Below are 57,671 nucleotides of genomic sequence, written 5' to 3' on the forward strand. Positions count from 1 at the left end.
TAACTTTTATATCATATCAGAGCGACGTTTGTTTGTCAACTCTTTTTTTAAAGTTTTTTTAACTTCGTTTTTCAGAAGTGTTTCAGCAACTCATTTATCATAACTCGTCGTTTGTTATTTGTCAACAACTTTTTAAAGTTTTTTTCGATGAAATCAAGCTTCGTAAGCTATTGATTTTTTACGACTTAGTTATCTTATCACCTTAAAAAGTAAATGTCAATGAATTTTTCTAAATAAATTTCACGATCTTTTTCTCTTTTTCAGCAACGTCAATTACTTTACCATTAAAAAAAAGAATGGTCAAGCTAAAAATTAATTTTAGCAGTACCTTACTTTATTTCTCTCTATTGGTCTAACCTACTTTAGTTGCCTATCTTCTTATTTAGACTCATCGGTACTTCAGACGATTACTGCAATGACTAACTATTTTCATGCTCAAACATCAAATATCTCTCATATCTTACTTTCGATACCGCACACCTTTATAAATAGCTAATGGCAAGATCACAAAAAGAAACAAGAGAAGAATATCGATCAGATATTGGTCGCTAAAAACATTTGTTAATGGCTGATTTGTAGTTAAAGAATAAAATGCGGGTAGCAAAATAATCGTGAAAAGATACGAGCCACTGATTTCCCAAAAATCTTTCCAAGAAAATTTTTTGTGTTTCATCGCTCCACCTCCTTGCTTTATATGAGAGAAATTCACTACTTGAATAGACATTTCTACGCTTCTATAATAGACAAAATCAGCTATTATAGCTAGGTTAACAATAATTATTTATTAAACAATGAAAAATAAGCTAATTTTCTATGAGTTATCCCCGTCTGATTTCTTCATACTAAAAAAGCAACGCAAAACAATTTTGTTTTACGTTGCTTTTGCTTGTTCTGGCTAAATTATTTTCTACAACGTTAATTATTCGCTGTATAAATCTCTAACTGGTGTCATGATGATGCGATTCAAGTCATTGATGATCGTGCTGAATTGTTGTTCTTTTTGCATCAAATCATTGATCACTTCTTCTGTTTGAATTTTCATTGCCATTTCTTGCGCTTTCATTGCATCTTCATCGCTAAATTCTTGCCCGCTCATTTGTTTTTCTTGCAATTCGATTTGCATCGCTTGGAAATCTTTGAATAGACGATGTGCTTCTTCATTTGCTTTAACTTTTGCATAGGCTTCTTCTAAAGCTTTGAATTCTTGCAATTCGCGAATCTCGCGTTCGATTTGATTTGCGCTATCATAAATATTTGACATAGTTAGCCTCTTTTCTATAGATCGTTTAGTTTTATTGTACCATTTGTTTATCGTTTTTCATAGGATTACTGTCCTTGATATTTCCGCCAGAGATCTTTCGCAGCTTCACCTAAACCTCTTACGCCTTCTTTTACCATATCACCGATATTTTTCAGCCCATCTTTAGCTTGTTCCCCGTATTTATTCAGATTTTCTTTCCATTGTTCTGAGTTCTCATTGGTTTGCGTATTATTATTGACTTGATCAGCAGGGACTACTTTTCCGCCAGTAGCATATGCATCTGCTACAGGGAAAGGCTCTTGCTCGGTATAAGGAAGAATGCCTTCTGCGGCCGATTTGAAGACTTTACCAACCACATTCCCACTTGTTCCTGCTAAATAATGCAATTCACTAGATTCTTCATATCCCATCCAAGTTGAAATCACGACATTAGGCGTATAGCCAACAATCCATTGGTCGTTAGCTTTGGTAGGATCAAAATTGGTTTCAGTCGTTCCTGTTTTCCCTGCGACTGTGTAACCAGCCGGTTTAGCTGCAACGGCTGTCCCATTAGAAAAAGTCCCAAGCAGCATTGAAGTCATTTGATTAGCCGTTTCTTCTGAAATGACTTGTTTAGGTTTTTCATTGGTCTTATCAACAATTACTGCACCCGTTGAATCCACGATTTTAGTAATCAGATGTGGTTTGTACATTTTACCAGCGTTAGCAAATGCACTGTAAGCTCCAGCCATCGTTAACGGCGAAACTCCCTTAGCTAAACCACCTAATGCTAAACCATAATACTTATCTGATTTCGATAGAGGCAATCCAAATTCTTCTGCTTTATCATAACCTTTTTGAAGACCGATTTCATGAAGCAACCATACAGCAGGAAGATTCAAACTTTCAGCAACTGCCTGATACATCGGTACTTCACCACGGTACGTTCCGTCGTAATTATGAGCTTTATAATAAGATAATGGTTCATCTTTCAAAATACTTGCTGGGGTGTATCCCGCTTCTAACGCTGGTGCATACACACTCAAAGGTTTGATCGTTGAGCCAGGAGAACGTTTCATTTGTGTTGCAAAACTGAATCCCCGGAAAACATGTTCCCCACGTCGCCCTACCAGCGCCTCAACACCACCAGTTTTAGGATCTAATGCGACTGATGCGGATTGAACCATTGCCCCATCCGCAGCATTTGCCGGAAATAGTGCATTGTTTTGATACGTTGTTTCTAATTGTTTTTGATAATTTTGATCAAGTGATGTATAGATTTTGTATCCTTTGTTCATCACATCTTCTTCATCTAAACCATAATCATTGACTGCTTCATCAATCACGGCATCAAAGTAATAAGGATAGCGATAGCCTGATTCCGAATTATCATACGTATCTTTCACGTATTGTTTGATATCCACTTTGCTTTCCGTTTGGTATTGTTGTTTCGTGATCTTGCCGTTTTCTTCCATGACACTCAATACGGTGTTTTTTCGATTGTTTGCATTTTCTAGATGATCGATCGGATTATAGATACCCGGACCTTTAAGCATCCCAGCTAACGTTGCCGCTTCTGCTAAATTAACCTGATTAGCATCTACCCCAAAGTATTTCCTTGAAGCATCTTGTACGCCCCATACCCCATTTCCAAAATAAGCATTGTTGAGATACATGGTCAAAATCTCTTCTTTGCTGTATTTCTTTTCAATTTCAATGGCTAAAAATAATTCTTTTGCTTTACGGTCAAAAGTTTGATCAAGTGTCAAATAAGCATTTTTAGCTAATTGTTGGGTAATTGTACTCCCACCTCCACCAGAAGTGCCACCTGAAAGGACCATCCGAACTGCTGCCCGAGCGATCCCTTTGATATCAAATCCATGATGCTGATAAAAATTGCGATCTTCGGTTGAGATAACCGCATTTTGGATATCTGGAGAGATTGCATTCAATTCCACATAAGTCCCTTTTTGAGCATAAAGGGTGCCTGCTTCTTCATTCTTTTTATCATAGATAACGGTAGACTGACTTAGCCCCGATTTTAATGTGGAGACATTTGCCTGTTTTGCTAAAATAAAAAGATAGATACTGACGATCAATACACAGATCAAGCCAATCAATAGGATCAGTTTATTGATATGATACTTTTTCCATATACGTTTTCGCCATCGATGGAATCGCCCTAAATAAGGTTTAATCCAATGCCAAAAACTGATCAAAGCAGCTTTTATTTTACTTAAAATGCTTTGAAAATCCATTTATTCTTCTCCTGTCTATTTGATTGAATCGCCTTATTCTACCACAGGTACGTTCTTCATTCTTCCTGCTTGAGATGTAGGCAAACTGTTTTTTTAAGTTTTGACGATAGTTTAGCATAAGAAGTATCAGAAATTAGTCACTTTTTTCTTAAATAAGTTTTAAAAATGGTACAATAGAGCTGCATTTTTGCTAAAAGGAGTATTTTTATGGAAATCACGATCACGTTACCTGACACTCAGCCAACAACCACCATTCGAGAATTATTAGAACAAGAATGGCTCGTTCCAAGAAAAGTCCGCCACTTTTTACGTATAAGAAAAAATGTGTGGATCAATCAAGAACCTGCCTTATTTCATTTTGAAGTCCACGCTGGTGACCATATTACGTTACGTTTTGAAGAAACCGATTATCAATACCAAGAAGTCCAATTGGGTAAAGCTTCCTTCGTCCAACCATTATATGAAGACGATCATTTACTCATTGTCAATAAACCCGCCGGCATGAAAACTCATCCGAATGAACCAACCGAAAATGATACTTTATTGAATCACTTAGCTGCGTATTTAAAGAAAAAAGAGCAACGTCCTTATGTCGTGCATCGATTGGACAAAGAAACAAGTGGTGCAATTTTATTTGCTAAAAATCCCTTTGTTTTACCTATCCTAGGCAGAATGTTGGAACAAAAGAAGATTTATCGACGATACCAAGCACTTGTCTGGGGAACAATCAAAGAGGATTTGATTTTGAAAGACAAAATCGGTCGTGATCGTCACGATCGCAGAAAACGGGTGGTAGATCCTTATAAAGGTCAAACGGCTCTCACACATGTTTCCGTTGATCAAGTAGTGAATGGTCAGACTCAGGTTTACTGTGTCTTGGAAACCGGACGTACCCATCAAATCAGGGTCCATCTCTCTCACATTGGTCATCCCATTGTCGGTGATCCACTTTACCAAACACGGCCTGCGAACCGTCTCATGCTCCATGCGTTAGAATTACACATGTCTCATCCTTTCACGCAAGAAACCATTGTAGCAAAAGCCCTCCCTGGTTTATGGTAAAGACACTATTGTAAGGAGCAATCCACTACTGATCACAATCAAAAAACGGCTAGGGACACACCTCTAGCCGTTTTTTATTACTATATATAGAATATATACACCTTATTGTTTACCATGTTCTTTTTCTGCTAAAAGCAAGCTGCCAATAATTCCACTCTCATTCGGCAGACCCCAGCGTACAATGTATTCATCTACTTGTGGCGTTTCCATGTACCCACCCATTAACTCAACGAATTGTTGTCGAATTTTATGCAACAAATGGTCTTGGTTCATCACTCCGCCACCTAAAATGATTTTTTCAGGAGCTAACGTCAACGTATAATTGATCAATGCTTGAGCAATATAATAGGCTTGGATGTCCCATATTGGATGATCTTGAGGAAGTTCTTGGCCTTTGATTCCAGTTCGTGCCTCAATTGAAGGTCCAGCCGCTAATCCCTCCAAACAATCTTTGTGGTAAGGACATGTTCCTTCATAGGTATCCTCTGGATGACGTTTTACCCAGATATGCCCCATTTCTGGGTGGGCAAGTCCAGAAAAGATATCTCCTTCAAGGACCACACCGGCACCGATCCCTGTACCGACAGTCAAATAAATACAACTCTTTTTCCCTTGTGCGGCTCCTTTTAGCAATTCGCCGTAAGCTGCTGCATTCACATCTGTCGTCCAAGCCATCGGAATCCCGTAACGTTCTTGGATGCTGCCTAAAAAATTGTAGTTTCCCCATCCAGGTTTAGGTGTTGCTAAAACATACCCATAATTATCGGCATTTTTATCAATACCGATCGGACCAAACGAACCGATCCCTAACGCCTCTAGTTCATATTGATCAAAAAAATCAAATACTTACTTTAGTGTTTCTTCAGGTGTAGTTGTAGGAATACTTACTCTTTCTACGATAACGCCTTCATTTGAAACGGCACAGATGAATTTTGTTCCCCCTGCTTCTATTCCACCATACATTGCTTATTCCTCCTCGAATCCGATTGTCCGAATTTCATAAGGTCTAACGGTCGGAGCAATCGTTTGCTCAACTGTTTCTTCTAGCAGATTCAATAATTCCCCTTGTTTCCCATTTTTAGTGATTTGTAATGGTGAATCAAGACCGGACAGATTAAACCCACGCACCACTACTTTATCACTAAATTTACTTCGTTTCAAAGCAGTAATTGCAAACGTTTCCCCTTCGCAAGTTAAATAGCTGTTTTCAGCTGGCAAGGTTCCTGTTTGAATCGCCATTTGCGTGGTAGAAAAAGGAATCTGTGCGCTATAAGCATGATGGTAACTAGCAAATTTTTCTTCTGGCTGATGCACTTCGATACTGTAGTTAAAGCAATGTACCCCATGACATTGGGCTTCTGGTGTTGGAAAATATCCCCAATCTCCTAATTCCCCTACACAACGTAGTAAAGTCACCGCAATCACACTGTCATCGATTACTTCATATTCATTTAATCCATAATTGCCAACTGTTACTCCATAATCGTTTCCTTCTAAATGAACGAACGCTTGTTGATGCTGTGGATTTGTTGGATTTTCCCAACTACTTGATACATCATTGGGACGGGTAACCACTTCAAAAATACTATCAGCTTGATGTTGTTTCACATGTAACTTTGTTGGGAACAACACACGTAAGCGATGATCATCCATTTGATTATTCACTTTTGTTTCAAAGTCGATTTTTTTGCTATCTTTTCTTAAAGTGATAACAGTTGTTACTTCTAACACACGCTTTTCTTTTGAACGACCTGCTTTACGGTGACGAAACTCAATGACCATCTGTTGTTCTTTTGCTAAACGTTCATCAGCAGCTACTGGGATCAATAATTCCTGGGTAACTTTTACTTGTGCTAATTCACTCGTATCAGTTACGACTTCTACGGTACTTTGATCAATTTCCTTTGATAAAATAGGTTGGTCATTTTCAGGCTGTTTGAAGATATATTCATTTCCAATATCCCCAACATCTTCGAATGTCAATAATTCATCTAGTTGTTTGCCCGTTGATTTGTCTTTCAACGTCAAGGTGCCATTCGATTTGATCTCTAGCCGAACTTGTTGATTTTCTAATACTCGTCCATCGTTTTGGATCATCGTCTCTTTTTCTTCTTTAGCTTTTCCTTCTATTAATACATACGTGTTCCAAGAAAAAGCTGGCATTTCGCTCACTGGTAAAGTGACCGTGATTTTTCTCGCCATGTAAGGAATCCTAAACCGATCTTTTGGCAGATCATAATCAAACGTCACAAATGTTTCTGATAGTGATGCAGGGACTTCTTCACCATTGGATGTTTCTACATGATAGCTTTTTGGTGGTTGCTTTTCTAATTCTTCATATAATTTCTCAGGTATTCCTTCTGCAAAACATTTTCTTTCTAACTCAATCGTTATTTCTGCTTCACCAGTCTTTGCTGATCCAGCCGTGTTCATAACTAAGAAAGGATAGCTTTTTGCTGGTAAGCTGCTAGTGTCGATCGCTTGGGCAAGTTGTTTGATCGCTTCTTCTGCTAAATACTTCCCTACTTCATCTGCTTTTTCAAAACGTGTCATCATTTCTCGATGGACAGAATCAACCGAACACCCGCAAATACTGTCATGTGGATGATTTTGCATCAACGTTTTCCACGCATAATCTAATTGATCATGGGGGTATTTACCAGTAACTTCATAAGCCATCGTTGCTAATGGCTCAGCAATATTTTCAATTTGTCTTTGAACTTTAGTATTCCATTGTTTTAAATAGACACGTGCTGAAGCAGTATTCGCTAACGTATACCAGCCATCTGTTTCCTGACTGGTCAACTCTCCCTCAACGGAACCAAGTTCTTCTGGCAAGTCCTTTTGCACCGCTGCAAGATAATCGACAAAATTGGAATGGATAAATTCATACTCTGGATATAATTCATTCGCTAATTTGATTGCTGCTGTTACATCCTTTTGAACCGGTTGATGATCCACTCCATTCATCATCAACAGATGATCGGTTGATGCGTATTGCTCTGCATCTGCCAGTTTTTGGTCCCAAAAGGCTCTTGCTTTCTCTTTTTCAGCCGGGATCTCATTTCCATTACTGTACCAATTGGCAAACAGTAACCCAAAGATTTCTGTGCTATCTGGTCCTTTCCACCACATTTCAGAATATTGAGAAGAATAATTTTCTGCTTCCAAGACTTGATTATCAAAGCCAATTGGTTTTACGCCTCGTCCAAAAGCAGCAGCTGAAAGTCCTGCTTGTTTCATCATTTGTGGTGTTTGCCCCATATTTCCAAAAGTATCCGGGAAATAACCGAGCATCACAGGCGTTCCCCACTTCTTACTTTCTTCCATTCCAATCAACATATTACGGACATTCGCTTCTGAACTGATCAAGAAATCATCTTGTAAAATATAAAAAGGACCGATCCTTAATTTCCCCGCATCAATTGCTCGTTGCACCGCTTCTTTCTTTTCTGGACGTACTTGTAAATAATCATCTAAAATAATCGTTTGTCCATCTAAATGGAAACTATTGAAATCTGGATCGGTTTCAAATAATTCCAAAAGATCATCCATCAATTCGACTAAACGCATATGATGCTGTTCATAAGCCATGTACCATTCACGATCCCAATGACTGTGTGAAATGATATATACTTTCTTTTTCATTTTATTCCTCCTATTTCGCTACTCGAATATCAAAGTAATCCATCACTAATTCACAAAACATCATGTTCGCCCAAGAGAACCATTCTCTGGTGTAGTTGTTTGGATCATCGACATCAAACCCCTCGTGCATCAAATGTGTACCAGCATCTGTCGCAACTAATAAGTCTAAAATCCGCTTTTTCTCTTCTTTATCTTCAGTGGTCATCCCTTCCATCGCTAATGCAATCGGCCAGATGTAATTTTCTGGAGTGTGAGATGATCCGATCCCTTTTGCATATTTCCCTTCATAGAAGTAAGGGTTCTCTTTACTTAGTAACGTTTTTCTCGTTGCCAAATATTGTTCATCTGTGGTAGAACAGTAACCTAAATACGGAGCAGCAATCAAATTAGGTACATTACTGTCATCCATAATAGAAGCGTTTCCTAATCCATCAACTTCATAAGCATAGATGGTTTCTCCTTGTTGGTTTTTAGTCAACGCATAGTCTTCGATTCCTTTTTGGATATCTTCTTTTAAACGTTTGGCTTCTTCAAGGATTGCTTTACTACTTGTTTCTTCCGTGAGAATGTTCGTAAAGATTTCTTCAATATAACCCAGCACTACTACAGCAAACATATTTGAAGGAACGAGGTAGCCATATTGACACGCATCATCGCTTGGACGAAAACCAGACCAAGTCATTCCAGTTGGTGCAACTGTACTTCCACGCCCGTCGTTGACTAAGGTATCTTCTTTCCTCGTCGTATCTCTTTCGAAAGTATAAGGAGATTGATTGTGATCTTGTTCGGTTTTGAAGACATGTAAGGCTTTTTTGATTCCTTCAACAAACGAATCATTCAATTGGTCCGTTCGACCAGTGTTCTTATATAATAAGTAAGCTAATTGGATAGGATAACATAAGGAATCGATTTCATATTTACGCTCCCAGATCCAATCATTCATTTCAGTATGGTCACTTTGATGCCCCGCTCCATTTGCTTCTTCATTGAATGCGTTTGCGTATGGATCGATGTTGATATATTCAAATTGTTTTTTGACAAGCCCACTAATCATCGAAGCTAAGTCTTCATCTTCTTTTGCAATGACTAAATATGGACGGACTTGAGCGGTGGAGTCACGCAACCACATCGCTGGAATATCACCAGTTAATAAGAAAGTCGTCCCGTCTTCATGTCTTTTGACTGTCGTTAACAATGTATTAGCAAAGGCAGCAGAGAAATTCGTTGCCCAATCTGCATGCTCTCCCCCACATTTTGCAGTAATTTCATCCATAAACTGTTGAACTGACTTTGGTATATCTTTATATGCCATTTATTTTCCTCTTTTCTTTATTGATATATCATAAGAGGATTATACCTCGTCGCTTCGCAATTGTCTACGCTTTCAAAATGAGATTTTTCTTATTTACTTTTAGTGGTTTTATGCTATGATCTTTATATGATATATCTTATAAGAAGGTGCTTTTATGAATCAACCACTATACCAACAAATCTTTCATGACTTACAACAAGCAATTGCTGATGGCTCGTTACCTGTTGACAGCCAGGTACCTACCGAAAAGGAATTGTCCGCCAAGTATCAAGTGAGTCGAATCACTTCTAAACGTGCATTAACTGAATTAGAACAATTAGGTCTGATTTATCGTGTCAGAGGAAAAGGCAGTTTTGTCAAAGCAACGACTAGTGATCTTAATAGAAACGATGTGATTAAAAATAGTCGCATCCTGTTCCTACTTCCCTTTTTATCTGACCTTTCTGTCGGAGATTTTACAAAAGGACTAAATCCAGTGATGCAAGAAAATCAGTTAGAAGTCATGATGACGACTGTTGATTTTCTTGCAAACAAAACGGCGAAGGAAATCATGCAAGAATTTGACGGAATGATTTATTATGCGTTTGCGACCGATCAACATCTGGATCTGCTCTTTGAATTATCATTGAAACAATTCCCAGTTGTTGTTTTAGATAAAAAAATCTATGAACTTCCTTTTCCAACTGTCCTTTCAGATAATTTCCAAGGTGGTTCTTTGGCTACGGCTCATTTGATTTCAAAAGGGCATAAAAAGATTGCCTATCTTTTTGGTGAACAGGCGCATCCACAATCTGTCCGACAACGATACTTGGGTTACCTGGAAGCTTTGGACAAAGCCAATTTGCCGTTTCATACAACTTTAGATGCAAAAGGCACTACGATTGAAACGTTACTGACCTACATCAATGAACATCAGGTCACTGCGTTTGTCTGCGAAAACGATCTGGTAGCTATTCAAACGATGAATCATTTAAAACAACAAGGCTATCGTATCCCAGATGATTTTTCGATCGTTGGATTCGATGATATCCAAGCAGCCGCTTTAGTTGATCCACCATTAACAACGATTGCTCAAGATTTCCACCAACTAGGAGAACTTGCAGGAAATGCTTTGATCACTTGGCTCAAAACAAATGACATTCCCGAAGATACGAGCCAACCAGTCTCATTTATTAAACGACACTCAACAAAGGAGATTTAACATGAACATTCAACAGATTGATACTCGTCACGGTACAGCCAATCAAGCGAACTTCTCAAATGGGAACTGCCAGCCTTATACTGGTGTTCCTTTTGGGATGAATTACTTTTCCCCACAGACAACTGATCAAAAAGGTAGCTGGTGGTTCCATCCTGACGATCATACCTTCCAAGGCTACCGTTTGACTCATCAGCCAAGTCCATGGATGGGTGACTTCAGCTATTTTGTCTTCACTCCGATCAATGGGTTATTACCTGAAAATACCCTGTTCCATGCACAAAGTTCGTATCGTCCAGAAGAAAGCACATTCTGTCCGACTCATTTAACAATCAACCAATTACGTGATAGTATTCGCTCCACGTTGATCCCTAGCATGTACGGTGGTGTCCTAACCATTGATTACCACAAAAATGAGAGCGGTTTACTTTTGTCGTTTCCTGGTAAACATCAATTAGTTCTAAAAGATCCCTATACGATTGAAGGACAAGTCACTCATTTTTCAGGCGCCGAAGATCCTGATTTTACGTTCTATTTTGTCTTACATTTTGAACAGCCAATCCAATCAAAGGAATTGTCACAGTTAGCAGCCGATGACGCTGGGTCGGTTCCGATTTATTTTGGCGACGTAAAAAAACAAGTCATTCGTTTCGGTACTTCCTTCATCAGTTCTGAACAAGCTTCATTTAATCTAGAACAAGAGTTACATCAAACGCCTGATGACTATTTGCTGAATAGTTCACAACAATGGCAAAACTATTTTGACCGAATCAAAGTCGAGCATCATGATCCGCAACAGTTACGGACGTTTTACCACAATCTCTACCGTGTATTTTTATTCCCACAAACGTTCTATGAAATCGACTCGACCGGACAAAAAATCCATTATGATACCACTAGTCGAAGTGTAAAACCAGGTGTACTTTATACCAATAATGGTTTTTGGGATACTTATAAAACAGTGTATCCACTTTACTCTTTGATTGCTGTCGAAAAATATGAAGAGATGCTTGAAGGCTTTTTGAACAGCTATCGTGAAACTGGCTTTTTACCAAAATGGCTTTCGCCAGATGAGCGTGGACTCATGCCAGGAACATTGATTGATGCAGTGATCGCTGATGCCTCGGTTAAAGGAATCCGTAAAGATTTAATGGCTGAATTTCTCGAAGCAATGAAAAAAGGTGCTACGATCCAAAGTGAAAAACAAAATTACGGACGTCAAGGAACGACTGATTATCTAAAATATGGTTATGTACCAAATACTTACCACGAATCAATCAACCACACCCTTGATTACGCTTATAGTGACTTTTGTATCAGCCAAGTAGCCACCGATTTGAATGAAGCAGCAACCGCACAACACTATCAAAAGCAATCTTTCAATTATCAAAATGTCTTTGATCCGGAAACCGGCTTCATGCGTTCCAAAGATCCCGAAGGAAGATTCCGTACTCCGTTTTCTTCCACACGTTGGGGTCAGGATTATGCAGAAGGTAGCGCTTGGCAAAGTAGTTTTGCTGTTTACCATGATTTTGCTGGTTTGATCAATGCTCACGGTGGACCAGATCAATTTGAAGAAAAACTGATTGAATTATGTAACCAAGCACCGACTTTTGAAGTTGGCGGTTATGGTTTTGAGATCCATGAAATGAGCGAAATGGCAGCGATCGAGTTTGGACAAGTTGCCATCTCCAATCAACCAAGCTTCCACTATCCTTATTTATTTAGTTATATTGGTAAACCCGAAATGGCTCAACCATTGATTAAACAATTGCTGACACAAACATTCGATGATACCCCGACCGGTTATCCAGGAGATGAAGACAATGGGAGCATGGCAGGTTGGTATATCTTTAATAGTTTAGGCTTTTATCCTGTCACGCCAGGAACAGGTGAATATGTCATCGGGATGCCTTTAGTCGACAAAGCTGTGCTTACGTTGTCTAATGGTGAACATTTAACAATCGAAGCGAGCCCTAATCACCCACAACAACAATTCATCCATGAGATCACAAGAAACGAAACTAGCTATCGTAAACTCTTCTTTACACATGAAGACTTGTTGACTGGTGGCACGATTGCTTATCAGTTGGGGATTGTTCCTAATCCTACAAAACACGACGCTGAAGACTTCCCTTTTTCTTTGACCAAATAAACAAGCTGACTTATTTGGTTGTTCTATAAGACAAAACACCTTCTTTGAATTTCTTAGTCTCAAAGAAGGTGTTTTGATAGATTTAGAATGAATTTTTCGATAAGATTATTTTTTATTTTTTTTCTTTTGACTATTTCCTTTTTTTACTAGTTGTTCAGTAACTTTGGCTAGCGTATCAGTGACCTCTGTTTTGACTTTAGTACCTGTTTCTTTCATGCTTGTATTTATTTTTATTGATGACTTCAATTGTTTTATTTTCAAAGAAGAGAACTTGTTGCCGATTACTTCTGTCTTTTCATTCGTAAATTCTACTGTCTTTTTTAACGCTCGTTTACTCACGTTCGTTATCCTATTTTTTTCTTTTTTACAATATGCACATAGTTTTTTAGGTTCAGATATTTCTCGTCCACAATTTGTACATTTATACATTGCTTTCCCCCCATTAGTCCGTTACATATCCACTTAAAATATACTCAGGATCCGCTTCGATCATATCAGAGATAGTATGAATCAACGTATGAATATCATCAATTGCTTCTGTTATTGGATTGGTTGATTTTTGAAAATACTCATCTAATTTTAACGCCATTTCTCTAGTCAAAATGCTTTCCAAATCTTTTTTATGGAGATTTAAGCTATAGTTCAAAGCAACATATTCATCTAAATCTGAAAGGCAATTTACTTGGATATTAAAACTCTCATTTATAAATAAAATATTTTGCAAAATATCATTTGCTGACTTTTCTTTATCACCAAATTTCATACGGTTTTTTCGGTAACTGATTACCTTTCCTTCTAACTGTTTTAACAATTGATATTTCACAGTAGTGATATCATTTAGCACATTAACTAATAACTGTTTTTTTATTTGAGGATCTTTTATTAACACTGATTGTTCATATTTCTCTTTAGCAGAAACTACACCTGCATAACGATCATTTTCAAAATTTTTGATTACTTCGTCTATTTTCAAATTAAGATCATCTAATTTGTCTTCGATTTTTTTAAGTTCTAACATGACTCCTACTACTATTGCTGCAGGACCCAAAGCTGAACAAACGCTTGTTCCATTTTTTAATGTCAAATTTTTAACAAATTCGCCACTTTTTTTATCAGCAATCTGTGCATATACTCCATCTTTCCCAGAGACAAAACGATACGTTCCATTTTTTAGTCCCTTTAATATTTCCGGTGGAATATCTAATACGTATTCTCCTTTATTTATAATTTCCATGACGGTACCACTCGTCACTATTGCCCCATTTAAATGTTTAACAATCTTTTCTGAAAAATGTAATTCCTTCACTTTTTCTACCAATTGGTTTTTTGGAACTCTGATACCCGCTTGCATTATCTCCATATTACGCCCCTCCATTATATTCAAAAACATTATACCGCTTAATGAAAAATAAATACTATCAATATTACTAAATAATGCTACTAAGAAGCAAAAAAATACCTACACTGATCTATATCCACAAAAAATTTCGTTTTTTATATTAAAAAAGCCTGAACTTTTAATCTCCTTCGAAAAAAGGAATTAAAAATTCAAGCTTTTTTTATTTGACATGATTTGTCTCACTATCAAAGGAGCAGGCTCAGCCAAAAAATCAGCCGTTTCACTAGCCTAAGAATTCAAACACATCTGCTCGATCATATAGTTTCAATACTTTCTCACATAAAAACTGAGTGAACAATGCTGCCGCAACTGGGACGACTAACCAGCTCAAAACAACAAGAGCCGGATTTAGACCTGCATCTAAAGAAGCTAAAGGACCAACTAAGCCAACGATCCCAAAACCAGCCGAGGCAGGGGTTCCTGAAATAGACAACAAAGCAACTGGAATAGCTGTAATCACTGCACTGATCAGACAAGGAACGAGAATAACCGGTCTGCGAAACAGATTAGGCATCATCATCTTCATCGCTCCTAACGTAATGGCGATCGTCACTCCTGATTTATTGACTTTCCACGAGTTCACGATCAAAACGAAAGTCGTTGCTGCGACACCCATTGCTGCCGCTCCTGCTGAAACACCATCTAGTTGGATCGCCACTCCGATTGCTACGGTGGAAATCGGTGAAATGATCAAGAAGGCAAAAGAACAGCCAATCAAGATCGACATCAGTAAAGGTTGTAGTGTCGTGAAATTATTGATAACCGTTCCGATAGCTGAGGTAATATCTGTCACATAAGGATAGAGATAAAACCCGATCACTCCTGCGCCGACACCAACAACGATCGGAGTCAACACAATCGCTACCGAACCAAATCGTTCACCAATCAGATAAATCAGCCCAACTGCGATAGAAGCAGTGATCATCGTATTGATGATATCGCCTGTGCCAGCACCAACATACACACCTGTTTCACCAAGCTCAGGAGTAAACTTCACCACCCCTGACCCGACAAATGCGGCACCAGCCACCACCATCATCTTCATCGGTGCAAAACCAAATTGCAAAGCAATTAATCCACCGATAATCAACGGTGTCGCTAATTGGAAGATGACCGCCATTTGAGCAACAGCCATCGCAAAAGAAGAACCACTAAAGTATCTTAAAATCGCCCCTAATACTGCGTTAGGAATCAATCCGATGATAATCCCCGTTGCTGTACCAGCTAGTACTTTGTTCAGAAAAATCTTTGGTGACATGCTTTGTGTCTATTCCATCAATTATCCCCCTTTATTTTACCTGCAAGCTATCTTCTTTCGCATGGATCAATTCTGTTAAGAAGTCACAATAAGGTGTTGCAATACCATATTTCTTCCCTTTTCTTGAAACCGCACCGTTGATGTAGTCGATTTCCGTCAAGCGGTGATTCTTGATCAAATCTTGATACATGGATGGATAATGTAATCCGATCGTTTCTGGATCGAAACAAGATTCACAATGAGCGATCACTTCTGGGATATCTAAGTGGATATTTTCAGCTTCTGCCACTGCCGCAAATTCACGAACAATCGTTTCCACCATCTTATGCGCAGTCGAAGTTTGACCTAACCCTGCCATGTTCACATCCAAAATCGTGCATAATCCATTCATCGTGCCATTCACACAAGCTTTACGGTAAATGGAATAATGGATGTTATCAGAGAATTTCGCATGTAAGCCTGATTCTGATAATTTTTCAGCTAGTGCTTTCGCTTGTTCTTCTTTGCCTTCTCCAAGATTTTGCAGCTCAATTGAACCACTTCCAAACAGTTTGACTTTTCCAGGTCCTTCTAAGCCCGCCGTCCACATGGTGTTACCAATATAAATGTTTGCCATTGGAACAAATTTTTCAATGATATCTTCATGTCCGATACCATTCAATAAGCATAATACTTCCGTTTCTTCTTTGATCAATGGACGGATATCTGTTAGCATTTTTTCTAATTGCATCGCTTTAGTAAATAAGATGATCAAATCTACCTGATCTTCTTCGCCTACTTCTGATTGAAGAACGACTGGTAACTTCTCAACTACTTCTTCGCCATTGAAATCTGCTTTTAACCCATGCTCTTTGATTTGTTGAACATGATCTGCCCAACCGTCGATCAATAGTACTTCGTTTCCACCTTGATGTAACATCAGACCGAAACGACTTCCCATCGCTCCAGCTCCTGCAATTGCAATTTTCATGTTTTATTCCTCCCTTTTGCCTTACATTATACCTATCTAAGATTTATTACACAATTTTATTCTATAGGTTGCCCTTCTTTTTCCACCACTTTACGTGAAATCAGCTTGCCTAAGAGAAAAACGGGCAATCCTAAACTTCTCCGTTCAATTGGAAGTTAGCAGAAAGATGTTTTAAATTACTTCCTTCCATCACTGCAAGCACAAAAAAACAAAGTAACCAAAAATCACTAGAAAGCTTTCGGCTACTTTGACAATAATCGATTAGCAGTGATCCCTAAGACAAAAGCGAGCTTTCCTATCATGCAAGAATAAAACCAACGCCCTCAACATTCACGGATCATTCTTCCGTTTCGACCAACATTTTCATTTTTAAGATGAATTCTGTAAAATTTTCTGCACCCGCTAACAATCGCACATTGATCGGATCAGAAACGATTTCGATAAACATTTCAAAAAAATCATTAAATTCTTTGGCTTCATCTTGTGAAATCGCAACTAAAGCCACGATCTGAACAGGATATTCGTCCCATTTGAGAGTTTCTTGCAAGGTCATAATCGAAAGGGCACTTTTTTTCGCCTGTTGTTCCAACGAGTGGGGTACTGCGATACCTGATGGGAAACTGGTCGATGACATCGCTTCTCGTTTTTCCATCCTCTGGGAAAATTCTTCCTCCACATACCCTGTCACTAACAATCGATCAAACAATTTTTCCCGAATCATTTTAGGTGTCTGATCGGTCGGGTCAAATTGATTAAAATAGAGATCTTCAATAATAAACCGATCAATCAAATGAAACATCTGTTTTCGCCAATTACTTTTTCGCTTGGCAGTCACCCGTTTTTGGATCTTTGCAAAATCTTTGCGCGTCAAAATAGGATGGACATATACTGCGCCATTGATTTCAGTCACTCTGTCACGGTCAGAAGAGACATACACGTCATTTTCTTGTACGCTTACCTCATGATGATCAACCGCCACGATCTCCACATCTTCCCCTAGCATACTACGAATATTTTGAACGTTTGTTTCTTCAAAATCATGGTAATTGTTGTGATCAACTAGCACTCGCAACTTTGGTCTTTTTTCTTTTTTGCTTTCTAAGTAAGCCCCGATGTGTAAAGCGATAAAAGAAATCTCATCCTCATTAAACCAAATCGCTAATTTTTCCTGTACCAACATCGACAAGTAAACCGCAATGTCATACGTTAACGGATAGGCTGTTTTAATATCTAAAAGGCTGCTATTCCGGGTGAACCGTTCATATTGAGAGCGATCATAAAGATTTTGCAGATGGATAGCTAATTTATTGAAAAAAGCTTCATCTTGTAAATCAATCAAATAGGTTTCTTTGACTTTCTCTAAAACTTCATTTAGTGTTTCGATCACTCGAGCTTCAACAATTTTGGACAAGGCTAGCTCTTTGCGATTCGTAAGATATTCATTTTGTAATCCAATAAAAAGTAAAGATAACTGCTTGACTTCAGCATCAGAAAAATGAATGTGATAAGTATTTGAAAGAAGTTCAGTAATCTCCACACACAATTGAAATTCCGTTGCATCATTTCTTAATGGAAAGTCCTTCACGCTTTTCAGATCATTTCCTTGGCGAATCCGTTCAATACTAATCGCAAAATGAAGCACAATATTGTTCATCGAATAACGATTGATTTTGATTTTATGTGAAGCCAAGACATCATGGATGGTTCGCTCTAGATCAATAAGCGAAAGCGTACCAATCATATCTTGGACATGGTACTTTAGTTTTTCCTGGTAATCGCCTTCCTCATACAGTAATGAAATCATGTAACGCCTTTTATCACTTTCTGATCCTTCTAAATAAATTTGATTGGCTTTGATCGTTAATTTCAATTGTTTGTTTTGAATCTCGTTACGTAAAAGCTGGATGTCATTTTTTAACGTTGACTCAGAGAAAAACATCGTGTCTGCCAAATCATAGAGATCAATGCCATGATTGCTTTTTAACAACGTCAAAAACAACTGTGATTGCCGGTCATTCGTTGTTTGGATCACTTGCTTATCCTGGGTAGGTTGTTTGATCCGATACCCTTGATTACTAGAAATAATTTGTTGCTCTGTCTCATTGATCTTTGTGATTTGATTACGAATGGTTCGAGTCGTACAGTTACAAAATGTTGCTAGTTCCGTCGCAGTGACCCAATGCTGCTGTCGTTTTGCAAGATATGCGATAATCTCTCTTTGCCTTTTCGTTGCCACTTTCTATCTCCCCCACACATGTGTTGCTATCCATTGATTTGCCACACTATCTCAAAAAAAGGTGGATACGAAGATCCATGTCTCGCATCACACCTATTCTTTAAACTGGCGACTTTACAAATTTTCTCCATTCGATTCAATCACATTTTTGTACCAGTAAAAACTATCTTTTTTAATTCGATCACCACTACCTTTTCCTTCATTATCCAGATCCACATAGATAAATCCATAACGTTTTTCCATTTGAGCAGATGAACAGCTGATAATGTCAATCGGCCCCCATGCACAATAAGCAATCACATTGACTCCATCATACATCGCACGTTTCATTTCTTCAATGTGACTAGCCAGATAATCGATCCGATAATCATCATGAATCTTGCCGTTTTCCAACTGGTCATACATTCCAAAGCCATTTTCTGCAATAATAATCGCTTTACCATAACGATCCCAATATTGCGACAGTGAATGATACAACCCTTTAGGATCCACTGCCCACCCCCATGGATTAGCTTTCAAGTTCGGGTTAGGTGTCACCGATGCAGGGTTCAAATCGTTTTTCTTGGAGTCGACCATTTGCGAATAATAATAAGAAATAGCCAGATAATCCATCGTATTCGCTTGTAAAATGGCTTTGTCTTCTTCAGTGATCTCGAGGTGGATATTATTTTCAGCAAAATAATTCAACGCATACTGAGGATATTCCCCTCGAAATTGCACATCTGTATAGAAATACTCCATCCGATTACGACGTAAAGCCAAGATGATATCATCTGGATCGCAAGAAAATGGATAGGCGGTGCAATCTGCAACCATCGTTCCAATTTGCATTTCAGGGTTGAGCTTTTTCCCATATTCATAGATTTTAGCACTGGCAACGAACTGATTATGGATCGCTTGATAACTAGCTTCTTCGTAATGATCCACCGTATCATAAGGTATAGCAGTTGAATTGAATGGTTCAAATTGGATCAAGTTGATCTGATTGATGACGATCCAGTACTTCACTTTATCTTTGTAACGATCTAAAATTGTTTTTCCATATTTTACAAATAGATCGATCACTTTCCGATTATGCCAACCACCGTAGTTTAAAGTAATGTCTACTGGTGTTTCATAATGAAGCATCGTAATAATCGGCTCCATCCCTAACTCATGGATTTTATCAATCAATGCATCATAATAAGCCAAACCCGCTTCATTCGGTTCCGTTTCATCGCCCGTAGGAAAAATCCTCGACCAATCAATCGACGTCCGAAACGTTTTAAAGCCCATCTCTGCTAATAGCGCTAAATCTTCAGGATAGGTATGATAAAAATCGATCCCATGGCGTTTAGGATAATAGCCTTGTTCATCTGTCATATTCGCCTTCAACTGAGCCAAAGACATTCCTTTATGCTGCTCTTCCGCAATTTCTGCATTTGTTTTATCCGCATGGAAAACATGTAAATCAGCGAGACTGATGCCCTTACCATCAACTTGATACGCCCCTTCTGCTTGGTTGGCAGCAATCGCCCCTCCCCAAAGAAAATCTTTTGGCATTTTGTATTCTTTAAACATGGAATACCTCCTATTTAGTTAATTTTTTTGAAAAGTTCCGAAACAACCGCACCATATGTTCACCAATCAATATCTCACTTTGTGCTGTCATCAACGTATCTTGCGCATGACAGAACAACGTAGAATAGCGGATCTGCTCTCCTGAAGCTTCCATTTGTAACGTATCTGTTTGCAAGCCGTGAGCAATCACCACTTCTTTATGTGCCGATTGAATCAATTCTTCTGCTTCATCGAACGCCATTTCCTCCAGTGCATTCAGACCTTTTACCAGTAATTCACGAGCATTACCTGCATGGATCAAAATATTCATCGATAATTCGTTTAGGCTATCTGTTTCTTCCACAAACTGTTGTGACATACTACTACCTCCAATTATTGAACCGTTGAAGCTTGCATTGCTTTTGCTTGCGCCGCTTCTTGTTCTTCAGCAATTTTTTCTTGTTTTAATAATGAACTATCATATGCTTTAAAAAATGGTAAGAAGATAAACCATGTAATAACAAAGATCAACAGACAGACGATGACCGCACGGAAATCTTGAGTGGCTAAATAAGATGTAAATGGATATGGCATGTACCACAACAAGAATGATTGACTAGGAATATTCACGAAGCCCATATTCATCACCACATAAGAAATCGTTGGTACGATCAGTGCATTGATCCACATAGGAATCATCAAATAAGGATTAAAAGCAATCGGTGCCCCAAAAACCAACGGTTCATTAATATTAAAGATCGAAGGGATAAAGACCGCTTTACCAATCGCTTTTAATTGTGCTGATTTACTTAGCAGCAACATCATCACAGACAAGGCCAAGGTAGTCCCCACACCACCCATTGATGAAAAAGCATAACAAGTTTCTTGAGTAGCAATGTTCATTGCTTGTCCACCATTTGCAACAGCCTCAGCATTAGCAGCTAATCCAGCCATATATACAGGATAGATAGCCGGCATCATCACCCAACCTGAAATACCGAACGTATATAAAAAGACTGGGATAAAAACGGATAAGACAAAACCTGGGTAAGATTGCACGATTTTTGCCAATGGACTGAATGCCCAAACGACCACTTCAAAGAAGTCAACATTCATTTGTACCGTGATAAACCAACCAACGATCAAGATAAACGTAATCGGCAATAAACTATTAAACCACCCCACCACGAAATCAGGGATCGGTGTATCTTCATCGAAAAATGATCTTTTAGCAGCAAAATTCATCACACAGGCAACAAAAAGACCAGAAATAATCGCAAGAAACATGCCTGTAGCGCCAAACCGAGAAAGAATAAACGTAGCATTTCCTTCAGCAGATACTGTGGGAAATAGTAACATCATGAATAACACTAATCCGGTAGCACCTGAAATCAGCTTTTGACCGCTGTTTCCCTTTTTTTCCATGAGATAATAAGGAATCAAAAAAGAAACAATCAAACCAAACATCCCAAAAGAAAAATTACTAATCATTGAAAAATCAGGTAAACCTGCAAAAAGATTTTTTAGCAGAGAAACCACTGTGACTAATGAGCCAACAAAAACTAATGGCAAAGCCGCCATGATCGAATCTTGGATCGCCGAGACCCAAGGATTCTTGACAATTTTATTTACTTTTGGCGCAAATTTGTTCGTCATGAAGTCCATAATTTTATTCATCATTCGTTAGCCCTCCATACTTAAAATCAGATCTAGTGCCTTATCTCCATTTAAAGTGCCATAGGTTGCTTGTGGAATGACTGCTACTTTCACGTTCTTTCCTTCAATTTGTGCTTTGAGATCTGCCAACATATAAGACAAATGCGGACCAATCAACAGATAATTGATCTCATTGATCCGTTCATCCAATTGCGACTCACTAGCCGCTTTCACAGTTACCTCTTCCCCTCTTTTTTTCGCTGCTTTTCGAATAGCAGCCGCCATAAATCCACTAGAAGCACCAGAACCACAAATCAACAAAATATTTTTTGCCATCTTTACCATCTCCCCTTTTTTTCTTACACGTTTAGTGTAGCTACCAAGGTATGCGCTTTCAAACTTACTTTTTTCCTAGGTAGCGGAAATTAATTAACGTGAGGTTCTCTTTTAGCTATTATAGGGTATACTCCTCTTAGTTACTCCACCAGTTCTGTTGAAAAACGAATCCTGATAGTTAGGCTCATATCATCAGCTGGCTAACATTCCTGTGAATATCCCCGTACTTCACTAAAAAAGAAAAACATTCCCACAAAAAAAGAGAGCCGACCAGATTCATTCTGATCACGGCTCCCCCTCTATGCCATTTTTTGATTTATGCTTTGTTACCAACAACCTTGGTTTCAACCAATCATTCCTACCGTTACCTTAACCCAATGAAATCGGTTGAATATAATCTACCTGCCATTTTTGTTCTTTGTCTGAATAATTGAAATACCAGATCTGAGAAAAATATTGTCGCTGATGCTTGTACCCTGATAAGAGCAGGTTATTTTTTCGATCAATCGTATAATCATAGCAACTAAAATCAATTCGGATCGAGAAACTGTCTTCCTCTATTTGACGATAGTTCCCCAACTGTTGCAGGACGATTTTTTTAGTATGATTTTTAATACCCTCTTCTTGGTTCTTTTGTAAGACCTGTTGATGCTCCAAAAATAATTTTTTCGTATAATAGCGCGAGGCTTTTTCCATTTTTTCATGTTCCCAAGCGTTTTGAATCGCAAAGAAGCTGGTTTCGATCTCTGAAAGCAATCTTTTCTTCGCTTTCTTTTTCCCAGGCATACGAGAAAATAGCTCTCTGGTCACACTGTGCTGTTCTTTCTTCCTTTTAAATAAAGCAAACGCCGCAAAACTACCAACAGACGCCCCCATTAATACATAGTCCTCTACGTCACCGTATGAACTCGATCGATAATACCCTCGTGATCTTCCGATAATTGGTCGATCGTCATAAAAATGATGTCCGACCGAGCTACCACTAAAACTTCCGCCAGATCCACCGCTTCTCGTTGAGCCACCACCATGTCCACCTGCTACTGCAAAACCCTGTACTGGCAAAGCAAATAAAAAGAACAGACACAACAAACAAGCCAAATAATGTTTCTTCATGTTCCCCCACCCCATTCATCTTCTGTTAGCAACAATCTAACGCTGAAATCCCTCATTGCTACACTAGCTCAAACGGCAATTTCAGAAGCTACGTTATCAGTCCATTTATTTCATACGTTACTTTACAATAAATTGACTAGCAATAACTTAGTTATGAAAAAAAATTAATAAACGAACTAATGAATGTTGAATCTGGGGTTCTGCTTGTTAAGTGTTAATCAATGCATTAAAAGCAAGACTGCTAGATAATGATCTATTCAAATTCTGTATTAACCATTGACTGGGTGAAAAAGAATGCTTATAAGCGTAGAATCTCTGTCGAATCTGAAAGATTGCCTTATCCAATAATCATTGATGAAATTCACCATGAACTAAATAAGAATAAAAAAACACCTAGTGATCTCACTAGATGTTAACGAATCTTTCAGTTTTTTGTCCTAGTACGAATATTTATGTTACGCAATTTTTTTCGAAACGAAACATTTGCCGATTAAGAAACGAATAAAAACAAAAAGATAGCTTCCTAGACTGACAATAAAAGCAAGAATCATTGTAAAGGGATACTTAGAAGAAACTTCAATTACCGTTGTTCCTGCTTTTCCTTCAAATGTTGCTAATCCTTCATTGTTTTCAATCTTGGTATTTTGCCCATTCACTTTTGCTGTAGTTCCCCAGTAATCAAACACGGGTAACGTGATTTTTTTATCTTTAGCACCTTTGACTGTATAGACTATTTTGGAATCAGAAGCTTCATATGCTGCTGTTTGCCATTTATTGTCTACTCTTATTTCATGCTTTTGCACATGCTCCTTATATTTCATGGCTTCTAGTGGTGCATAGTCAAAGACCCCTCCAACACCTACAGTGATGTAACTACCTAGAGTGTCTTTATTCACCTCTAAATGGTCACCTAGTGTTGGCACTTTGTGATTATAATTGGCTTTAGTGGCTGCCGAAACAACAAACATGAAACAAACAATTGCTGCGATACTAAGTATTCTTTTTTTCTGACCAAATATCATCCTATTAAAAACAATGGATAAAATTAATGAGCCAAAAAGTACCTGAAACCCTAATATCCGCCAAGGAAATTGAAGCAATCGAACGGGTGTATTTTGCAATAGTGCCCATGGGACCAGCTTAGTTGATAATAACCAAGTAGCTACTGCAATCAGGTAAATCACTTTTTCCTTGCTCGTTAGCTTTTTAAAATACACAAGCGGAAGAATCAAGGAAACAATCCCGATAATTCCGATTGTAAAGGAGGCCAAATCATTATTCATGGCCCCAATCAAACTATCAGATACATTGATCGCTTGATTTTGCAGATCTGTTTTTCCTGGCTGATTGATGGATTGATACATGGTTTGCTTGAACATAGGATACCAAAAATAGGCTGTTAAAAGAATCGTCATTCCCACAGCTTTTGACATCTCCAACACCAAGCGAATGGTTTCTTCCTTATTTAGTTTATTCACAATCAGTTTGCCTATGATCATCATTCCAATGAAAAACGCACACATGAAAGTAGAGAGAACATGCGTATAAACAAGCAAACTCATACTGATTGCTAACGGTATCGCAGCCGTTGCTTTCTCATAGATCATTTTGTAAGCATAATACAAAACTACAGGCATAATCGTCAGTGCAATCGCTTCTGCAATCGCTGAACGATGGTAAATATCAATCGTTCGATAACTATAGAATGTATACAGACAGCTAAATAAAAAGGCAGCATCTACTCGCTTTAAAAATTTTTGACCATAATAAAACATCAATAGGATGGTACAAACATTCAACACCCATATGTATAAAATATAACTTACGATCAAATTATTGGTAATCCAATAAAAAATTACCGATGGAAAAAGGGTCAAGTAGGGGTAAAAATAGTTCACACCGCTGCCATAACTATTAAAAGTCGTAAAATTGATTGGTCCTGAGAATATAGAGGATAATCCTTTAATTCTGGAAAGATGAAATGCGATATCTCCTGTCGTAGAAATCGTTTGTGCATGCCTAAAATAATTCACAGAATAAAGACCCGCAATAAGTATTAATATAACAAATAAGAGCAATTTTTTCTTTGTTTTCATTAGTGACTCCTTTCAAAAAATCATAATAAGTATAACGTAATTATTGGAATTTTTCATAAATTTTTCTGTTTTATTTAGCAAATTATCCTTTCAGAAACAGAAAAAAAGACTGAGACATCCATCTCACTCTTTGCTCTGGAAACAGATAAATGGTGTTCAAGCATCAGCTCCTTGAAATAAGCCTGAATTTTTCAAAACATGAGGAGCTGTTTCAAAAAATTCTTTCTTATTGTCATCGGAGCTAACCGATGCTTTCACAACCTCTCTTCCATGGTGTTCAAGCATCAGCTCCTTGAAATAAGTCTGAATTTTTCAAAAACACGAGAAACTGTTTCTAAAAATTTTTTCTTATTATTATTGGAGCTAACCAATGCTTTCACAACCTCTTTTCCAAGAAATTTTCTTTCTAAGTTTGGAAGGACGTCTCCTCTAGCTATTCACAATCCGCTCGAAACCGTTCTTCAATTCATTATTCTCAGTTTCTTTGAAATACAAATAATTGTTTGGGTTTCCTTGATTTTGCTGAGTCACCATTACCTTAGGTTGATTTTGTTGGAAACCAAAGAAATACAAATGAGCTCCAGACGGTTTTGGATGATCGATATCAGAGTAGATCGCCACTAATTCAAATCCCGCTTGTCCTCTGCCATTTTCTGACCATTCTACGGTAACCGGTGTTTGATCAATCACCATAGACCATTGCCCATCAAAAATGTATTGTGGTACTTGCAATCCATAATAATTAGCATTCACATGATCATTGTAGCTTCTATACTGTTGTCCCATTTCCTGACCCCAAGTTGACATAAACGTAGCTAATTCAGTCGCTTTACTCGCATCCCAGCTATTTTTTTCTACTGGCTGACTACTTGGTGTCGCAGACTCAGCCGTTGTAGTTTGAGTTGACTCTGATGTACTCGTCGCCGTGGACTCTGTTTTTCCCTTTGTTTCTGATGAGCTGGATGATTCAGTCTTATCAGATTCTTTCGTCGTTGTTGAACCTGTCTTACTTGTTTTTGTAACAATAGTGTCTGTCGATTTACTTGAAGCATCTTTTGCCTGATCCGTTCCACAACCAGCTAGTACAAACAACAACCCCACAGCCAACAATATCCCCTTTTTCATTAATAAAACTCCTCCTTGATTGTTTCACTCATTCTAACAAACCAAACTTGAGATTATGCCGAAAATTTGAAAAATTATTTCTAACCAATCCCTCATCTGCAAACTAGAAAATTGGTTTAACTGTTACGAAATCAGAATCAGATACTCAAGAAAAGTTTTATGTAGGTTTCTAAGGATTAGTTCGCCATAGAAAATACTGATCAACTATAAGAAGACACGGAAAAACGCACCTCCTCATTTATCAATTATGACTAGTATCAAATACATCTAACTCTTTGTTCAGATATTCTACGTAATTGCTGTGAATATGCAAAACTTAAACCATTAGGCACAAGAGAAACAGCTAAAACAAATAGACTGATACAATTAACAAAAAAATCCTCAACGTCCACCTTGTTTCTAGCGGTATCGTTGAGGAATACGATCATTGGTTGCTATTTCAAAAATGGCTGAAAATGGTGTCTCTAATAGACAATTTATTCACCCATAAAATAAAAGGCAACTCTATAAATTTTCTTTATTCATTTTCACGTTTGTTCTGCACTGCCATTCACTTTAGATCCCTTCATCGGAGGACCATTTTACTTTTTACTAAATTTTTTCTTCTCAGCAAATATCGAATAAAGATAAATAAAAAAGTTCCAACGCTTGTTAGTAATGCAAGAATCATCGTTGGCGGATAGGTAGAGGAAACCTCAATCGTAGTCGTTCCTTCTTTTCCTTTAACCGCTACTAACCCGTCATCATTTTCTATGCTAGTCGTTTGACCATTTACTTTCGCAACGGTTCCCCAATAATCAAACACAGGTAACGTGATTTTTTGCCCTTGCGCATCTTCCACTGTATAAATGATTTTTGAATCATACGCTTTATGAGAACTACTTTTCCATTCATTCCCAACTTTTACTTCATGTTTTTTCAACTGTTTTTTGTATTTCAGTGCATCAGACGGTGCATAATCATAAAGTCCCCCTGTCCCTGAAGTCGTGTAATGCTTAATCTCTTTTTTTGTCATAATCAGACGACCGTTATAGGATTGGATTTTTTGCGTATAATTTATTTTCGTTACTACTGTTAGTGTCAAAAGCAGGAGGACGATTCCGCCAATCCACCATATACTTTTTTTCTGATCTGGTCTGCATTTCAAAAAGACCATCACCAAGATCAATGATCCGAAAAGCACTTGAAACCCTAAGATTCTCCAAGGAAATTGAATCAATTGGATAGGTGTATTTTGGAAAAGAAACCATGGAAAAACATTCGTCGATAAAAACCACGTAGCTACTGCACAAAAATAAATGACTCTTTCTCTTCGTTCAAATCTTTTCAAAAAGAAAAGCGGAAGGACTAATGACACGACACCAATCGTTCCCATTGTAAATGTCGTCAAATCATTAGTCATCGCACCAAACAAACTTTCAAAAATGTTCACTCCCCGCTCCTGAAGGTTTGTGCGGAAAGGACGATTGATGCTTTGATGCAGGACTTGCTGCAGCATTGGGTACCAAACATACGCTGTTAAGAGAATCGTCCAGCCGACAGCTTTTGCCATTCCAACAAACAAGTCCAAAACATTTTCTTTCTTTTTTCGTTTAGCCAAAAGTGAACCGATAAACAAAAGTCCAATAACTATCACGCTCATAAACGTAAAAAGAGCATGCGTATAAATAAGCAAACTCATACTAACAGCTAAAGGAATCACACAATTCTTCTTTTCAAAAAGAAGGCTATACGTGTAGTAGAGGACCACTGGCATAATCGTCAGAGCAATTGATTCTGAAATCGCTGAACGTTGGTAAATATCGATCATTCGATACCCGTAAAAAGTATAGAAACAACTAAATAAAAATGCCGCATCTACACGTTTAAAAAATTTCCGTCCGTAATAGAAGGTGATGAGTATTGTACACACATTCAGTACCCAAACATATAACATATAACTTAAGATCAAATTATGGGTAATCCAGTAAAAGATCACAGCTGGAAATAGGGTTAGATAAGGATAAAAAAAGTTGACCCCACCACCATAACTATTGAATGTAGTAAAATTGATCGGACCCGAAAATACAGAAGCCAATCCTTTGATCCTAGAAAAATGAAAAGCGATATCTCCTGTCGTTGCGATCTTTTCTGTATTATTAAAAAAGATAAAGGAATAAGTGCTTGCAATAGCTATTAGCAGAACAAACAAAATGATTTTTCGATTGAATCTCATAACAATTTTTATTTCTCCTTTCATACGTCACTCTATTTGAAATGACTCAGTGATTATTCATTGGGTGAATCACTCTCATTTTTATCATTTCATATTAAAAGAGCTTGCTAGTTATGTTTATGACATACTTATTTTTCTTAACTAACATGAAATACACTATACCTAATCAGCAAGAAAATATTTTTTCTATTCTCTCACTCATTCATTATTTTTTTCATCTTTTGAATAATGAAAAGGTGTGATTATTTTCAACATATGAGTTAGTTACCTCAAAATCCATTATTAAATCCTAAGCTATCCATTGACGAATAGATGGTTTCATTGATCCCTTCTCCCTTCTAAACGACTGACAGATTTCAATTTATAACGTATGTGATTTTATCAAAAAACAACTAGTTTTGTCATTTAATAACCTATAACATAGACATGAGAAGGCTTCATCGAGTTGATAATTCAAAATATCGTTATTTTTATTTAAAGATTTATTTGGAACCTCAATCTTATCATTCACTCTAAAGCGCTGTTTAAGCAGTAGCCCCTTGAAATAAGCCGAAACCAACAAAAAACAGTCCCCTATCTCTAGACACCCATTGATAGACTTTATCGTGCCAAATTTCATTAAGTAACGTACTTTCTTTCAAAAAAACGTAAAAACCATTTATTAAGATGTTGGAATATGAGTAAAAAACGGATTTATAATCATACAAATTTTTTTGATTTTTGTGTACCTTAAAATCAAAAAATGGGACAATAATCAGATTTTTTCTGACTATTGTCCCACTCTCTTCATGGATATAATATATATTTAAATTTATATTTATTTCAGGTAACTACTACTACCAAAAATACAAATGGAAATGATTATAATAATCATTGTTCTAATTGTTAATATACGCTACTGCACTCCCACTACCAAATTTAATCTCTGGTAAAGATCGTTTATATAAATTAAGTTCTCTCAACGTATCATCTCTATTCGATAATGCCTGAAACGCATAACGAGTCAAGCCATTTTCAAATTTCTTCGACTCTGAATAGCGAGAAGAAACTTTATACGCAGCAACAACCGCATTATCTGCTCCTGTATTAACGGCTATAACATAGCGAATCCGATGTATCTTATCACGGCCGATTACCCAGTTACCTAGCGTACGGGATTTTAAATTATTATCATCACGAAATCTGTCATCGATTGGATATTCTTGTGACTCATCTTTAGAAAGATTGAACGCATCTCTTACTTTTACTGCTAGAATCAACTCATTCGTCGCTATTTCATTTATAGACATCGGTTGAAACCCATATCGGTCTTCGATTTCTTCAACTGACATCGCCTTAGATCCATGTCCTTTTACTAAATTCGTTAACGAAAGTCCTTGGATCAATTGAGCATAATTGATCAATGCATTTTCGCTTGCATAAGCTTCACTCTCCGTTAAGCCATAGCTAAGTATATAGCTCGATATTTTCAATTTCATCCCATTTATTTCTTGAATTGTTTTTATTTTTAATGTTCTAACTGTCTCATTTTCTTCAAGTAAATCTGATTTTCTTAGCATATTCAGTGCCGCTTGACGATGGGCAAAAATACGATTTCCTTTTCCTTTCCCAATATAAAAAGTCTGGTTGTTTCTAGGATCAACCAAACAATAGACATAGTAAGGATGTTTCTCGTCTTTTTGCAACTCGGCTAGAGTAGACGCAGAAAAATGGTTAAGTTCACTCACTTGTTATTCACCTATTTTTTCTATTTTTTTCTGTCAATAAAACCTAAAAATCTCATCACTTATGATACGGAGCTGCGTATCATGAGTGAATGATATTAGGAAAACTTCATAAAATAAATCTTTTATACATTTCCACTTCTAGATGGTCATTCATGTTAGAAGAATCAAACTATTTTTTTACTGTCGTAATAATATTAAAACACTAGAACAAATCAATTAAATTCCATAAAATATAAATAATAGATCTAGCATCATCTGGTATAAAATGGATGCTAGGTCCGTTATATTTACTCAAAATTGATTCTACGAATAGATCTTCTTATCATTTCTATTTTAGTAGTCATGCGTTGTTGTTCTTCTAAAGGTGGTAATGGTATAAGTAGTTTAGATAAATTTGTACCATTTACATTTGGTTGCCCAGTTCCGTAAGAAATTTTTTCTAATAACTTCCAATATAATGGCGAGTCTAAGAAGCAGTCTACGTATTCTGATAATAATTTCTCAACTAACCTAATTCGAATCAAGTAAGAAGCAAAAACAGATTCCTCACTTATTTCCTTAACCAAGAAACTTTTTCCCATAGTTCCTCCTGTCCTTGCTATCAAAATGTCATTTTCTTCCAATCTTAAATCAACTAGTTTAGAATTACTAATATCACAGTAAGGCACACTGGACCAATTTACACGTCCCTCTTGTATATCTGTGATTCTCAAAAACTTAACATTGCCTTGTTTTTTCGCCGAATCTGTATAGCCATATTGAATCTTAGTAGAAATACTTCCTAAATAAACCCATAGTCGAACATCGCTAGATGATTTTTCTTGTCGTTCTTTATGAACAACAGTGATCATCTTGAGTTGTCCGACTATTTTTTAGTTGCAGCAATCTTTTTGGGACGCTTATTTGCATGAAGCAACGTTGCTAAGTCTAGTAATAAAACATTGGCTAACACAGGATTGGCTTTCTCGCGATACGCTGCGGCGCCACTTTCAAACAATACTGCTAGACGATCTTCTACAACAACGATTTGTTCCAAATACGGTGGAAATTTGATTCGTTTTAGGATCCGGCTAGGAGAGTCCCGCTCGGACACTAAGAGTTCCGAGGTATAAGGACCATAAGAACGACTGGCTAAGAGATAATGGCCATAAAAAGCCACACCTTGAATCTTATCAGATGTTTTTCTGCTCATTGTCACGGTTGGTTGGATTTTGTCTTTGCGGCGAATTGCTGTTTTCATTTCAGCTATCGTCGGCAATAGATAGAAAGTCAACTGTCCTTCACCTTTTAGTGTGAAGTTGCCAGATACCAGTTGATCATTGTTTTGAGTCAAATACGATGCTTGTGGAATCTCTGAGAGATCAGTTGTCAGCCAATAAGCGATTGGCTGTCCCGTCTCTTCAGATGTATCTGCTAATATATCGATCAAACGTAAAGCGGCTACTCGTCCAGTAGCAGATCCTGTGATTGTCAACCATAAAAGTTCCCGTTTTGTATCATATACTAAGCCCCCTACATGTGGCCGTTTAGGTAAAATCAGCAGTTTGATCGGCTGTCCTGTTTCTCTATCCAGTACATGAATAATAGAATGATGCTGATGGTCATAGCAGTAGGCAGAAATAAACACAAAATCTTGAGAAAAAGCCAACCCTTGCGGCGTCATCCATTGACAAACCTCATTTTCGCCGGTTTCCGGCACCACCATTCTTGTTTCTGTTAATCCAGGAATGTTATATTGTTTTGCTTCAGCCTTTTCCCAAGCTGCTTGAACAATAGGATACCGTTTTAACTTTTTTTCAATATCCTGATGTATCCGTTGCTGCTTCCAATGCTTAAACTTTAGGACATAGTAAACAAGGAGGCCAATGACCAGCAACACTAAAATCATTATTGCTACCCGCTGTGTCATTTTTTTGCCTCCTTGTTCTATTCGATCAATCGTACATATACCGCTATTAATTACCGTAACTACATGTTTCTTTTACTAGCGTTTCTTTATAGGATCTTTCATAATCTCATTTATAGTAACATTAAGAATCCCTTATTCTACTATAGTCACTTCCACATCAATATTGCCTCTTGTTGCTTTAGAGTATGGGCAAAATGCGTGGGCTTCTTCTGCGATTTTCTCTGCTTGGTCCTTCTCAAGTCCTGGCAAAGAAACTTCTAAAACAACCCCGATTTGGTAGCCCCCGTCTTCTAATTGAAATAAAGATACCCGTGCTTTGACTTCAGAATCAGACTCAAGATTATTTTCTTCCAGCATGTGTTGAACCGCGCCGTTGAAGCAAGATGCGTATCCAGCCGCAAAAAGTTGTTCCGGATTTGTCCCTTCACTATGGATTCCTGGGCGGTCGATCTTCATGTGCATACTTCCGTTTGGTGCCTCAACCTCGCCATCACGGCCTCCACGATTGATCATTGCTGTTTCGTACATTTTTTTCATTGAGATCATCCTTTCTTTCGTCGTTCTATATTAAGTGTAACGAGTATTTTTTAATCTGACAAAGGTAATGCTTGCATTCGGCGACATCAGTTAGACAACATCGATGATCAGTGATAGAAGCAGTTTATCTATACAAAAAAAGAAGCAGCGAAAAGCTGCTCCTTAAGATAATAGGTAAAATTGCTGATATATTTGACGATTAACCTCTTGAACGTCCCAAGAAAAATGATACTACAGCAACAACGATGATCGCACCAATGATAGAAGGAATCAAAGCCATTCCTGCTAATTGAGGACCCCAGCTACCTAACAATGCTTGTCCAATTGCTGAACCAACTAAACCTGCAACGATGTTAGCTATCCATCCCATTGATCCACCTTTATTTGTAATTGCTCCGGCAATCAAACCGATAATAGCTCCTACGATTAATACCCATAACCAATGCATAATTTTCTCTTTCTTTCTGTGAAATATTTATTACACAAAATATTTTACACTCTCATCAAATCATTAGAATCGTGATAAGACATTGTATTAAATCTAATCCTTTATCCATTTTTTATCAATCTTACTTCGCACCATCTCCAATACTTATTATTAGCCTCTCTTGGAGCATGTAAAGTTATTGTAGCTCGGTCTTTCGCTAAAGTGCAGGGCATAAATTTAAACGATATCCGTGTAGAGATAGATGGAGTATTAGATCCTGATGGTTTTATAGGAAAAAATAAAGCAGCTAAAATAGGCTATTCTGCAATCGTATCTAAATTTTATATTGAAGCTGATAATACTGATGAAGAGATTTCAGATTTTATCGCATTTATTGATCGTACTTGTCCGGTAGCTGATATCATTAAAAATGCACCTACGACTAAATCAGAAATCCATAAATTATAAACTATGAATTAAAAAAGATTCTTCTCATTTTGCACTAAACAGGTATTTCTATTTTATTTCTTGTCTTTTCGAAGGTATACATATCTATAAAAAAGACGAGAGAAAAAAACTAGTTAAATCAAGATTTTAAATACATTATTTTAAGCAATTTCATGTGTTACAACTTAATAGGAATTTAAATTTTATTATTAAATTTTTTAATCATTTACACGAAAATTAATTTTATAAAGAACATACTCTATACTCTTATTTTTTTTCAAGAACTCAAAAAAGCGGAAAATCCCAGATTTAAAAATCTGAGTTTCCGCTTTTGTCATTTCAAGGATGGACTATTGTCTCAGCCTCTTCTAATTTATTCTTAATATATTTTTACTTTCTCTGCAGGTGCTGATACTTCTTTTTGTTCTTTCCGACCTTTCAACTTATACTTCATTAATCTCATGCCATTGAAAATTACCACCAAGATACTACCTTCATGAACCAACATTCCGATAGACATATTCATCCATTCGCTGAAGAAGACGCTGGTCAACAAGACCAACACTACTCCAACTGAAATCACGATATTTTGTTTCATATTATTTGCGGTGGCTTTTACTAATCCTAATGCGTGGGGCAAGTTGCTGAAGTTCGAGTTCATTAAAACGACATCGGATGTTTCAATCGCTACGTCCGTTCCGCTTCCCATTGCAATCCCGATATCTGCTAGCGCCAAGGACGGGCTGTCATTGACACCGTCCCCGACAAAGGCGACCGTGTGCCCTTTTTGCTGGAGTTTTTCAATATAAGCCGCTTTGTCTTCCGGCAGCATATGCCCGTGCGCCTCGGTGAGGTTCAGTTCACGCGCAACCCGGTCCACTGTGCCTTGGTTGTCGCCGGAAAGAACCACTAAATCTTTCACGCCTAAATTCTTCAATTCCTGCAAGTCTTGTTTCACTCCTGGACGGATTTGGTCGCGGATTCCCATCAGAATCTTCAATTCCCCGTCGACTGCTGTCAATACTAAGGAGTTCCCATTTTTCTCGAATTGTTTGACGTCTTTCTGCGCTTTTTTACTCAACTGCACATTTTCTTTTTCCATCAACGCCACATTTCCAACCGCGATGCGGTGTCCGTCCACTTGAGCGACAATGCCGCCGCCTTTGACGACGTCTGTGTCTTCTACCGGGAACAGTTCTACCGTGCCGGTATGCTGGAGGACGGCCTTGGCTAGTGGATGGTCTGATTCAGTCTCCACGCTGGCTAAATAACTGTAGGCTTTTTCTACATTGTCTCCGTACACTTCTGTTTCCGCGACTTCAGGATTCCCGACAGTCAGCGTTCCTGTTTTGTCGAACACAATCGTATCAACTTTGCTGAAGTCATTGATGACTTCGCTTCCTTTCAAAAGAACTCCATTGCGTGCACCGTTTCCGATTCCGGCTACGTTGGAGACCGGAACCCCAATGACCAATGCACCTGGACAGCCTAGGACTAAGATCGTAATCGCCAATTCAACGTTTTGGGTCATTGCCCAGACAATGAATGCCAGAACCAAAACAGTTGGGGTATACCATTTAGAAAAGCGGTCAATAAAGCGCTCTGCTTCTGATTTAGAATCTTGCGCTTCTTCCACAAGTTCAATGATTTTACCGAATGTGGTGTCTTCTCCGACTTTGTCTGCCCAAATCTGAATGGTGCCATTTTCCAATATCGTACCGGCAAAGACTTCACTGCCTTCTGTTTTTGTGACAGGAACGGATTCTCCTGTGATACTGGCTTCGTTGATATGCCCTTCACCCGTAAGGACTGTACCATCTACTGGAACTTTCGCACCAGTTTTGACAAGCAGAACATCTCCTTCATCTACATCATCTACATCCACTTCTTCAAATTCTCCGTCTTCTGTTTGGACCAAGGCACTTTCTGGTGCCATGTCGGTTAATTCTTTGATTGCTGAACGTGTCTGGTTCAATGTACGCTGTTCCAAATAATGTCCGAACAAGAACAAGAACGTAACGATAGCCGATTCTTCATAATTTTGAATAAAAAGCGCACCAATCGCTGCAATACTGACTAAGACATCAATACTGATGACTTTGACTTTCATTGCTTGAAACGCTTGAATGGCAATTGGCGTAATCCCAAAGACAGAGGCGATGATCAAAGACCACTCTGAAAGTCCTACGTTTTCTAAAACAAAGTGACTGAAGAAACCGAGTATGATTAACAATCCACTGATGACGGTGATAACATTTTTCTTGCTTAATATATATTGTTGCATGCTTTTTCCCTCCAAATTTAATTTCTCTTTTATTGATAAACACAGTATAAGATAATTGCCTAAGTAATTAATTGACTGACATCAAGTTTAGAAAGTTCTCTTTTATCGTTTCTAAGCACCTCGAATCGGATTGCAACAAAAAAAGCAATCCTGGAAAAATAGCTTTTCTTCCAGAATTGCCTAGTTCATTTAATCTGTTAAGCGGCCTTGACTTTTGCTTTAAGGACTGGATAGCCTACGTTTTCGATAGCTTTTTGAATCTCTTCAATCGAAGTGACAGCTGAATCAAAATTGGCTTTGACTTTGCTGGAGTTGAATAATACTTTAATGCTGTCTTTATCAACACCGTTAACTGATTTTACGGCACCTTCAATTTTTTGCATACAACTTGGACAAGACAACGTTTCTAATTGCAATATAGCTTTTTCCATAATTCCTATCTCCTTTATGTGTTTTTATTTTATCGGCAGCAGATTAATGAACACTGCCTTTTCCTTTTTACAACTGTAGTATAGCTCACTTTTAGCAAACGAAAATTGACACATATTAAGTTTTGCACTTCTTTTTATCTTTTTGCTCAATTCACCATCTTAATAGTCTTTTTCTGCCCCTTATTGCCATCAGAATAATAAGAAATTGGTGGATAATCTTGTCTGCGTATAAACCATACTACAATCGCGCCAATAAACAGGGCCAGAGACAAGGCTTGCGAAACGCGGATCCACTCGCCAATCCATAAACTGTCCGTTCGCATACCTTCAATGAAGAACCGACCCACTGAGTACCACAAAACGTAACTCAAAGCGACTTCTCCTTGACGCAAAAGCTGTTTTCGGTTCCGTATAGTGACGATGAGGACAAAGCCCAACAAACTCCACAATGACTCGTATAAAAAAGTCGGATGGTAGTAGGTACCATTGATATTCATTTGTTCAATGATAAATTCAGGTAAATAAAGATTTTCCAAGAATTGACGAGTAACCAGTCCACCATGAGCTTCCTGATTCATAAAATTGCCCCAACGACCAATGGACTGGGCTAACAATACATTGGGCGCTAAAATATCAAGAACGAGTGCCAAAGAAGTACCTTTTTTCTTTGCATACCAATATAGCGTACCCCCTCCTGCAATCAATCCCCCATAAATCGCAATGCCGCCATTCCAAATCGTAAGGATTTGTCCTGAATTTTGCAGATAATAACCAAGTTCAAATAACACATAATAAAGCCGAGCGCCGAGGAGTCCAATCGGAATTGCCCATAAGGCCATATCGATAATGGTATCCTCTTCCAGTCCTTTTTTCTTTGCTTCCTTGGTGCTCAACTCGAGAGCCGCTAATATGCCCGCTGCAATAATGACTCCATACTAATGAATCACAACAGAACCAATCTCCACCACATGGGGATTCAAAACGCCTAATACGAATCCCATTCTATTTACTCCATTTCTTCAATTTTTCGCGTCATTCTAGTCATGGTGATGCTGAACAAGATTCCGGCTAAGCTCCATGGAAACCAAACAGTGAATACACTTTTATCTCCCTGGTCACTCGCTTCGTAATACGCCACTTTTCCGTGTCCGATTACGCCGGCTCCTTTTACAACTTCCTCTTCTTTTTCCATAGCTAACCTATCTGCCTCAACAACGTTAGACGTTTTTGCTTCGCCGCCAATCGTGTTCTTGGTGAAAGGGACGACAAAGAATGCACCCGCTGCTGACAACGTGATGGCAACTATCACCCAAAAACAATGCACATTCACCCTACTTATTTTTACGTTTTGTTCGACAACCCTATCTTAAAGAAAAATAAAACAAAAAAACTTGAGGGTTATCATGTTTGTGCTTTTATTTTTCCAATGAATGAAGGTCGTTCTGTCTTAAAAAAGCCAAAAACGGACAGATGGAAGCAAAAACACTGAGTTCTGTCCCGTTGTTAATGAAGAGCGACAGAACACCAACGTGTAGAAAAAAGTGTGTCCGATTATTCGCTGTAAAGCAATAAATCATCTAAATCCTGAATCTTGATCCTTTTCCCAGACAGCTGTTGAATCAATCCCTCGTCCTCCAATTCTCCAAATTTGCGACTGATGGTCTCAGGTGTCGTTCCTAAATAGGAAGCAATGTCCTTTTTTGCCATCGGCAGGGTGATGGTGGGAGAGTTGCCCATTTCAGGTTCCACATTTTCTGCCAAAAACAAAACTAAACGGGTAATGACACTCTCCACGGCTACTTGTGTCGTTTGACGTTCTGAACTTTCTAACCGTTTAGACATTTCCGCCAATAGTTTTAAAGAAATAGCTGGGTATTGTTCCAGAAAATCTTGGACATCTTTTTGCTGAATCATACAGACAACGGTATCTCGGGTTGCTTCGGCATATTCCTCGTGTACTGCATCCGGGTTGAACAAGGTCCATTCTCCGGTGAAATCACCAGGGTTCAAGATCCGCACTAGCTGCTCTTTGCCAGAGTCTGCCAATCGATAAATACGGATTTTCCCACGATTGATAATATATAAAGTATCCTCTTTTTCTTGTGAACGAAACAGAAACTCTCCTTTTTGATACTGTTTCGTGTGGGCTTTTTCAGCAATGTAATTCATCGCGCTATCCTCTAAGTGATTGAATATTGGAACCAAGCGGATACAGGCTGCGTGGTCGCCAATTTCATGATGGGTATGTTTAGTCAATTCATTCTCCCCCTTTATTTATTTTGTTTATATTCGCTGCTTTTATTATATAAGTCTCTTACTACAAAAAAATTGATGCACATCAAGAAAATGGAAAAAGGACTGGAAAGAATTCCAATCCCTAAATCAGCTTCTACTTTTACCTTAATCTTCATCCTCATCAAGAGCGTCATCATCTTCTAATGCTTCTTTACCAATGAACGCTTGCAGCATCCAAATGTTCTTGTCTAAGTCATTTTTAAAAGCAATCAATGTATCTTCTAAAGCATCGTCACCCTCGTCTTGAGCTAAACGAATCGCGCGAATAGTTAGGTCACGAGTGCTTCTGAAGTCCTCGATAATATTTTCAACCATGTCTTCTGCTTTAGCGTATTTATTAACTGCATCTTCCGAAAGCATCGAATATTTTTCAAATTCAACCGTTGTCGAAGCAGGTTTATGCCCAGAAGTAATTAGACGCTCCGCAAGTTTGTCGAACCATTTTTCATTTTCGTTATACAACTCTTCAAATTTTTCATGCAACGTAAAGAAATTGGCTCCTTTTACATACCAGTGATATTGGTGCAGTTTCACATGTAATGTATGCATGTTGCCTAAAAGATGATCCGCAATGGCCGCTGCATTAATTTTCGTATGATGAACATGTTCCTTGTGTTCTTGTTCTTCTTGCAATCTTTCTTGGGGTGTTCTTTCTTGAGTAGCTTTATTTTCAGTCATGATTTATTCCTCCTATAATTTTGGTTTGTTTAAAATAGCTTTCTTTGATTCCTCCTTTTTCTTTACTGAATTTAGTATAGGATAGATTTCCGTTAAAAAAATTGACGCTCATCAAGAAAAGTATTTCTTAATAGACGCCAGGCTTCTCTATTAAATTCAACTGAAATAATCAAAGGAATGAAGTCGTTCTCTTCAAACAAAAATTTCATTAAAGTAGGGCCTAAAAAAAGAATAGCAACTATACTTTGTCAAGAGACCTGACTGCTATTTTTTTGCTTGTTATTCTTCAATTACCAAATGTCTTGCCTTGCAGTATATTTAATGCTCTTTCTCACTAGTGTTGCATGCAACACTAGTGAGAAAGAGCATTAATAAGATTAACCTAGAAGAATAACTTTACTTTATTTATGTCATACCATAAATAAAAATTGAAAAGAATTTTTTATTTATTTTTAGTAGATCGATTAATAGGAGTTTTAGCTTGGGAGCGTCAATAATTTTGTGTAAATGGTTCTTTAGAGGTAACCTTTGATCGAACCCAATCGAATGTCTTCAATTGTTTGGTCAATGCATCTTGAGTGCTGCGAGCGAAGCGATCCAGTTTTGTTATTACTAGCGTATCGCCAGTCTGTATTTCCTGTAGGAGTTTTTGAAACTCAGGTCGGTTACTTTTGGTTCCAGTAATTTTTTCAAAATAGATTCGATCGCAACGCTCATCTTCCAGTTGTCGCATCTGTCCTGCTAAATCCTGATGGCGAGTACTTACTCGTGCATATCCATATTTCATGTTTTTCACCCTTTTTCCAGCTTTACTTTTGACTATAAGTTATGACACCGTTGTATGTATTGATTTTACTGGATTGGACAACCGTAGTCAATACTCTTGATTTTTGAATATGATAGCCTAACTTTAAATTCACAAGGATTGAAAAACGCGATAAGAAAAGCGGACAAGTCCGCCTTGACCTATGAAAAAAATAGGAAATTTGACCCTGAATGAGCAGCGAAGCGCGCAATGGGGCAAATTTATCTTTTTTCACTAGGTCAGGACTTGGGAGCTAGACATTGATGGCTGAACTTATAATCCCCTAGTCTACAAAAAAATATGCTCCCCCGATATAAGAAAAAGAGGAGGAGAAATCGTTTAAAAACTTTTTAAATTATCTTATCATGAAAAAAGGAAGTCTGCATAATTTTTGTATAATTACTCAAAGAAGGAGATGTTTGGGAAATATTCCTGTTTTTGCTGAGATTTAAAGTACAGAGCATTTTTGGGCGCTGTACTTTACTTTTCAAGTCGACATAGACACAGTCATTGTCTACCTCCATCAAAATAATCAAATAATCAGCTCCAACTAATTCAGCAAGTTTTGCTACTGCAAAATCCCACAACTCTCCCTTTCCACTAATGAGACAGGTACTACATTTATAGATGGCTTCGTTTCACCTTCAATCGATGCAACAATCGACTTTGTGGCGATATCAGCCATTTCTCCTAACTTCATTTTCATAGAAGTCAATGGCGGATTAAAATATTTAGACGATTCAATATCATCAAATCCTATAACAGAGATGTCATCTGGAACTTTGAGACCTCTTTCTTGAATAGCTTTGATTGCTCCAAATGCTATCTTATCATTACTGGCAAAAATAGCCGAAAACTCACTATTTCCATTAAATAATTTTTTCGCAGCCTCATATCCAGCATTTTCCACAAATTCGCTATTTACAATCAAGTTCTTATTTACTTCTATCCCTGCATCTTCTAATGCTTTTTTGTATCCTCTTATCCTGTCTTTAGAAGAGAATTTGACCGTACCGCCTGTAATATGTGCGATTTGTTTATGTTTTTTATCTATGAGATATTTTGTCGCACAATAAGCGCCGTTGTAATTGTCCGCATTCACTATCATGCACTGGTTATAGGTGGCATCTTCAGGTCTGATTGATTGATCGAGCAGCACAACTTTATACCCTCTATCAATGATTGTTTTTATCGATTCATCGTCGTCATTCTGGCCTATGAAAATCCCACCAGAAATTGTCTTATTATAAAAACTCTCTTTAATTTTTTCATAGCCTGCGACGCTATGTATAATATGGACAAGAACCAGGTAATCCATCTCACTTGCTGTTTCTATCACTGAACTAGTAAATTCTAGATAATACGGACTTTTGGTAATTCTATTTTTTAGTCCAACTTCTTCATGTATCAGGTCTATAATAAATAAGCCGATCACCTTATTTTGGCTTCCTGCAAGCATCCTTGCTGAAGCATGTGGCACATACTCATGTTCCTTAATTACTCTTAAAACCTTTTCTCTTGTTTCTTCCGAGACATTTGAATAATTATTTATCACTCTGGATACAGTACTGCGTGATACTCCGGCAATTTTTGCAATTTCAGTACTATTCATCATAAAGGCATCTCCTTTCGTTCGTAAACTCGTGTTCATACTGCAACACTATATTATTTGTCCATTTTTTTCAATCTTTTTCTGTTTTTCGAAAAACTCTGCCTGCTTCAGGATTCCAGCAAAAGGAGACTTTTGGCAATACCTTTCATGCAGAAACCATCAGCAAATGCCTTCAACCGCAGAACAAACTACCACCCCGGTGTTTTGTTCTAAAAATAAGGCACCCAGGATTATATTTCATCCTGGGTGCTCTATGTTTTGCTGCTGGCATCAGATTCTGCCTGTAAAGTAAGCAAGCAATTCTAGTTCGTCTAATATTTTCTCTTTCATGTTCACTTATTTATTGTTTAACTGTTTGAACATTTCTATCATTTCTTCGATTAATAATTTAGTTGTCTCCGTCGACATCAATTGATCTTCTGCGTGCATGATTATTAACGAAAGTTCAACTTTTTCGCCAGCAGCTTCTTTTTGTATCAAAGAAGTATGTGCATGATGGCCTTTCACAAAATATTCCGATGCTTCAGCCATTTTCTTTTCTGCTTCATTGTACTTTCCTTTTCTGGCATCTCTTAATGCTTCAATAGCCAATGATTTGGCCATTCCAACATTACTGATTATACTAAAAGCAGTTAATTCAATTCCTTCCATGTGTAAATCTCCTATCTTGAATCTTTCGGTTTGTTCTCAGCGTACTGCAGCTTTTTTAAATCGATTCTACTACTTCTTGTGACTGTATTTCATTCTCCATTTCATCTTCAATAATCGCTGCTTTATTCGCTGCGATTACAAACGGCGAGTAAATCAATACACTCACCGCAAGACAGATGAATCCGACAAACAGTGCGACGATATTTCCGCCTGTACCCAAGAAAGGCATCAATGGTCCTGGTGTTGTCCAAGGAATACCAATCGTTACCGGCGGCATAATCTTAAGAATCATAACTGCGGTATAACCAATCATAATGTTAACCAGTGGCGCAATAATAAATGGAATAATGTAAATCGGATTCAGAATAATCGGTAAACCAAAGATAACCATTTCGTTTATATTGAACAAACCGGGTACAAAAGAAAGTTTGCCAATACTTTTCGATTCCTTATTTTTCGAGAAAATCAATATAGCAATGATTAGACCCAATGTCGCTCCTGAACCGCCATATTCAGCGAAAGCAGTAGCTAAACCACTGTACGTTATCGGATAAGGCGCTCCCCATGTAGTACCGCTTTCAGCATAATGTAAGAGGTTTGCGTTTCCGGCTTCCGAGAACATGGTATCTCGAATAGCTGCAATCGTATTTGGTCCGTGTATTCCCATAGCCCATAGCAATTGAGATAATAATGCTAAAATAATCACTGAGAATAAACTTTGACTCATTCTGGTCAATGGTGTTTGAATGATGTTATAAATTAATTCATGTAATCCGCCCGGTGCAGCCATTTTTACAAAGTAGTTGAGGACGGAGAAGAAAATCGTCGTGATGATAATCGGGATCAACACTTTGAAGGATCTTGCAACTGCTGGAGGTACTTGTTCTGGCATTTTAATTTCTAACTTATCTGATTTTGCTAATCTAGACATTAGTTCGCCGACCAAGAGCCCAACCAAAATTGCTACAAACAACCCTTGTGCGCCCATATATTGATTTGTTAGATAATTTACTCCTTCATTATCGAAATAATCAGGATAGATGATGAAATAAACAGAGATTGCGGTCAAACCTGTCAACAAATCATCGCCTTCCATTAGTTTCGCAAGGTTTCTGGCTATCAAAAACACAATCAGAATCGAGAAAATATCAGCTGAACCTTTAACAACTGGAGCGAACACTGCTTGGAATTTAACAATACCCGGAAAAAGTTTATCGAATTGCAAGATTTTAAACATGAATCCATCTGCTGACAAGAAAACATTATTCAATAACACCATCAATGATCCTGCCATCGTTAATGGGAATGATAAAATAAAAGCATCTCTTACTGCGCATATGTGTCTTTGAGCGTTCAACTTTGTAGATAAAGGCACTAACAATCTTTCTATAGCACTTTGAAATTTGTCCATAAAACTCATTTTTTTTAGCCTCCTTTCCTAGTTTATTTTTTGTAAAGCATCTTCTAAAATCGCTTTTCCATTCATCATTCCATACAGCCGCATGTCCATCACTTCTACGGGAATTCTGCCTTTTACAAGTTTTTCAACGGTCCCTTTCTGGAAACGCACTTGTGGTCCTAAAAGAACGATATCGACATTATCAACGGCCGTACTTGCCTCTGCAACTGGAAGAGCATCTATTTCTACTTCAATTCCTTTTTCCTTTGCGGAGTTTCTCATTTTGGTCACAAGCAAACTTGTGGACATTCCTGCTGAACATACTAGTAAAATTTTTTTCATGGTCTATCTCTCCTTGTTTTTTCATATTCATTGATTGTGAACGATTCTTATAACTCTTCTCCATTGGTGCGAATAACATTTTTGTACCAATAGAAGCTGTTCTTTTTGATTCTTCTCAAATCTTTTTGATCATTTTCATCTCTGTCCACATACACAAATCCATAGCGTTTTTGATAACCATTCAACCAGCTTAACAAATCTGTAAATGACCACGTGCAGTAGCCTAGAAGATCAACACCATCTGTTATTGCTTCTTTACAAGCCTTGATATGTGCGCTCAAGTAATCGATTCTGTGAGCATCATTGACAGTGTCGTCTTCTTCAAGCTTGTCGAATTCTCCAAGCCCGTTTTCTGTAATAAGTATTGGAAGATTATATTTGCTGGTCAATCTTCTTAGTCCAATTCTTAAACCAGTAGGATCAATTGCCCAGTCCCAATTTGTTGTTTCCAGATGTGCATTTTTTGCATTTTTATAAACTCCGGGTAATCCGCTTTCTTTAGTGGTGCCTTTTTTACCTGTGTTATTGATACCTTCCGATTGCCCTACTCCATCAAGCGGATTGAATGCAACTGTGCTTGTTTGGTAATAATTTATTCCGATAAAATCTGGTTTTACTCTTTCCAACAATTCAAGATCTCCATCTTCAATAGTGGGTGCGATCCCAAGTCTTTCGTAATATTTAAAAGCGAACACTGGATATTTACCTTTGCAATAAACATCGAGCCACCAATTGCAATTTAAATCCTCTGCATTTTCTGCGGATAAAACATCTTTTGGATCGCAACTGAATGGATAAACTGGTCCAAATGCAAAGCTTGGTCCAATCATACCGTCTGGAACATATTTTTTGAAGGATTCAATTACGGTAGCATTAGCTAAGTTCGCTATATGATTCGCCTCAAGCATTCTCTTTTGATCTTTAACAGCTGGCGGGTGCATAGCGGTTACGTAACCTAGTGTTACAAATATATTTTGTTCATTCAATGATACCCAGTGCTTAACTTTATTCCCAAATCTCTTGAATAACGTTACACAGTATTCATTAAAATCATGAATGATTTCTCTTGATTCCCATCCGCCGTACAAATCTTGAAGATGTTGAGGTAAATCCCAATGGTACAACGTAATGATTGGTTGGATATTGTTCGCGATAAGTTCATCTATCAAGTTTTCATAAAATTTTAAGCCTTCTTCATTTACTTCATTTCTTCCATTGGGATAAATACGTGTCCATGCAATTGAGAATCTATAAGCTTTCAATCCCATTTCAGCCATTAAAGCTACGTCTTCTTTGTATCTATTGTAATGGTCGACCGCGATATTCCCGTTTGTATTCTTAAATGTTGTCCCCGGTTGGCGGGTGTACACATCCCATACACTTTCCCCCTTTCCATCTTTGTCCCATGCTCCTTCAACCTGATACGCTGCAGATGCCGATCCCCATAGGAAATCATCTTGGAATTTGTCTAATTCTTCGTATATCACTGAATCTTCTCCTCCGTTTTCAATATAAATTTATTTTCAAACATTCTTTCTTGAAACAAAACTGTTGTGTATTTTAGATAGAAGCTTTTATAACAGCACCCAGTATGTTGGCATCGTTATTATGCTTGCATCTATTAATTTCGGTAGTAATAAAATCCGCTTCTAAATACTCCCTACAGGTTTTCTTATACGTTTCTCTTACTTTATTGATGAACCAGTTTTCTTCGGATATTCCTCCACCGATGCATATCACTTCAGGATTATAAAAAACGGTGATTACTATTAATTGAGCCACTATGTTTCCTATCCATTCATCTACTGAAGACACAGCTGATTCATTTCCGTTTAGGTACTTCTTGCAAACCTCATTTCCATACTGAACCTGCTCCTCCCGATTAGCTTTTTTATTGTATAAATTAACCAATCCGGTTATCGAAGCATAATCACCCATCTTATCAAGGCCGCCTATCTCAGCGTTTACAAAAGGCATATTATGGAATTCCCCCGCAAACGAATCTTTTCCATACACAACTCCGTTTTCGTCGCATATGCATCCGCCTGTTCCTGTACCTATAATCAAAAACGCTGAAGATTTGTATCCCTTTGCATTTCCAATTTTAAACTCACATAAACCTGCCGCTTTTGCATCATTGATTGCGGACACTTTTTTATTTGTCCTTTTGTTGATTTCATTATTGATATTTGTGCCGTACATTATAGCTACGTTAGGAGCAGCATAGGATTTAACATTCGAGTCTTCATCAATAAGGCCGGGTGCGCTTACACCGATTTTGTCAATTTCATCTACATTTCTTATATTTGAACATATATAATCGTAAAATTCGTCGGCTGTATTGTACTTAACCGTTTCGACTTTCCACTTCTCTTTGATGCGATGTTGCTTGTCTATTAATGCATACTTAATGAACGTCCCTCCTATGTCTATTCCTAAACTTATTTTCCCCATAACACTTCTCCTTAAAATGAAGGTCTTGCAGTTTGCCTTCTTATATTGCAGCTTGATTCAAACTCATAAACGCGCGTTCATGATTTGTTAAAAAGAAAAACGATACGCTCATTTCCACCTTTTTTTATACGATGAACATCCCATGAACGCGCGTTTATGGATATAGCATATACTGAAAGCAATTACATTTCAATACTTTTTTTATTTTTTTTATTTTTTATGTGTAGTTTTTGTTTAAAAAGTACCTTTTAATTCCACCAATACTAAAAAATAAGGGAGCGATTTCATCTTCATTTAACCAGTTTTTAAAGTACAGAGCAAATTTCTGGGCTGTACTTTATTTTTTTGACTTCAAAATTGATAGAAATGAACATTTTGATTTTCATTATCATTTTTCAGAAAAAAATACCTTCTCAAGTTAATAAATCAACTTAAGAAGGTATAGATTTTTATCACGCTAAACTGTTAAAGCAATTATTTTATTACCGTTGTTACATCACCGTTACCATCAAATAATTTACCAGCATTTTCTAATGATGTAATAATCGCTTTTCCATCTTTCGCATTTTCAACAAATTCAATTGCTGCTTCTACTTTTGGTAACATGCTGCCAGGAGCGAATTGGTTTTGTTTTATATATTCTTTTAATTCATCGACCGTTACGTCGGTTAATTTTTTTTGGTCTGGTTTATTCCAATTGACATAGACATTGTCTACCCCAGTCAAAATAATCAAATAGTCCGCTCCAACTAATTCAGCAAGTTTTGCTGCTGCGAAGTCCTTATCAATAACCGCTTCAATTCCTGTAAATCCTTCCTCAGAGGCGATTACCGGAATTCCACCGCCACCGGCAGCAATCGTAATCACACCGTTATCTGTCAATGATTCTACAATTGGGTATTCTAAAATACTCTTTGGTTTTGGTGAGGGTACAACTTTACGCCAACCACGACCAGCATCTTCAATAAAGGTCCCGTTCCCTTTTTTCATTTCAACCTTTGCTTCTTCCTCGCTTAAAAATGGACCAATCGGTTTTGATGGATTTTCAAAAGCCGGATCATTTTCATCCACTTGTACTTGAGTAACTAAAGAAACAACTGGCTTTTCAATATTATGAGCAATCAATGCTTCACGTAAAGCATTTTGCATCCAAAAATCAATACTTCCTTGTGTCATTGCCACAAGAGAGTCCAGCGGAAATGCTGGATTTTTTTCTGAATCTGCTGCGGCATGCTGAAGCAACAAATTCCCTACCTGCGGACCGTTTCCATGAGTGATCATAATTTGGTGGCCCTCTTTTACAAAACTGACTAAATGCTCACTTGTTTGACGCAATGATTCTTTTTGTGCTTCCGCTGTTGGAATATCTGTTAAAATGGCGTTTCCACCTAAAGCAACAACTATTTTTTTCGGCATATTTCCATTCTCCCTTACTCTCGCTTTTTATAAAAATCAACGACCGCTCTTCATGACAAAGATTTCTCTAGTTTCTGCAAAAATAAAAAAATACCAAAAAGCGTGTCCCATCCGGAAGTGTGTCCATAATCAGCAATTCTTGAAATAGCTTCATTCCAGTCAGTCATTTTTTTATCTTTGATTATTTGCAACAGAGAGACAAACTGAGTGCTTATGTAACCAGATAACAAAGCTTTGTAGTAAGCATCACTTACTTTTGTTGTTTGTGTACGCTCTAATTGAGTTAAAATGAACGAAGACCATTCCATTGGCATAGAAAAAGAGTTTGACATCATAATCATGCCCATCAACATGTCATCCCCACTTGGTGTAAGGCCTATTCCTCTTCCTAAAAAGTGAGCTACGAACTGCTGAAAAAACTCATGATTTTCCCAATTTGCATCCAAGAATTCTTCTATTAACAATTGATCACGTTCATTTGCAACTAATTCAGTTTTCTCATCAATTCCTAAAGATTGGAAATTGTTCTTTAAATTATAAATCAACTTTGGGTTGATTTCATCTATCGTTCCTTCAATCTGACTCCAAACCAATCGTCCTTCTACCAGTAACCCACGAACAAATTCTCGCTGGCTGGTAATATCTGTAATGAAATAAACTACATAGTCTTTTCCATCTTCTGGTGCGCAATAAATATAAAGATGTGTCATCACTAAACGTGGTAGATGAACATCTTTAGGAAGTGTACCTATTTCAATTTCCTCTTTTTCCATCGTAACGGATTCATAGCCCCACTCTTCAGAAGCAGTGACCAGCTGTGCACACTTTTCCAGTACTTCGATAGCCGTTTCTAACAAGTCCTTTCGTTCCTTTCTTTTAGATACTAGTATCCTCCTGGTAATAACATCGTTTGATACTCACCCGAATCAATGGCCCATATTTTTTGAGACACTGATTTCAAACGAAGCTTAGGTGAAATCAGATACTCTTTTCTTTCTTCCGGTTCTTCTTGACGATGAACCAACTTTTGATTTCCTTTTTCCGTAGAAAATTCAAAAATTTGAAAATAGTCTAAAGGAAGTTGCTTTTGAACGTTTTGATCGATTAGATTCCAACATAAAGCTTGTAATTCCACTGATAAACTATCCATTACTCCCTTTGTGACATAACGTTGTCCTTTATTTTGAAACATTTCTTTTCCCTCCTTTGCCATAAAAATAGCCCAATCTTCTATTAAAGAAGATTGGGCTTCATGGATATAATATATATTTAAACTTTACTTTGTTTCATCATTTTCTTAACTTTATATAGAAAATGGAGTAGAGAAATTCACTCTTTTTTTACACAAAAATTTCCTATTAGACTATAGTCAATTAATAGAATTATTCTTGTATTTAGCTTTATTAAATACTCTATATAAAAGCTCACTAATTGCATCTATTTTTATACATGGTATTATTTTATCTTTAAATTCGACTCCAATATTCTGTCAATTTAGTACCAAAATTAGAGCTGATTGCATACTTATATGGTAATAGCGTCTGAACATTAGGAATGTTATCAATTTTTATTATTTCTACATTGGTATTTGTTAGAAAAATTACGTATTGAATTTTATCTTTAAATTTGTATAACCAATCAAGAAGTTCCTTATCCCTAGATAATCGGTAGCTATCTAATATCTCTTGTCTTCCTAAATCTCCAGCATACAATCCATTTACACCTTCTAAACTCAATTCTGCCATTGATAACGCACCATCATCGGCATAATCAATCAAAAAAATTCCAATCTTTTCTTCTGGGTCATATTTTTCTAAACTTTTAATATGATTGACAAAATTTTTTTTAAAAGAATTAATTAAATCTTTATAAGAATGTTCTGGATATAGAAATTCATTCTTAACTTTTTGTGTTTCCGATGATAAATTCTTTCTTATTTTTCTACTTTTACTTTCAAATTTTGACTTTTCTATCTTATGAATAGCCCCTTTTTTACCTTCACTAGAAGATGTAACAGCAAAATGTTCTAAAAAACCTTTCCTACAGATAAAATCAGGAAATTTATTGGAACTTGGATTAGGCTCTATTATTTTTAATAATTCTTTAAATTCTTCAATATCAGGTACACTAAGACCAAAATAACATTTTTTATCATTTTGTCTAATCACTTCTTTTACTCGTTCTAAAGATCTTTCTTCTATTTTATTTTGGGTTATTTCATTGTTACTCATCTATCTAACTCTCCTTACAACATATTATAAATATCATTATTTGTGATACGGAGCTGCGTATCATGAGTGAATGATATTAAAAAAGGATCTATCGTAATAATACGATAGATCCTTTTTTAATATTTAAGAATTCAAATTAGAAATAAATCGATTATATTCCTTCTGAGTAATGAAATCATAATGATGCATTTCTAATACTTGATTTATTTCTTCTAAAGATACATATTTGGTAATCTTAGGAATACTAATCCTCATTAAAATTTCTTTAGTATAAGGACGCTTACTATCTGTAAATACTATAGATTCAAGAAAAGCTTTCACAATTTGGTTGTTTAATAATCCAAATATTATTAAAGCGTCAATTTTATTATCTGTACTCAAAAAGTACACTGTATCATCTACCATTACCGTTTTTCCTTTATAAGGTTCAATTAACGAAAATTTTGCTATCTTATACATACCACTAATTGCAATTTTGTATTTAGAAAATGAATATTCCCCAACTCCAAAAATTGAAAATTGAGGCTTTCCTTTATAAATTGAAGACTTTCTATTATCTAAAACATTTTTATTTCGCAATAAATATTTCCAAGTTTTCTTATCCTGTCTTTCTATCTCATCTGTTGATTCTCCAATTTTCCTCTGTGTAACTATTACAAATTTTCTTGGTATAGAATCTTTTTCTATTTTACTTATGTCACTACTTTTATATAGTGGATATATGCAAGATTGATCTGCATTAAAAACAGTTCCATCTTTTGCAATAATACCTTCTTGACAATTAGATAATTCCATTACTTTAGAAGCATCATGTTTTATTCCACTTCGCCAAATAAAATGTTCTTCTTTTGCTTGTCCTTTTTCAACTAATTTACCTAATAAATATTTATCAACATTAGAAACAAATTCAGTTCCTACCCATCCAAATTTACTTATTGGCTTAGTATAATCATATATTGAGTATACTACTGCTTGTTCTACTTTTTTCTTTTCTTCTCCTATCCTTATTAACACTAATGATGCATCTGTTGATACCCCAAATTCTTTTTTAGCATCAAAATTGTATACTTCAAAAGTAGTTATATTCCAATCTATATCTTTTGAATATTTGAGTATGTTTCTAATAACAATATTTTTTACTAAAAATGCAATAGTTCCCTTACCGTTTGCATTTACATTATCAATAAGACTAATCAAAATAAACTCAGCAATATCAAAGTTTGATTTACCAGTCAAGGCATCCATACCTTTACTTTTCTTAAAATTACTTTTTTCTGGTAAATTATCAGATTTTAAAGATGTTAATTCTGAATTAGTAATCCATGGAGGATTTCCAATTACTAACAAATTATTAAATGTAGTTTTAGAAAAATCAAATTCAAAGAAATTTTCTTCATATAACTCTATATCAACTTCTTCATATAACTTTTTAGATATAATATAATTTCTTAATTCATCTACATACCCGTGTTGCTTCTCAATTCCAATTATTTTTTTTATATTTAATTCATCTCTATTATTACGACTTAAAGCTTCTTTAATAAAATTTCCTTCCCCACAAGTTGGCTCAATAATTTCTGAATAACTTATTTTTTTATATTCCAATACATCATATACACGTTTTACTAAACCAGAAGGGGTTTGATAATCACCAAATTCTCTATGACTAAGATTCAAAGAAATATTATCCTTGAATTTCAACCATTCTACAAAATCCCCTTTATTCTTAAAAAGTCCATTAACTTCTTTATACTGCAAAGTTTGTTCCATCATATAAGTTTATTAACTCCTCTTTCTTGGCATAGACTTCCATATCTAACTATTCGTCCATAATTTAATCTCCATTGAAGTGCATTACTAATTGTTATTTGACCTTGTTTTATATCTTTTTCTAGTATCTCATTCGCTATACTTTTCAAAGTAGATTCTTCTCCAGGTATATTTTTACATTTTAAAATTGATACAATATCTTCTAGTGTTGCTCCCATCTTTTTCGCATTAATCAGATCAAATGTTAAAGTAAAATCAGAAGTATACTCTTGTTCAATAAATACACAGTCCTTCCATTCTAAATAAGCTTTTTGTTCATTATTAATATCTTTTTTCTGATACACGAACAATAGCAAGTTATAACCTAATCCAAAAACTTTTTGTTTAGCATCTCTATATGGACTAGAGCTTTGAGGTTGTCTTACAGAACTAACTTTTATATCTGTATTAATATCTATATCAGGTAAATCTACTCCGCTTCCTGAATTTCCCATATCAAAATCATATTTTTGAGCTAAATATAATTTAAACATTTTCTCTACGATAGTTCCTACAGCTTTTCCGTCTGTAATTCCGTATAATGCGCGAATTCCTTTATTAGTTGATTCATTACAAAAACTGGATGCTTCTTCCATCAAAGCTTCAATTGTTAAGTTCTTTCGATTATATAAATACACTCCGTTTCCAAATAACTCGTAAAAAGATTGTTCTGCTATAATATCCGCGTTAGTTTTCTTATTAGAAATCATGTACATTACTCCTCAGATTTTATTCTGAGAAGATTATCTCACATATTTTCTAATATATGCAACACACAATAAAGTATCATTCTCTCATTAAATAAATTACGCACCTCCCTAACGACTCATCTAACGATTTCAAATCGCTAGAGAAGCGTTAGCGCCCCTCTAACGTTGTTTGATATAACCTAGACTAGATCGTTAACGTAAAGGGTGTTTTTAACACAAAAATAGCCGTATCCTTTGTTTTGGATACGGCTATTTGATATTGCTCATTCAATTGTTGTACCACGGCATGCGTGAATTTCATCGTAATTTCCAACATCTCCTTCTGTTTAGGATCAAAGGTTATTTTCTCAATAAAGGTACGATACAAGGCTTTGATTTGCTTCTTCTCACTCTGGGCAAGAAAACGATCCAAACTAGTCAATATCCGTTGGACATCTTTGACTTGAATCGGCTCTCCTTGTTGTTGAAAGATCCCTAAGATTTCATTTTCTCGAATGTGCAACTGTCGTCGTTTTTCAGTCAATTCGTCTAAGCGGTCTTTTAACATCGGAAACAATTCGGGACTATCTTCCAAAGCAGTTTCCCATTTTTCAATTTTAGTCTTCAATTCTTCCTTTCGTTCCAGTAACACCACGAGTTCTTGTTCCAACGGTTGACTTTGTCGCACCATTTCCTCATTTAACATTGCCACCAATCGGGGAAGAACTTCTGGTAGCTGAACGATCTCCTTTAATCGGTCGGCGACAAATGTTTCCACTTGTTCGGCACGAATCGAATTGGCATGACATACACTTGCTCCCTTATTTCGAAAAACTGAACAAGAATAATACCGAATCCGTTTCTTTGTGCCATCTTTTAGGGTATTTGTGACATTACTCGCTGCCATTGGTGACCCACATTCTGGACAACGTAACAACCCCGTCAATACATTTTCTCCTGTATGATTCCATTTGGGTTGTTTTCCTTCTAAAGCAAGGCGTTCTTGTACTTTTTGATAATCTTCTTCCGAAATAATCGGTTCATGGGTTCCTTTCACTAAAATCGGTTTCGGATTTTTTCCTTTCCGTCGTTTGGTTTCCCAATTGATATAGCGCGCATATTCTAAATACCCTGCATAAATTTTATTGCGTAAGATATCTTTGACTGCCGTGGTAGAAAAAGCATTCTTTTTGACTGTTTGATATCCTTGACGATTCAAAAAATTGGCAATCGCTCGATACCCTGCTCCACCTAAATATTTTGCATAAATCAGACGAACAATTTTCGCCTCTTCTGGTTCAATGACCAATTGTTTTTGACCGTTCGCGTCAATACCACTGACATAGCCTAAACGTCGTCCTCCTGCATAACGTTTTTTATCTTTCACTAAGCTTTGCATTGACATCTGAACATTCTCCGCAATTTGGTTGCGTTCAAATTCACCGAAACTCCCAAGGAGTTGTAACATTAGTTTTCCTGTCGAAGTAGTCACGTCAAATTGTTCCGAGATCGAATGTAACCCCACATCATATCGCAACAGTTCCTCGACGGTTTGTAAGACATCTAACATATTGCGTCCGAGACGGGTCAATTTCCAAATCACTAGTAGATCAAAACGATGGTTCCGAGCATCGTTCATCATTCGTTGATAGGCGAACCGATTTTTTGTGGATTTCCCACTAATCCCTTCATCGGCATAAACTTCTACCACTTCATAGCCCATCCGTTCGGCAAACTGTCGTCCATTTTGTTCTTGTGCTTGAATACTATGTCCTTCTAAAACTTGTTCTTGGGTACTTACCCGAATATACAATGCGACTCGTTTGGTTTGTATCATTTCCATAGTTCATTCGTTCCTTTCTAAAATATTTTGTGTCATTTGCCGGAAGTAAATCCCACAGACTGTTTTATCCTTTGTTACCTCAATCCGACAAACATAGTCACATAACAATTGTCGACTAGAGAGGTCTTTTAGTTGAAGCCATTCTTTCACTTTTGCTTCACACTGTTGGAGTGAAAGAAACGAAGAAGTAGACATCGGATTTTGAAGAGCTTGCAGTTGTTGCTTGAGTTCTTCTAGTGAACAATTGCCCTCTTCAAATGCCTTGAGCCATTGTGCTTCTTGTTTCTTTTGTTGGATTACTTTGCGTTTGTCATCTTTTCGCTTTTCGGCTAACTGTTGCGTCAATTGGGCAATCAAAGCCTGATAGACGCCTTCGTGTTGAAAAAAAGCCTGGATCTTTTCCAATACTTCTGACTCAACCCTTTCTGCCCGAAGAAAGATTCCTTGGCAGCTTCGGTCGGTACAATGATAATAATGAAGCGTCTTCGTCTTCTTTGTATTCCATTGATACTTCGAACTCAGATGGCGACCACAGAAGGGACACCGAATTTTTTGACGTAATAAGTACGGATACGTATCTTTTTTAGCTGTACGCCTTGATTGTCGAATCTCTTGGGCTTGTAGAAAGGTTGTTTTCGAGAGAATCGGTTCAAAGGTTCCTAGATACTTCCCCAAAGATCCTCCTTTGATTTCACCATAGTACAATGGATTTTTTAGGATACTATAAATATGATAGGGCTGAAAAGGACGTTCGCGGAAGAAGAGCTTTTGTTGCGTCAATCGTTGACACAGTTTTTTGTAGCCATAATTTTGGGTTACATAAAGTTGAAAGATATGGCGGACAACTTTTGCTTCGTGTGCTTCTTGTTGGATTTTCCCATTCACTAAACGATACCCATATGGAACCGCAGAAGATAGATATTGCCCTTGTTGCTTTTTATAGGCAAGTCCGGCACGAACATTTTCAATAATGACGTTTCGTTGTTGTTCTGCAAAAGTGAACAATAATTGCACAAATAGTTTATTCGTTGACGCGTGCGAGAAAGAAGCAGGAAGAGGTTCAGAAATCGAATACACTTGAACCTGATGTTGTTGGCACAATTCAATAAATTCTAAGGCTATTTTGGCTTGACGTGCCAATCGATCATAACGCCAGACATAGATCACCCCCTCTTCTTCTGACGCACAAACCCAAGCTCTAAGCTGTCGAAAAGCTGGACGATCCGCTTGTCCCCCAGATTCTCCCTTATCTGAAAATCGTTGGGGAATTTGTTCATATTCCTCTAAAACATACTCTTTCACTGCATCATATTGAGCGTCATTACTGATTTTCGCCTCTTCGTAAACAGACGTTCGATCATAACAAGCCACACGCATGCTTGATTCCTCCTCCTAGCCATTTCTATAACTTTAAGTACTTACAGTAAAATATTCACTGATCAAAAAGGAAAGAAAATCGACTAAGAATCGTTTTCTTTCCTAAATACTTAAAATATGCAAAACGTTCAATCAGTTCCAATTCCTAAACCAAGTTTATTCTTCTTTCTTATTTACTGCCTCTTTTCCATTTTGATTGAAATAAAAAACAAGCCCAATAGCTAATTCAAAAATAAAATCCTCCATAAAAAATAGTCCTCCAATCGTTATAATTCCATGAGACGATGATATTCAATCATACCTTTTTTCGTAAGCTTCCATATATATTGAACACGTCCGCTTCTTGTTATTCTTTTCTGGTTTGTTTCCAGTAGCTCATCATTTTTAAGAGCATTTAATAGACCAGAAACTTCTCTATCAGTTACCTTATACAAATAAATCTCCTTAAGTATCTCAAACGAATAAAAAGGACTCATTTGATATTTTTCGACTAATGCTATAAAAAATTTAGCCTTCTTTGTATTTCTTCTCATTCTCTTCCTCCTGTTCTAATAAATCACCCTTGTTTCCTTGGGTATTTTCTGAAAAATAGATACTTAAGTCCACCACAAACTGACCATTTTCTTCTTTTAATAGCTCTGCTACTAAAGAATCGAAATTCAAATCATTCATTTAATCCTCTTCTTTCTATAACGTCACTGGCTAACTCCCACTTTCATGAAGCTAGAAATTTCATTTTTCCACAATGAAGTTCTTGTTGGCATATATATTCAAGATATCTTTCATACCAAGTTGCTAAATTTCTACGTCTCACTTCTGAATAATTCTCCGTATGAGAGCGAAATTGCAAATTACGTTTTAAAATGCTTGATATATAAGAGGAAAACTCAGATGAATTTTCAACCAACGTTGCAATAACACGATTTGCCCAGTCATGTCGAAGCCTTAACTCTGTTCTGAACCAAATATCTTGTGTTTTCGTCTCTAATTTTTTATCATAAACGACTACCGAGATATCACTCGCTCGTTTTCCAAAATAGATACTATCACCGATTATGTCAGACGAGGATATTCTAGTTTCTTGAATTGTTCTGCATGTACGAAAGCGCGACGTAACTAACCTCTGATTGAGATATCGTTGAACTCGCTTTGTAGTTAAAGTATCCGAAGTAAACCCATCAATTGCTATATCCAGTCTTTTGATGTTGTAGCTTTTGATTGAAATATTTTCTCCTACTTTCATTAGTTTAAAAAAGAACTGTGTCCATTGATGATTCACTTGGCATTCTAGATATCGACATCCTTTTGAACGAATCTCTAGCAAGACAACTGCTTTCTCTCCCTTGTTTTCATAATGGAGAAATAAAAAGCCATTTGTAAGAACTTTATTAAAGCCACGTATACTACTTTCCAATAGTTCAAGTTCTTCGATAATGGAATAGTCAAATAAATATCTACCAACTTCAGCTACGTTTGCTTCAACAAATGAAAT

The 57,671-nt window shown here is 37.0% G+C and carries 49 protein-coding genes and 4 pseudogenes (1 of these 53 running past the window's edge); 4 read left to right on the top strand and 49 right to left on the bottom strand.

Annotated features, from left to right (window positions below):
• Window positions 1-460: 460 nt before the first annotated feature.
• From AB3H90_RS10585 to AB3H90_RS10595, 3 genes are all read right to left on the bottom strand, one after another.
• Complete coding sequence (locus AB3H90_RS10585) at window positions 461-673, bottom strand: hypothetical protein (RefSeq protein ID WP_010720912.1); 213 nt, start codon at window positions 671-673, stop codon at window positions 461-463.
• 246 nt (window positions 674-919) lie between these two features.
• On the bottom strand, window positions 920-1,261 hold the full coding sequence (locus tag AB3H90_RS10590) for a YlbF family regulator (RefSeq protein ID WP_368016696.1): 342 nt from the start codon (window positions 1,259-1,261) through the stop codon (window positions 920-922).
• A 65-nt stretch (window positions 1,262-1,326) separates the two neighbouring features.
• Complete coding sequence (locus tag AB3H90_RS10595; RefSeq protein ID WP_368016697.1) at window positions 1,327-3,498, bottom strand: PBP1A family penicillin-binding protein; 2,172 nt, start codon at window positions 3,496-3,498, stop codon at window positions 1,327-1,329.
• A gap of 207 nt (window positions 3,499-3,705) precedes the next feature.
• Between AB3H90_RS10595 and AB3H90_RS10600 the strand changes: the two genes are divergently transcribed.
• Window positions 3,706-4,560: an RluA family pseudouridine synthase gene (locus AB3H90_RS10600; RefSeq protein WP_126343110.1), complete on the top strand. Its 855-nt coding sequence runs from the start codon at window positions 3,706-3,708 to the stop codon at window positions 4,558-4,560.
• Between the two features lie 102 nt (window positions 4,561-4,662).
• Here AB3H90_RS10600 and AB3H90_RS10605 read toward each other — a convergent pair.
• From AB3H90_RS10605 to AB3H90_RS10615, 3 genes and pseudogenes are all read right to left on the bottom strand, one after another.
• Window positions 4,663-5,523 (bottom strand): annotated as a pseudogene (locus tag AB3H90_RS10605) (ROK family protein).
• 3 nt (window positions 5,524-5,526) lie between these two features.
• The gene (locus tag AB3H90_RS10610) at window positions 5,527-8,208 is read right to left on the bottom strand and encodes an alpha-mannosidase (RefSeq protein ID WP_010737059.1); all 2,682 of its coding nucleotides are present in this window, start codon (window positions 8,206-8,208) and stop codon (window positions 5,527-5,529) included.
• 10 nt (window positions 8,209-8,218) lie between these two features.
• Window positions 8,219-9,520 carry a glycoside hydrolase family 125 protein gene (locus AB3H90_RS10615; RefSeq protein WP_368016698.1) on the bottom strand — a complete coding sequence of 434 codons (1,302 nt, stop codon included), beginning with the start codon at window positions 9,518-9,520 and terminating at the stop codon, window positions 8,219-8,221.
• Window positions 9,521-9,674: 154 nt separating this feature from the next.
• On the opposite strand from AB3H90_RS10615, the gene AB3H90_RS10620 reads away from it, so the two are divergent.
• Window positions 9,675-10,721 (top strand): GntR family transcriptional regulator, encoded by a 1,047-nt coding sequence (locus tag AB3H90_RS10620; RefSeq protein WP_368016699.1) that lies wholly within the window; start codon window positions 9,675-9,677, stop codon window positions 10,719-10,721.
• A 1-nt stretch (window position 10,722) separates the two neighbouring features.
• On the top strand, window positions 10,723-12,873 hold the full coding sequence (locus tag AB3H90_RS10625) for a GH92 family glycosyl hydrolase (protein WP_368016700.1): 2,151 nt from the start codon (window positions 10,723-10,725) through the stop codon (window positions 12,871-12,873).
• A gap of 105 nt (window positions 12,874-12,978) precedes the next feature.
• Here the strand turns inward: AB3H90_RS10625 and AB3H90_RS10630 are convergent, their stop codons facing one another.
• From AB3H90_RS10630 to AB3H90_RS10715, 18 genes are all read right to left on the bottom strand, one after another.
• Window positions 12,979-13,302 (bottom strand): hypothetical protein, encoded by a 324-nt coding sequence (locus AB3H90_RS10630; RefSeq protein ID WP_010737055.1) that lies wholly within the window; start codon window positions 13,300-13,302, stop codon window positions 12,979-12,981.
• A gap of 13 nt (window positions 13,303-13,315) precedes the next feature.
• Window positions 13,316-14,233 (bottom strand): hypothetical protein, encoded by a 918-nt coding sequence (locus AB3H90_RS10635; RefSeq protein ID WP_010737054.1) that lies wholly within the window; start codon window positions 14,231-14,233, stop codon window positions 13,316-13,318.
• Between the two features lie 262 nt (window positions 14,234-14,495).
• Window positions 14,496-15,530 carry a PTS sugar transporter subunit IIC gene (locus AB3H90_RS10640; protein WP_368016701.1) on the bottom strand — a complete coding sequence of 345 codons (1,035 nt, stop codon included), beginning with the start codon at window positions 15,528-15,530 and terminating at the stop codon, window positions 14,496-14,498.
• Window positions 15,531-15,561: 31 nt separating this feature from the next.
• Window positions 15,562-16,500: a 2-dehydropantoate 2-reductase gene (locus AB3H90_RS10645; RefSeq protein WP_010720928.1), complete on the bottom strand. Its 939-nt coding sequence runs from the start codon at window positions 16,498-16,500 to the stop codon at window positions 15,562-15,564.
• Window positions 16,501-16,837: 337 nt separating this feature from the next.
• Window positions 16,838-18,736, bottom strand: a complete 1,899-nt coding sequence (locus tag AB3H90_RS10650; protein WP_368016702.1) for a transcription antiterminator — start codon at window positions 18,734-18,736, stop codon at window positions 16,838-16,840.
• Window positions 18,737-18,850: 114 nt separating this feature from the next.
• Window positions 18,851-20,296 carry a glycoside hydrolase family 1 protein gene (locus tag AB3H90_RS10655; protein ID WP_034700425.1) on the bottom strand — a complete coding sequence of 482 codons (1,446 nt, stop codon included), beginning with the start codon at window positions 20,294-20,296 and terminating at the stop codon, window positions 18,851-18,853.
• 10 nt (window positions 20,297-20,306) lie between these two features.
• Complete coding sequence (locus tag AB3H90_RS10660) at window positions 20,307-20,654, bottom strand: PTS lactose/cellobiose transporter subunit IIA (RefSeq protein WP_010720932.1); 348 nt, start codon at window positions 20,652-20,654, stop codon at window positions 20,307-20,309.
• Window positions 20,655-20,668: 14 nt separating this feature from the next.
• Window positions 20,669-21,952, bottom strand: coding sequence for a PTS sugar transporter subunit IIC (locus AB3H90_RS10665; protein ID WP_368016752.1), 1,284 nt, complete (start codon window positions 21,950-21,952; stop codon window positions 20,669-20,671).
• Between the two features lie 6 nt (window positions 21,953-21,958).
• Window positions 21,959-22,276 (bottom strand): PTS sugar transporter subunit IIB, encoded by a 318-nt coding sequence (locus AB3H90_RS10670; protein ID WP_196763502.1) that lies wholly within the window; start codon window positions 22,274-22,276, stop codon window positions 21,959-21,961.
• Between the two features lie 360 nt (window positions 22,277-22,636).
• Window positions 22,637-23,380, bottom strand: a complete 744-nt coding sequence (locus AB3H90_RS10675) for a hypothetical protein (protein ID WP_368016703.1) — start codon at window positions 23,378-23,380, stop codon at window positions 22,637-22,639.
• A gap of 455 nt (window positions 23,381-23,835) precedes the next feature.
• Window positions 23,836-25,476, bottom strand: a complete 1,641-nt coding sequence (locus AB3H90_RS10680; RefSeq protein WP_368016704.1) for a hypothetical protein — start codon at window positions 25,474-25,476, stop codon at window positions 23,836-23,838.
• A 429-nt stretch (window positions 25,477-25,905) separates the two neighbouring features.
• Complete coding sequence (locus AB3H90_RS10685; RefSeq protein ID WP_207432680.1) at window positions 25,906-26,601, bottom strand: DUF4767 domain-containing protein; 696 nt, start codon at window positions 26,599-26,601, stop codon at window positions 25,906-25,908.
• A gap of 565 nt (window positions 26,602-27,166) precedes the next feature.
• Window positions 27,167-28,816, bottom strand: a complete 1,650-nt coding sequence (locus AB3H90_RS10690) for a YfhO family protein (RefSeq protein ID WP_161638036.1) — start codon at window positions 28,814-28,816, stop codon at window positions 27,167-27,169.
• An 878-nt stretch (window positions 28,817-29,694) separates the two neighbouring features.
• Window positions 29,695-30,543, bottom strand: coding sequence for a hypothetical protein (locus tag AB3H90_RS10695; RefSeq protein ID WP_368016705.1), 849 nt, complete (start codon window positions 30,541-30,543; stop codon window positions 29,695-29,697).
• A gap of 287 nt (window positions 30,544-30,830) precedes the next feature.
• Window positions 30,831-31,394 carry a restriction endonuclease subunit S gene (locus AB3H90_RS10700; protein WP_002294754.1) on the bottom strand — a complete coding sequence of 188 codons (564 nt, stop codon included), beginning with the start codon at window positions 31,392-31,394 and terminating at the stop codon, window positions 30,831-30,833.
• 14 nt (window positions 31,395-31,408) lie between these two features.
• Window positions 31,409-32,452 carry a hypothetical protein gene (locus tag AB3H90_RS10705; protein WP_002292292.1) on the bottom strand — a complete coding sequence of 348 codons (1,044 nt, stop codon included), beginning with the start codon at window positions 32,450-32,452 and terminating at the stop codon, window positions 31,409-31,411.
• Between the two features lie 132 nt (window positions 32,453-32,584).
• Window positions 32,585-32,989: an organic hydroperoxide resistance protein gene (locus tag AB3H90_RS10710; protein WP_002292291.1), complete on the bottom strand. Its 405-nt coding sequence runs from the start codon at window positions 32,987-32,989 to the stop codon at window positions 32,585-32,587.
• Window positions 32,990-33,188: 199 nt separating this feature from the next.
• The gene (locus AB3H90_RS10715) at window positions 33,189-33,437 is read right to left on the bottom strand and encodes a GlsB/YeaQ/YmgE family stress response membrane protein (RefSeq protein ID WP_002292290.1); all 249 of its coding nucleotides are present in this window, start codon (window positions 33,435-33,437) and stop codon (window positions 33,189-33,191) included.
• 114 nt (window positions 33,438-33,551) lie between these two features.
• On the opposite strand from AB3H90_RS10715, the gene AB3H90_RS10720 reads away from it, so the two are divergent.
• The gene (locus AB3H90_RS10720; protein WP_368016753.1) at window positions 33,552-33,884 is read left to right on the top strand and encodes an OsmC family protein; all 333 of its coding nucleotides are present in this window, start codon (window positions 33,552-33,554) and stop codon (window positions 33,882-33,884) included.
• A gap of 358 nt (window positions 33,885-34,242) precedes the next feature.
• Here the strand turns inward: AB3H90_RS10720 and AB3H90_RS10725 are convergent, their stop codons facing one another.
• The 25 genes and pseudogenes from AB3H90_RS10725 to AB3H90_RS10845 all read right to left on the bottom strand — a co-directional run.
• Window positions 34,243-36,147 carry a heavy metal translocating P-type ATPase gene (locus AB3H90_RS10725; protein WP_368016706.1) on the bottom strand — a complete coding sequence of 635 codons (1,905 nt, stop codon included), beginning with the start codon at window positions 36,145-36,147 and terminating at the stop codon, window positions 34,243-34,245.
• A gap of 197 nt (window positions 36,148-36,344) precedes the next feature.
• Window positions 36,345-36,578, bottom strand: a complete 234-nt coding sequence (locus AB3H90_RS10730; protein ID WP_002292161.1) for a heavy-metal-associated domain-containing protein — start codon at window positions 36,576-36,578, stop codon at window positions 36,345-36,347.
• Between the two features lie 146 nt (window positions 36,579-36,724).
• A pseudogene (gene lgt / locus AB3H90_RS10735) lies at window positions 36,725-37,579 on the bottom strand (prolipoprotein diacylglyceryl transferase).
• A gap of 5 nt (window positions 37,580-37,584) precedes the next feature.
• Complete coding sequence (locus tag AB3H90_RS10740; RefSeq protein ID WP_368016707.1) at window positions 37,585-37,902, bottom strand: hypothetical protein; 318 nt, start codon at window positions 37,900-37,902, stop codon at window positions 37,585-37,587.
• A gap of 227 nt (window positions 37,903-38,129) precedes the next feature.
• Window positions 38,130-38,834, bottom strand: a complete 705-nt coding sequence (locus AB3H90_RS10745) for a Crp/Fnr family transcriptional regulator (protein WP_002292156.1) — start codon at window positions 38,832-38,834, stop codon at window positions 38,130-38,132.
• 144 nt (window positions 38,835-38,978) lie between these two features.
• Window positions 38,979-39,551 (bottom strand): Dps family protein, encoded by a 573-nt coding sequence (locus AB3H90_RS10750; RefSeq protein WP_002292150.1) that lies wholly within the window; start codon window positions 39,549-39,551, stop codon window positions 38,979-38,981.
• 565 nt (window positions 39,552-40,116) lie between these two features.
• Window positions 40,117-40,338 (bottom strand): annotated as a pseudogene (locus AB3H90_RS10755) (recombinase family protein); the annotation flags it as partial.
• 586 nt (window positions 40,339-40,924) lie between these two features.
• Window positions 40,925-41,971 carry a LacI family DNA-binding transcriptional regulator gene (locus AB3H90_RS10760; protein ID WP_002319287.1) on the bottom strand — a complete coding sequence of 349 codons (1,047 nt, stop codon included), beginning with the start codon at window positions 41,969-41,971 and terminating at the stop codon, window positions 40,925-40,927.
• A 333-nt stretch (window positions 41,972-42,304) separates the two neighbouring features.
• Window positions 42,305-42,619 (bottom strand): PTS lactose/cellobiose transporter subunit IIA, encoded by a 315-nt coding sequence (locus AB3H90_RS10765; RefSeq protein WP_002305088.1) that lies wholly within the window; start codon window positions 42,617-42,619, stop codon window positions 42,305-42,307.
• 55 nt (window positions 42,620-42,674) lie between these two features.
• A complete protein-coding gene (locus tag AB3H90_RS10770) occupies window positions 42,675-44,039 on the bottom strand; it encodes a PTS sugar transporter subunit IIC (RefSeq protein WP_002319286.1) in 1,365 nt (454 codons plus the stop codon).
• Window positions 44,040-44,057: 18 nt separating this feature from the next.
• Window positions 44,058-44,360: a PTS sugar transporter subunit IIB gene (locus tag AB3H90_RS10775; protein ID WP_002305086.1), complete on the bottom strand. Its 303-nt coding sequence runs from the start codon at window positions 44,358-44,360 to the stop codon at window positions 44,058-44,060.
• A gap of 47 nt (window positions 44,361-44,407) precedes the next feature.
• Window positions 44,408-45,847: a glycoside hydrolase family 1 protein gene (locus AB3H90_RS10780; protein WP_002305084.1), complete on the bottom strand. Its 1,440-nt coding sequence runs from the start codon at window positions 45,845-45,847 to the stop codon at window positions 44,408-44,410.
• A gap of 73 nt (window positions 45,848-45,920) precedes the next feature.
• On the bottom strand, window positions 45,921-46,814 hold the full coding sequence (locus AB3H90_RS10785) for an ROK family protein (protein WP_002305082.1): 894 nt from the start codon (window positions 46,812-46,814) through the stop codon (window positions 45,921-45,923).
• A 474-nt stretch (window positions 46,815-47,288) separates the two neighbouring features.
• Entirely contained in the window at window positions 47,289-48,230 is a 942-nt protein-coding gene (gene arcC / locus AB3H90_RS10790) for a carbamate kinase (RefSeq protein WP_086284366.1), read from the bottom strand.
• Between the two features lie 50 nt (window positions 48,231-48,280).
• Window positions 48,281-48,775: a DUF2877 domain-containing protein gene (locus AB3H90_RS10795; RefSeq protein WP_226062919.1), complete on the bottom strand. Its 495-nt coding sequence runs from the start codon at window positions 48,773-48,775 to the stop codon at window positions 48,281-48,283.
• 15 nt (window positions 48,776-48,790) lie between these two features.
• Window positions 48,791-49,087: pseudogene (locus AB3H90_RS10800) on the bottom strand (4'-phosphopantetheinyl transferase); the annotation flags it as partial.
• Window positions 49,088-49,113: 26 nt separating this feature from the next.
• Window positions 49,114-49,422 carry a DUF960 domain-containing protein gene (locus tag AB3H90_RS10805; RefSeq protein ID WP_368016708.1) on the bottom strand — a complete coding sequence of 103 codons (309 nt, stop codon included), beginning with the start codon at window positions 49,420-49,422 and terminating at the stop codon, window positions 49,114-49,116.
• 274 nt (window positions 49,423-49,696) lie between these two features.
• Window positions 49,697-50,461 carry a hypothetical protein gene (locus tag AB3H90_RS10810; protein ID WP_368016709.1) on the bottom strand — a complete coding sequence of 255 codons (765 nt, stop codon included), beginning with the start codon at window positions 50,459-50,461 and terminating at the stop codon, window positions 49,697-49,699.
• 123 nt (window positions 50,462-50,584) lie between these two features.
• A complete protein-coding gene (locus AB3H90_RS10815; RefSeq protein ID WP_368016710.1) occupies window positions 50,585-52,234 on the bottom strand; it encodes a hypothetical protein in 1,650 nt (549 codons plus the stop codon).
• Window positions 52,231-52,980, bottom strand: coding sequence for a restriction endonuclease (locus AB3H90_RS10820; RefSeq protein ID WP_206600188.1), 750 nt, complete (start codon window positions 52,978-52,980; stop codon window positions 52,231-52,233). Before AB3H90_RS10820 ends, AB3H90_RS10815 begins: the two co-directional genes overlap by 4 nt.
• Before the next feature lie 184 nt (window positions 52,981-53,164).
• Window positions 53,165-54,802, bottom strand: a complete 1,638-nt coding sequence (locus AB3H90_RS10825; RefSeq protein WP_128427753.1) for a recombinase family protein — start codon at window positions 54,800-54,802, stop codon at window positions 53,165-53,167.
• A 3-nt stretch (window positions 54,803-54,805) separates the two neighbouring features.
• Window positions 54,806-56,179 carry a recombinase family protein gene (locus AB3H90_RS10830; RefSeq protein WP_128427751.1) on the bottom strand — a complete coding sequence of 458 codons (1,374 nt, stop codon included), beginning with the start codon at window positions 56,177-56,179 and terminating at the stop codon, window positions 54,806-54,808.
• Window positions 56,180-56,445: 266 nt separating this feature from the next.
• Entirely contained in the window at window positions 56,446-56,712 is a 267-nt protein-coding gene (locus tag AB3H90_RS10835; protein WP_128427750.1) for a hypothetical protein, read from the bottom strand.
• Entirely contained in the window at window positions 56,687-56,851 is a 165-nt protein-coding gene (locus AB3H90_RS10840; RefSeq protein ID WP_002340116.1) for a hypothetical protein, read from the bottom strand. Before AB3H90_RS10840 ends, AB3H90_RS10835 begins: the two co-directional genes overlap by 26 nt.
• Window positions 56,852-56,894: 43 nt before the next feature.
• Window positions 56,895-57,671, bottom strand: partial view of a replication initiation factor domain-containing protein gene (locus AB3H90_RS10845; protein WP_071854805.1) — the 3' portion only. Its footprint extends 57 nt past the window's final position; 777 of the gene's 834 nt are visible here — the last part of the coding sequence; the start codon falls outside the window, past its right edge; the stop codon is at window positions 56,895-56,897.

The organism is Enterococcus sp. C63 (genome assembly GCF_040887215.1).
GTDB lineage: Bacteria > Bacillota > Bacilli > Lactobacillales > Enterococcaceae > Enterococcus_B > Enterococcus_B hirae.

Coding starts and splice junctions, on each gene's coding strand:
- AB3H90_RS10840 (WP_002340116.1), bottom strand. CDS start 56,851: ATGAATGATTTGAATTTCGATTCTTTAGTAGCAGAGCTATTAAAAGAA.
- AB3H90_RS10825 (WP_128427753.1), bottom strand. CDS start 54,802: ATGGAAATGATACAAACCAAACGAGTCGCATTGTATATTCGGGTAAGT.
- AB3H90_RS10640 (WP_368016701.1), bottom strand. CDS start 15,530: ATGTCACCAAAGATTTTTCTGAACAAAGTACTAGCTGGTACAGCAACG.
- AB3H90_RS10675 (WP_368016703.1), bottom strand. CDS start 23,380: ATGAAGAAACATTATTTGGCTTGTTTGTTGTGTCTGTTCTTTTTATTT.
- AB3H90_RS10670 (WP_196763502.1), bottom strand. CDS start 22,276: ATGGTAAAGATGGCAAAAAATATTTTGTTGATTTGTGGTTCTGGTGCT.
- arcC (WP_086284366.1), bottom strand. CDS start 48,230: ATGCCGAAAAAAATAGTTGTTGCTTTAGGTGGAAACGCCATTTTAACA.
- AB3H90_RS10685 (WP_207432680.1), bottom strand. CDS start 26,601: ATGAAAAAGGGGATATTGTTGGCTGTGGGGTTGTTGTTTGTACTAGCT.
- AB3H90_RS10700 (WP_002294754.1), bottom strand. CDS start 31,394: ATGATCACTGTTGTTCATAAAGAACGACAAGAAAAATCATCTAGCGAT.
- AB3H90_RS10730 (WP_002292161.1), bottom strand. CDS start 36,578: ATGGAAAAAGCTATATTGCAATTAGAAACGTTGTCTTGTCCAAGTTGT.
- AB3H90_RS10805 (WP_368016708.1), bottom strand. CDS start 49,422: ATGTTTCAAAATAAAGGACAACGTTATGTCACAAAGGGAGTAATGGAT.
- AB3H90_RS10810 (WP_368016709.1), bottom strand. CDS start 50,461: ATGAGTAACAATGAAATAACCCAAAATAAAATAGAAGAAAGATCTTTA.
- AB3H90_RS10710 (WP_002292291.1), bottom strand. CDS start 32,989: ATGAAAAAAATGTACGAAACAGCAATGATCAATCGTGGAGGCCGTGAT.
- AB3H90_RS10665 (WP_368016752.1), bottom strand. CDS start 21,952: ATGAATAAAATTATGGACTTCATGACGAACAAATTTGCGCCAAAAGTA.
- AB3H90_RS10725 (WP_368016706.1), bottom strand. CDS start 36,147: ATGCAACAATATATATTAAGCAAGAAAAATGTTATCACCGTCATCAGT.
- AB3H90_RS10645 (WP_010720928.1), bottom strand. CDS start 16,500: ATGAAAATTGCAATTGCAGGAGCTGGAGCGATGGGAAGTCGTTTCGGT.
- AB3H90_RS10600 (WP_126343110.1), top strand. CDS start 3,706: ATGGAAATCACGATCACGTTACCTGACACTCAGCCAACAACCACCATT.
- AB3H90_RS10630 (WP_010737055.1), bottom strand. CDS start 13,302: ATGTATAAATGTACAAATTGTGGACGAGAAATATCTGAACCTAAAAAA.
- AB3H90_RS10690 (WP_161638036.1), bottom strand. CDS start 28,816: ATGAGATTCAATCGAAAAATCATTTTGTTTGTTCTGCTAATAGCTATT.
- AB3H90_RS10635 (WP_010737054.1), bottom strand. CDS start 14,233: ATGGAGATAATGCAAGCGGGTATCAGAGTTCCAAAAAACCAATTGGTA.
- AB3H90_RS10620 (WP_368016699.1), top strand. CDS start 9,675: ATGAATCAACCACTATACCAACAAATCTTTCATGACTTACAACAAGCA.
- AB3H90_RS10610 (WP_010737059.1), bottom strand. CDS start 8,208: ATGAAAAAGAAAGTATATATCATTTCACACAGTCATTGGGATCGTGAA.
- AB3H90_RS10705 (WP_002292292.1), bottom strand. CDS start 32,452: ATGACACAGCGGGTAGCAATAATGATTTTAGTGTTGCTGGTCATTGGC.
- AB3H90_RS10715 (WP_002292290.1), bottom strand. CDS start 33,437: ATGCATTGGTTATGGGTATTAATCGTAGGAGCTATTATCGGTTTGATT.
- AB3H90_RS10775 (WP_002305086.1), bottom strand. CDS start 44,360: ATGAAAAAAATTTTACTAGTATGTTCAGCAGGAATGTCCACAAGTTTG.
- AB3H90_RS10680 (WP_368016704.1), bottom strand. CDS start 25,476: ATGAAAACAAAGAAAAAATTGCTCTTATTTGTTATATTAATACTTATT.
- AB3H90_RS10660 (WP_010720932.1), bottom strand. CDS start 20,654: ATGTCACAACAGTTTGTGGAAGAAACAGATAGCCTAAACGAATTATCG.
- AB3H90_RS10785 (WP_002305082.1), bottom strand. CDS start 46,814: ATGGGGAAAATAAGTTTAGGAATAGACATAGGAGGGACGTTCATTAAG.
- AB3H90_RS10820 (WP_206600188.1), bottom strand. CDS start 52,980: ATGATTTCTAATAAGAAAACTAACGCGGATATTATAGCAGAACAATCT.
- AB3H90_RS10615 (WP_368016698.1), bottom strand. CDS start 9,520: ATGGCATATAAAGATATACCAAAGTCAGTTCAACAGTTTATGGATGAA.
- AB3H90_RS10750 (WP_002292150.1), bottom strand. CDS start 39,551: ATGACTGAAAATAAAGCTACTCAAGAAAGAACACCCCAAGAAAGATTG.
- AB3H90_RS10625 (WP_368016700.1), top strand. CDS start 10,723: ATGAACATTCAACAGATTGATACTCGTCACGGTACAGCCAATCAAGCG.
- AB3H90_RS10585 (WP_010720912.1), bottom strand. CDS start 673: ATGAAACACAAAAAATTTTCTTGGAAAGATTTTTGGGAAATCAGTGGC.
- AB3H90_RS10595 (WP_368016697.1), bottom strand. CDS start 3,498: ATGGATTTTCAAAGCATTTTAAGTAAAATAAAAGCTGCTTTGATCAGT.
- AB3H90_RS10765 (WP_002305088.1), bottom strand. CDS start 42,619: ATGGAAGGAATTGAATTAACTGCTTTTAGTATAATCAGTAATGTTGGA.
- AB3H90_RS10815 (WP_368016710.1), bottom strand. CDS start 52,234: ATGATGGAACAAACTTTGCAGTATAAAGAAGTTAATGGACTTTTTAAG.
- AB3H90_RS10830 (WP_128427751.1), bottom strand. CDS start 56,179: ATGCGTGTGGCTTGTTATGATCGAACGTCTGTTTACGAAGAGGCGAAA.
- AB3H90_RS10835 (WP_128427750.1), bottom strand. CDS start 56,712: ATGAGAAGAAATACAAAGAAGGCTAAATTTTTTATAGCATTAGTCGAA.
- AB3H90_RS10655 (WP_034700425.1), bottom strand. CDS start 20,296: ATGTTTAAAGAATACAAAATGCCAAAAGATTTTCTTTGGGGAGGGGCG.
- AB3H90_RS10590 (WP_368016696.1), bottom strand. CDS start 1,261: ATGTCAAATATTTATGATAGCGCAAATCAAATCGAACGCGAGATTCGC.
- AB3H90_RS10760 (WP_002319287.1), bottom strand. CDS start 41,971: ATGATGAATAGTACTGAAATTGCAAAAATTGCCGGAGTATCACGCAGT.
- AB3H90_RS10770 (WP_002319286.1), bottom strand. CDS start 44,039: ATGAGTTTTATGGACAAATTTCAAAGTGCTATAGAAAGATTGTTAGTG.